The sequence below is a fragment of the Nocardia sienata NBRC 100364 genome (genome assembly GCF_001613205.1).
Lineage (GTDB): Bacteria > Actinomycetota > Actinomycetes > Mycobacteriales > Mycobacteriaceae > Nocardia > Nocardia sienata.
In genome coordinates this window covers 1-46,476 of sequence record NZ_BDBX01000048.1, presented here as the reverse complement: position 1 = coordinate 46,476, position 46,476 = coordinate 1, and the positions used below count along the sequence as shown (strand labels likewise).

General features: G+C 66.9%; 34 protein-coding genes. 19 read left to right on the top strand and 15 right to left on the bottom strand.

The genetic code is table 11. The features are described from left to right. Positions 1-1,316: bifunctional ADP-dependent NAD(P)H-hydrate dehydratase/NAD(P)H-hydrate epimerase (locus NS4_RS24055; protein WP_063061781.1), on the bottom strand; the 1,316-nt coding region annotated here is incomplete at its 3' end. Positions 1,317-1,372: 56 nt separating this feature from the next. On the opposite strand from NS4_RS24055, the gene NS4_RS24050 reads away from it, so the two are divergent. Next, on the top strand, positions 1,373-1,777 hold the full coding sequence (locus NS4_RS24050) for a cupredoxin domain-containing protein (protein ID WP_063061776.1): 405 nt from the start codon (positions 1,373-1,375) through the stop codon (positions 1,775-1,777). Positions 1,778-1,810: 33 nt separating this feature from the next. On the opposite strand, the gene glmS is transcribed toward NS4_RS24050, so the two are convergent. Then, complete coding sequence (gene glmS / locus NS4_RS24045) at positions 1,811-3,694, bottom strand: glutamine--fructose-6-phosphate transaminase (isomerizing) (RefSeq protein ID WP_063061775.1); 1,884 nt, start codon at positions 3,692-3,694, stop codon at positions 1,811-1,813. 36 nt (positions 3,695-3,730) lie between these two features. Between glmS and NS4_RS24040 the strand changes: the two genes are divergently transcribed. The 7 genes from NS4_RS24040 (at position 3,731) to NS4_RS23985 (ending at position 16,209) form a co-directional block, all read left to right on the top strand. Beyond that, positions 3,731-4,615 carry an alpha/beta hydrolase gene (locus tag NS4_RS24040; RefSeq protein ID WP_063061774.1) on the top strand — a complete coding sequence of 295 codons (885 nt, stop codon included), beginning with the start codon at positions 3,731-3,733 and terminating at the stop codon, positions 4,613-4,615. Positions 4,616-4,827: 212 nt separating this feature from the next. Then, positions 4,828-5,352, top strand: coding sequence for a YbaB/EbfC family nucleoid-associated protein (locus NS4_RS24035; protein WP_063061773.1), 525 nt, complete (start codon positions 4,828-4,830; stop codon positions 5,350-5,352). Between the two features lie 113 nt (positions 5,353-5,465). Further along, positions 5,466-5,780 (top strand): type VII secretion target, encoded by a 315-nt coding sequence (locus tag NS4_RS24030; protein WP_063061772.1) that lies wholly within the window; start codon positions 5,466-5,468, stop codon positions 5,778-5,780. Further along, positions 5,780-13,714, top strand: a complete 7,935-nt coding sequence (locus NS4_RS31680) for a toxin glutamine deamidase domain-containing protein (RefSeq protein WP_157106205.1) — start codon at positions 5,780-5,782, stop codon at positions 13,712-13,714. The genes NS4_RS24030 and NS4_RS31680 overlap by 1 nt, the downstream gene beginning before the upstream one ends. Before the next feature lie 89 nt (positions 13,715-13,803). Continuing rightward, complete coding sequence (locus NS4_RS32400; RefSeq protein ID WP_157106204.1) at positions 13,804-14,808, top strand: DUF6301 family protein; 1,005 nt, start codon at positions 13,804-13,806, stop codon at positions 14,806-14,808. Positions 14,809-14,850: 42 nt separating this feature from the next. Then, positions 14,851-15,264, top strand: a complete 414-nt coding sequence (locus NS4_RS32395) for a hypothetical protein (protein WP_157106203.1) — start codon at positions 14,851-14,853, stop codon at positions 15,262-15,264. A gap of 246 nt (positions 15,265-15,510) precedes the next feature. Continuing rightward, the gene (locus NS4_RS23985) at positions 15,511-16,209 is read left to right on the top strand and encodes a hypothetical protein (protein WP_157106202.1); all 699 of its coding nucleotides are present in this window, start codon (positions 15,511-15,513) and stop codon (positions 16,207-16,209) included. 299 nt (positions 16,210-16,508) lie between these two features. Here the strand turns inward: NS4_RS23985 and NS4_RS23980 are convergent, their stop codons facing one another. The 9 genes from NS4_RS23980 to NS4_RS23940 form a co-directional block, all read right to left on the bottom strand. Next, a complete protein-coding gene (locus NS4_RS23980; protein WP_157106201.1) occupies positions 16,509-17,048 on the bottom strand; it encodes a hypothetical protein in 540 nt (179 codons plus the stop codon). 50 nt (positions 17,049-17,098) lie between these two features. Next, positions 17,099-18,832: a hypothetical protein gene (locus NS4_RS23975; RefSeq protein WP_063061761.1), complete on the bottom strand. Its 1,734-nt coding sequence runs from the start codon at positions 18,830-18,832 to the stop codon at positions 17,099-17,101. Between the two features lie 2 nt (positions 18,833-18,834). Beyond that, positions 18,835-19,152: a hypothetical protein gene (locus tag NS4_RS23970; protein ID WP_063061760.1), complete on the bottom strand. Its 318-nt coding sequence runs from the start codon at positions 19,150-19,152 to the stop codon at positions 18,835-18,837. A gap of 415 nt (positions 19,153-19,567) precedes the next feature. Next, entirely contained in the window at positions 19,568-19,759 is a 192-nt protein-coding gene (locus NS4_RS23965; protein ID WP_063061759.1) for a PspC domain-containing protein, read from the bottom strand. A 138-nt stretch (positions 19,760-19,897) separates the two neighbouring features. After that, positions 19,898-21,283 (bottom strand): phosphoglucosamine mutase, encoded by a 1,386-nt coding sequence (gene glmM, locus NS4_RS23960; RefSeq protein WP_063061758.1) that lies wholly within the window; start codon positions 21,281-21,283, stop codon positions 19,898-19,900. Between the two features lie 195 nt (positions 21,284-21,478). After that, positions 21,479-21,991 carry a 30S ribosomal protein S9 gene (gene rpsI / locus NS4_RS23955; RefSeq protein WP_084487653.1) on the bottom strand — a complete coding sequence of 171 codons (513 nt, stop codon included), beginning with the start codon at positions 21,989-21,991 and terminating at the stop codon, positions 21,479-21,481. Continuing rightward, positions 21,988-22,431 carry a 50S ribosomal protein L13 gene (gene rplM / locus NS4_RS23950; RefSeq protein ID WP_063061757.1) on the bottom strand — a complete coding sequence of 148 codons (444 nt, stop codon included), beginning with the start codon at positions 22,429-22,431 and terminating at the stop codon, positions 21,988-21,990. Before rplM ends, rpsI begins: the two co-directional genes overlap by 4 nt. Before the next feature lie 152 nt (positions 22,432-22,583). After that, complete coding sequence (locus NS4_RS33525; RefSeq protein WP_245665667.1) at positions 22,584-24,443, bottom strand: hypothetical protein; 1,860 nt, start codon at positions 24,441-24,443, stop codon at positions 22,584-22,586. A gap of 91 nt (positions 24,444-24,534) precedes the next feature. Beyond that, complete coding sequence (locus tag NS4_RS23940; RefSeq protein WP_063061756.1) at positions 24,535-27,147, bottom strand: FHA domain-containing protein; 2,613 nt, start codon at positions 27,145-27,147, stop codon at positions 24,535-24,537. A gap of 113 nt (positions 27,148-27,260) precedes the next feature. Between NS4_RS23940 and NS4_RS23935 the strand changes: the two genes are divergently transcribed. Continuing rightward, positions 27,261-28,694: a neutral zinc metallopeptidase gene (locus tag NS4_RS23935; protein WP_063061755.1), complete on the top strand. Its 1,434-nt coding sequence runs from the start codon at positions 27,261-27,263 to the stop codon at positions 28,692-28,694. A gap of 19 nt (positions 28,695-28,713) precedes the next feature. Here the strand turns inward: NS4_RS23935 and NS4_RS23930 are convergent, their stop codons facing one another. Further along, complete coding sequence (locus tag NS4_RS23930) at positions 28,714-30,273, bottom strand: FHA domain-containing protein (protein ID WP_063061754.1); 1,560 nt, start codon at positions 30,271-30,273, stop codon at positions 28,714-28,716. Positions 30,274-30,418: 145 nt separating this feature from the next. Between NS4_RS23930 and NS4_RS23925 the strand changes: the two genes are divergently transcribed. From NS4_RS23925 to NS4_RS23885, 9 genes are all read left to right on the top strand, one after another. After that, positions 30,419-31,627, top strand: coding sequence for a DUF7373 family lipoprotein (locus tag NS4_RS23925; protein ID WP_063061753.1), 1,209 nt, complete (start codon positions 30,419-30,421; stop codon positions 31,625-31,627). A gap of 434 nt (positions 31,628-32,061) precedes the next feature. Continuing rightward, positions 32,062-33,222, top strand: a complete 1,161-nt coding sequence (locus NS4_RS23920; RefSeq protein ID WP_063061752.1) for a TauD/TfdA family dioxygenase — start codon at positions 32,062-32,064, stop codon at positions 33,220-33,222. Beyond that, positions 33,194-34,204: an ornithine cyclodeaminase gene (locus NS4_RS23915; protein ID WP_063061751.1), complete on the top strand. Its 1,011-nt coding sequence runs from the start codon at positions 33,194-33,196 to the stop codon at positions 34,202-34,204. The genes NS4_RS23920 and NS4_RS23915 overlap by 29 nt, the downstream gene beginning before the upstream one ends. Then, positions 34,195-35,577, top strand: coding sequence for a type III PLP-dependent enzyme domain-containing protein (locus NS4_RS23910; RefSeq protein WP_245665665.1), 1,383 nt, complete (start codon positions 34,195-34,197; stop codon positions 35,575-35,577). Before NS4_RS23915 ends, NS4_RS23910 begins: the two co-directional genes overlap by 10 nt. A 57-nt stretch (positions 35,578-35,634) precedes the next feature. After that, positions 35,635-36,771: a PLP-dependent cysteine synthase family protein gene (locus NS4_RS23905; RefSeq protein ID WP_084487652.1), complete on the top strand. Its 1,137-nt coding sequence runs from the start codon at positions 35,635-35,637 to the stop codon at positions 36,769-36,771. A 59-nt stretch (positions 36,772-36,830) separates the two neighbouring features. Beyond that, positions 36,831-38,207, top strand: coding sequence for an MATE family efflux transporter (locus NS4_RS23900; protein WP_157106207.1), 1,377 nt, complete (start codon positions 36,831-36,833; stop codon positions 38,205-38,207). A 37-nt stretch (positions 38,208-38,244) separates the two neighbouring features. After that, positions 38,245-38,703: a flavodoxin domain-containing protein gene (locus NS4_RS23895; protein ID WP_063061750.1), complete on the top strand. Its 459-nt coding sequence runs from the start codon at positions 38,245-38,247 to the stop codon at positions 38,701-38,703. Positions 38,704-38,952: 249 nt separating this feature from the next. Continuing rightward, a complete protein-coding gene (locus NS4_RS23890; RefSeq protein WP_063061749.1) occupies positions 38,953-39,435 on the top strand; it encodes a pyridoxamine 5'-phosphate oxidase family protein in 483 nt (160 codons plus the stop codon). A gap of 223 nt (positions 39,436-39,658) precedes the next feature. Further along, positions 39,659-40,234, top strand: coding sequence for a TerD family protein (locus NS4_RS23885; RefSeq protein ID WP_063061748.1), 576 nt, complete (start codon positions 39,659-39,661; stop codon positions 40,232-40,234). A gap of 245 nt (positions 40,235-40,479) precedes the next feature. Here the strand turns inward: NS4_RS23885 and NS4_RS23880 are convergent, their stop codons facing one another. Continuing rightward, complete coding sequence (locus NS4_RS23880) at positions 40,480-41,118, bottom strand: TetR/AcrR family transcriptional regulator (RefSeq protein WP_063061747.1); 639 nt, start codon at positions 41,116-41,118, stop codon at positions 40,480-40,482. A gap of 61 nt (positions 41,119-41,179) precedes the next feature. On the opposite strand from NS4_RS23880, the gene NS4_RS23875 reads away from it, so the two are divergent. Beyond that, the gene (locus NS4_RS23875; RefSeq protein ID WP_063061746.1) at positions 41,180-41,848 is read left to right on the top strand and encodes a class I SAM-dependent methyltransferase; all 669 of its coding nucleotides are present in this window, start codon (positions 41,180-41,182) and stop codon (positions 41,846-41,848) included. A gap of 55 nt (positions 41,849-41,903) precedes the next feature. Here the strand turns inward: NS4_RS23875 and NS4_RS23870 are convergent, their stop codons facing one another. Both NS4_RS23870 and mfd read right to left on the bottom strand, forming a co-directional pair. Then, positions 41,904-42,659: a nucleoside triphosphate pyrophosphohydrolase gene (locus tag NS4_RS23870; RefSeq protein WP_063061745.1), complete on the bottom strand. Its 756-nt coding sequence runs from the start codon at positions 42,657-42,659 to the stop codon at positions 41,904-41,906. After that, positions 42,656-46,270 (bottom strand): transcription-repair coupling factor, encoded by a 3,615-nt coding sequence (mfd, locus tag NS4_RS23865; protein WP_063061744.1) that lies wholly within the window; start codon positions 46,268-46,270, stop codon positions 42,656-42,658. The genes NS4_RS23870 and mfd overlap by 4 nt, the downstream gene beginning before the upstream one ends. Positions 46,271-46,476: the final 206 nt, after the last annotated feature.

Below are 46,476 nucleotides of genomic sequence, written 5' to 3'. Positions count from 1 at the left end.
GCCGGGAGCGGGTCGTGACCTGCGGCGAGCAGCGCCCCGATCACCCCGGAGAGCACGTCACCGGCACCGGCGGTGGCGGCCCAGGAACCGCCGGCCTCGTTGACGAGCACCTGCCGCCCCGGGGCGGCGACCAGGGTCGCCCGGCCTTTCAGCAGCACAGTGACCTGCCACGATTCGGCGAACTCCCGGACCGCGGCCACCCGGTCGGGCGCCGGCTCCGCACCGGTGAGCCGGCGGAACTCACCGGCGTGCGGGGTCAGCACAGTGGGGGGCCGGCGACCCCGGACCAACTCCGGTTCGCTCGCCAGCAGGGTCAGACCGTCGGCATCGACGACGACCGGCAGGTCGGTGGCCAGGATCTCGGCGAGGCGATCGCGCGCGCCGGGGTCGGTCCCGGAGCCCGGCCCGAAGACCCAGGACTGCACCCGGCCCGCGTCCGCCGGATCGGATACCGCGATCACCTCCGGATACTGCGCGAGCACCGCGGATGCGGCGGTACCCGCGTAACGCACCATCCCGGAGGTCGCGGCCACCGCCGCGCCTGTACAGAGCACGGCCGCGCCCGGGTAGGTCGCGCTGCCGGCCTGCACCCCGGTGACACCCTGCGTGTACTTGTCGTCCGCGGCTCCCGGGACCGGCCAGGCCGCACCCACCCCAGCGGGATCCAACGCGGCCAGACCGGGTTCGGGCAGCCGTAAACCGATGGGTACCAGCTCGATCCGGCCGCACCGGTCCGCGGCCAGCGCGTGCACCGGCTTGCGGGCGCCGAAGGTGACGGTGACCGCCGCCCGGACCGCGGGCCCGGACACCGCACCGGTATCCGGGTCGACCCCACTGGGCAGATCGGCCGCGATGATCGGAACCTTCACGCCCGCAACGATTCTCGCCGCATCCGGGCGCAGCGGACCACGACCGGAGATGCCGACGATCCCGTCGATCACCAGATCGGCGTCGGCGATTTCCGCGACCGCCGCCACCGGGTCGACGCACACCCGTCCGCCGACGCGACGCAGCGCCGCCAGACCCGCCGGATGCGCCCGCGCCGGATTCAGCAGTACCGCGGTCACCGCGACGCCCCTCCGGCGCAACGTCATCCCCGCCCACAGCGCGTCGCCGCCGTTGTCGCCCGAGCCCACCAGCAATGCCACCGTCCGCCCCGCGACCCCGCCGCTGCGCGCCCGCAACTCGGCCGCGACCACCGTGGCCAGCCCGTACGCGGCGCGGCGCATGGGCACACCGTCGGGAACTCTGGTGAACAGTTCGGCCTCGGCGAGGCGCACCTCGTCGGCGGTGTAATAGCCGAGCGGCTGGGTCACCGAACACACCTCCGTGGTCGGACGGGCAGCGATGCCAGCAGACTACGCTGACCTCCATGTCCAGAGTTCACCGCGCCGTATTCGTCCCGGCCGCCGGATTCGCCCTCGTCACGGCACTGCTGTCCGGCTGCGGCTCCGGTGATTCGACGGAAGAGGCAACGAAAACCGATACCCCCGGCACACATTCACAGCACAACCCGGAGGCCACCGTCACCGTCGAGGTCGAGGACGATCACTTCTCGCCGGCCGATATCACCATCTCCGCCGGCGATACGGTGTCCTGGCATTTCGACGGCGACCTGCCACACGGGGTACAGGGCATCGGCGACAAGGCGATGAGCATCAACAGCCCGTTGTTCGAGGTGGGCGATTGGAGTCACACCTTCACCCAGCCGGGCGAATACCGCTACCTGTGCCCGATCCACCCGGATATGCGCGGCACCATCACGGTCGAGGAGTAGACGGGGTAACCGGCGCACCGGTCACCCCGTCGGCTATTCCACGGTGACGGACTTCGCCAGGTTCCGCGGTTTGTCCACGTCGTAGCCGCGGGCCTGCGCCACCTCGGCGGCGAAGATCTGCAGCGGCACCGTCGACAGCAGCGGCTGGTACAGGGTCGGTGCGGACGGAATCTCGATCAGATCGTCGGCGAACGGGCGCACCAGATCGTCGCCCTCCTCGGCGATCACGATCGTGCGCGCCCCGCGGGCCTGGATTTCCCGGATATTGCTCAGCAGTTTGGAGTGCAGCACCGCGCGCCCCTTGGGCGAAGGCATGACCACGATCACCGGCAGCCCACCCTCGATCAGCGCGATCGGACCGTGCTTGAGCTCACCCGCGGCGAAACCCTCCGCGTGCATGTACGCCAGTTCCTTGAGCTTGAGCGCACCCTCGAGCGCCACCGGGTATCCGACATGGCGGCCGAGGAACAGGATGGTGCGTTCGCGCGCGAGTTCCCGGGCGATCGCCCGCACCTGCGGAGCCGTTTCCAGCACCCGGTCCACCAGCTTCGGCATGGCCTCCAACTCGGCGAACTCACGCGCCACCTCGTCGGGGTACTTGGTACCGCGCGCCTGCGCCAGCGCCAGGCCGACCAGCAGGTTCGCCGTCACCTGCGCGAGGAACGCCTTGGTGGAGGCGACCCCGATCTCCGGTCCGGCCCGGGTGTAGAGCACCGCGTCGGATTCGCGCGGGATCTGCGCGCCGTTGGTATTGCAGACCGCCAGCACCCGGGCCTTCTGGCTCTTGGCGTGCCGCACGGCTTCCAGTGTGTCGGCCGTCTCACCGGACTGGGAGACCGCCACCACCAGGGTCGAGCGGTCCAGCACCGGGTCCCGGTAGCGGAACTCGCTGGCCAGCTCCACTTCCACCGGCAGCCGGGTCCAGTGCTCGATGGCGTACTTGGCGACCAGGCCGGAGTGGTAGGCGCTACCGCAGGCCACCACGAAAACCTTCTCCACATCGCGCAACTCCTGATCGGAGAGGCGCTGCTCGTCCAGCACGATCCGGCCGTCCCGGCCGGGCGTCTGATCGAAGTGACCGATGAGCGTATCGGCGACCGCGCCGGGCTGCTCGTCGATCTCCTTGAGCATGAAGTAGTCGTGACCGCCCTTCTCGGCGGCGGCCAGATCCCAGTCGATGGTGAACGGCCGGGTGCTCACCCCGTCGGTGGCACCGTCGAAGTCGGTGACACGGTAGCCGTCGGCGGTGATCACCACGGCCTGGCCCTCGCCGAGTTCGACCGCCTCGCGGGTGTGTTCGATGAACGCGGTCAAGTCGGAGGCGATGAACATCTCGTTCTCGCCCACACCGACGACCAGCGGAGTCGAATGACGCGCCGCGATGATCTTTCCCGGGTGGTCGGCATGCGTGAACACCAGCGTGAACGCACCCTCGAGCCGCCGGAGTACCGAAAGCGTGCTGGCTTCGAAGTCGCCCGCGGTCGGGCCCGCGGCATAGGCCCGGGCGACCAGGTGCACGGCGACCTCGGTATCGGTCTCGCTGCGCAGTTCCACACCGGCGTCCTCGAGTTCACGCCGCAGCTGGGCGAAGTTCTCGATGATGCCGTTGTGCACGACCGCGACCTTGCCGCTCACATCCTGGTGCGGATGGGCGTTGCGGTCGGTCGGCGCGCCGTGGGTGGCCCACCGGGTATGTCCCATACCGGTGCTGCCGGCGAACTCGTCCGGGCCCGCGGTGGCCAATGCCGCTTCCAGATTGCTCAGCCGCCCGGCGCGCCGCTCGACCGCCACGCCACCGGCGCCGTCGAGAATCGCCACACCCGCCGAGTCGTAACCTCGGTACTCCATGCGGCGCAAGGCAGCGACGACGACGCCCAACGCGTCCCGGTACCCGACGTACCCCACGATTCCGCACATGGCTCCCCAGCCTACTTATCGGCTAACGTTCTCGTCGTGTCGGCGTCTGTGAAATCACTTCTGAGCACTCTGACCAGCCGCGGCCCGCACCGGGTGCTCCGCGGCAATCTTGCCATCGCGGGTCAGCCCGGGGTGGTGTACACGCCCGAGACCGGCCGCGATCTACCCGCGGTCGCGTTCGGCCACGGCTGGCTGAACGGCGCCGGCAACTACCGCACGCTGCTCGAACACCTCGCCTCGTGGGGCATCGTGGCAGCCGCCCCCGATACCGAGCGCGGCCCGCTGCCCTCCCACCTGAACCTCGCCACCGACCTGCTCACCACTCTCGATATCTGCACCGGCGTCCGGCTGGGTGACGGCACCGTCACCGTGCACCCCGAACGCCTGGCCCTGGCCGGCCACGGGATGGGCGCGGGCGCGGCCGTACTCGCCGCCGCCCAGCGCCGGGTGGCCGCGGTGGCTCCCCTCTTCCCGGCACCCACCGCTCCGGCCGCCACCTCGGTGGCCGGTGAGCTCGACACCCCGGCCCTGATCCTGGCCGGTGTGAGCGATATCGATTCACCGATCTCCGACGCGGTCCCCCTCGCCGCCGCCTGGGGTGGCCCGGTGATCCTGCGCACTCTCGACGGCGCGGGCCACAACGGACTCGCCGAGGGCCGCCGCCTGCTGGCCGCACTCGGCGGCGGCAAGCACGAGGAGAAAACCTCACGCGCCACCCGCGCACTACTCACCGGGTACCTGCTGCACACCCTGCTCGGCGACAAGACCTACAAGCCGCTCGCCGACCCGGAGACCTCGATCAAGCACACGCACGTGATCGATCCGGCGGCCGCCCTGCTGGAACACGAGGAGAACCGGCGGGCCGCGGCGACGCCGGACCCGGCGGCGGTGGGCAAACTGGTCCGGTCGCTGCGTAAGTAACGCCGCGCCGAAGACTGCCCTATCGCCGGTCGATCGTCACGGTTGTTCCGGGCTCCCGGCTGGCCGAACAGGCGCTGGCGCGAGCTGTGTCATGCGGCCGTCCGAGACTGTCGTCCACCGTTTGCCCGAACTTCTCGATGGTGGTGAAATCTGAATCGCGTTCGGATGGAACCGCTTATCGGGCCGATACGTCAGAACCTACATCGGCCTGAATGCGGAAGAGGGTATCCAAGGTGAACGAAGACGAGAAGCAGGTGCGCAACGACCTGCTGCGAGTCGAGCTCGATGAGTTACTGAGTAGCTTCGACCAGCAGCGTGAGCGGCTGGAAGAAGTGCGGTCACGCCTCGCCTCCACCACGGTGACCGTGTGGTCCCCCGATAATCTGGTCAGGGTCGACAGCAATGCCGCCGGGATACCGTTCGGCGTGCACTTCGATCCAATGGCATTCAAACGCTCTACCCCGGACAAGCTCGCCCGCTCGACCCTCGAGGCAGTGCAGACCGCCGCCCGCCGGGCCGGCGAGGCCGCGCAGCATGCCATCGCACCACTCCAGGCAATGTCCGCCGAGGTACCCGACCTGCCCGAGCTGATCCCCGGCGCCCCCAGCGTCCGAGAATTGTTCGCGAGTATCTCCGGCCTCCCGGCGACCGAACCTCCGGAAGCCCTCTCCGAGCCGATCGAGGAAGACGACGACCAGTACTACCGCAATCGCTCGTATCTGAACCCTGACCGATAAGCGCGCCCCGATGCCGAGTCCGGATGCACGCCCGGTATCGCCCGGTCCGCTGCAGACGGTGGATTCGGCTCGGTCCCGAAGTACAAGAACGAGGGCACACGGAAGGACTCTCAGTGGATGATCTGCACGCCGATCCGGCCGCGCTACGCGCCGCAGCCCCTCGATTCGGCGCTGTGGCCGACAAGGTGACGGCCGCCGCAGAGCGTTTGCGTGGTGTCATCGACGCCGAAGGCGAGTGCTGGGGCGCCGACCAGATCGGACAAGGGTTCAGCATGAACTACAAACCCGGTGAAGTTGAAGGACAGAAGGCCATTCAGGGATTGCGTGACGTGTTCGGCAAGTACGAAACAGATCTGACGGCCGTAGCCGATTCGCTGCAGGCCCAGGATGATGCAACCGCCGAAGATCTGGGCACGACGGCACCCTGATGGGAATCGAAATTCCGGGCGCTTTGCAGTGGGTAGCCAAATATGTTGTTGGTGCCGGTGATTGGCCAGAGGGCGACGAGACGGCGATGCGTCGAGTCGCCACCGCGTGGAAGGATATGGCGACAGCGCTCGACGAGAGCGGCGATGATGCGGCCCTCGTGATGCGGGATGTGCTCGCGGCGCTCGACCAGGGACAAACGCACACTGCCCTCGCCGAGCACTGGGGCAAGGTGGGGGGCGGAGACGATAGCGCGTTACCGATGTTGGTCGCCTACTGCGAATCCCTGAGTCGCGATCTCGACGATACAGCGCTCGACATCGAGCACACCAAGATGGTGATCATCGCGTCGATGGTCCTGCTTGCCGCGGAACTGACTATAGCCTTGGCAACAGCGTGGACCGGTGTCGGGGCAGCAGCCGGGGCAGCGGCAAAGGTAGCTACGCAGGCGGGTATACGCATGGCCATCCGCGCGCTGATCGAACGTGTGATAACGAATACGACAGCTCGCGCAGTCGGGCGAGTGGCCTTGAAGGGCGCCAAGTGGGGAGTTCTCGAGGGAACCGCCACCGAACTGGCGCCCCACCTGATCCAGATTGCGCGGCGCGACCGGCAGAGCCTGGACGGCGATGACTGGAAGGCACTGTGGGACAGTGCAAAAGCCGGCGGTATCGGAGGCGCGGTAGGCGGCGGCCTCGGTTCCAACGCGCTCGGTGCGCCACTGGCGAATCGTGCCACTTCCCCTCTCGGCCGGGTGGCCGCCGATCTCGGCATAGAGAGCGCTGCAGGGGTCGCCGGCAATGTCGCCGGAACCGTATCTGTCGGTGGCGACCTGACGTTGGAGACCTTCACTTCCGGCGCAGTCGGCAGCGCCGCCGACAACGGCGCAATGACACTTGGCACACACCTGCACAACAGGAGTCAATCCGCCCCTGACCTCGGCGCTGCTCCAGACCTCGCTCTTGACGGCGAATCCATAGCACCGAGTACCGGAGATTCACCCCAGCCGGCCCCCCCGGACACCGCGGCATCCGGCGATTCGCCCAGTACCCCACCGGCCGGCGGCGACCCTGCCCGGGACTCCGAGCAGGTACCCGGTGACAACCAGGCACCGAACGCCAGTCCCGATCCGGGCGCGACGGCATCGAGCAGCCAACCGGGCGAGCCGAGTAGCAGCCCGCAAGGTGGGCCGAGTTCAGAGCTCGATACCGGGCCACCATCCGACACCGCGGCACCCGCATCGGATACGCCCGCGCCCACCCGACCCGATGAACTGCCACCGGGCAGCAGCCTCAACCTGTCACCCGATCCATCCGACAACGGCCCCGCGACCGAGTCAGGGCCGGCCACACCGAATACAGCGCAACCACCCGACCTCGGCGCCACACCCGCCCCGGACGCTGCCGGCACGCCGACGGGCAACCCGGCCTCCGCGTCCACCACCAGTGCTACCGCAACTTCGACCGCGGACGCGCCGACGAGTTCACCCTCCTCCGCGCCTCTCGCCGGCGCCGTCACCACGGGCGCCCCCGCGACGCCTACGCCCGACGGCAGACAGGGACCCGACGTATCCTCGTCCCCGATAGACACCGGACAACCAGGGGCACCCCGCACAGTCGCGGATCCGTCGCCCGGCACTCCTTCGGCGCGCACCCCGGAGACCCTCGGCCTCGAGAACCGAAGCCCAGCTCGTCAGGATGGTCCGAACCGTGACAATACCGCCGCCGATCGCCCGCGCACACCGCTACCGCCCCAGGAAGCGGCAGGTGGAAGCAGGCCTTCGAGTCCGAGGCCGAACCGGAACGAAACATCCTGGGTAGCCTCGGAGCGAACCGATTCCGGACGGCCTCACGCATCTTCAGAGCGCCCGGGCGGCGGAAATATCTCGCACGCTCCGCTCGCCGGGACGCCTCGAAGCGAACAACCGGGACACACAGCGACGGCCCCGACTGCGGCACCCCCACCGGGGACACGCGCGCCGGAGTCTCGACCGCCGTCCGGCCCGGCGCCGACGCACCGAAATCCCGGCACTGCCGGTCCGGACCGCGACGGCGACCGCAATTCCGAGCGGCCACCGGACGACGACACTACGCCGCGAGACACCGATGCTCCGAACCACCGATCCTCGCTCGGCGACAACGCGCGATCAGAACAACCGCAGTCCAGGGCGCCCATGGACTGGAGCGAAGTCAGGCGCAAGGCCGACAGGGACACCCTCACCAGGGCGAACCTCACCAGAGCGATCGAAGACTTCGCCCACGCGAACGACTCAACCCCTGACCAGGTCTGGAATGGCCTGCAGGTCGGTGCTCTCAGAATCGATCAGAACTGGCAGATCTACAAGCGGCAAGCGCTGCCCATCGCCGACCCGCTGCAGCGGCCGGACACGCTCAGTGAGACATACCTGAACGATGTCATCCAACACAATTACGATAACGGTGGCAGAGTCCATGACTACCAGAGCATGCTGCCCGATTCTTTCGAACCGGGCTGCCCCGACAATGAACTTCCCCCACATCTCACACGTGACATTCCCACGGAAGCGCTTTCCGATTCGGTCGATCCGGTCGATGTCGACAATCTCTTTCTGAACACCGAGGGCGACGGCGGCGGGATGTGGCGTGACCTCACCGCCGACGATGCGTTTCTGCGGCCGGAGAACGCGCTGTTCCGCATGGATAGCCGCGGGCCGGAGCAGATATTCGACTCCGACGGCTTCCACTGCCGCAATCCCGGCAATCCCAATATGGGCGCCCATATCGGTTCTGCATTCAACGGCGGCGGAGCGGTTTCGTTCTCCCGCAGTCCAGAGCACGCGATAATGCGCGAGGACGCAGTCACCACCGAAATGCCCGGTCTCGAAAGGTTGCCCAACGGGCTGTACCGACAGGTCCGTTATATGTACGAGGCCTATCATCCGTACGGCCTCGACACCGAAGCCTCCTTCCGTGATCGCAGAGAGCCCAGTGGGCACCGCGAAGCCGAGGTACTCGCTCCGGGCGGCCTCTCCTCCGAGGTCGTGTATCGGGTCTGGCCCCGGCATATCGTTTTCGACGGAACCGGCCGGATAGTCAGCGCCACTGTGCTACCGCCGGTGTACAACCCCGGTTTCCGCTACAACGACCACCCGAACTTCACGCCGCCACACGATGGGTCGCCGCCACCACGGGACAACATCTGGAACGCCGGTCCAGCCCAACAACCGCACCCAACCGACACCACACCACCGCGCGACGACAACATTTGGAATGCGTCACCGGACCATCAGCCACAGCCGCTCGACGTGCGTTCTCCGGTCGCGAATTCCGGCCCCGACACCAACTCGCCGAGCCGAGAATCACCACCCCGGTGGCCGGATGCCGGCCTGGACCCGGCCTACCGCGCGCCCGAAAGCAACCCCCCGATCCTCGCCCAGCGCGCACCCGACGCCCCCGCGCACGCACCGGGACACCTGGCACCCGCCCGGCAACCGGCGCCGACGGCACACACCCCCGCGCCGAGGAATGAGGCGATAACCCCGGCAGATCATGGCAGGCAATCCGACACGCCGGTGCGCAGCGCTCCGCGCGACGCCTCTCCCCATAATCACCGCCCGGCGGATCCGACACGCGCTTTCCGTGAAGCCTGTCGGCAGCGCGCACCTGAAGGCGGCCGAATTACACCAGTGACACCGGCCGCACGTCCGAGGTCCGGCCCCGCGTACCAGGTTCGGCGCATCTCCGGTGACCGGCCCGGCCAGTGGTTCACGGTCCCCACGATTCGTGTTCACGTGAACGCTGCGCCACACATTTCCCCTGCCGCGGTACACCGGGTCCTGGACGCCGCACAGACTGTCGCCGACCGCTCGTTCAACAATGGGCAACGGCTGGTCGGGGGCGACTGGCTTCTCCTCGACGTCGTATACACGAACGACCCTTCGGCGGCGGATCTTCACATAACTGTCGACACGGTTTACCGGGGCCCGAACACGTGGCATCCCGACGCCACCCCGGACACCCTTCTCGAACACTTGCGCCGGCAGCTCGGCCTTCCCCCTGCCGAACCCGGCGCACCATCGCCGACCACCGCGGACCTGCAGAGGCTCAGCAACGACCTCGCCGCAGCCAATACGCGTGCGCCTTTCGCCGATCCCTCTGCCGGGCGCGTATACGGCACCGGGCATCTGAGCGGTGTCGAACGTCCGGAGTACCAGATGGCCGTCGAGAACGCGCTGCGCGATGGCAACCGATTCCTGGTCGCGGCGGACCCTCGCGTCAATCCCTACGGCGGTCTGATCAACGACGGCGGACCCACGGTTCGAGGCCGCAACAACAACTGTGTCGATTGCTGTCTTTCCGCCCTGTCCGCATTCTTCGGCCGCCCTGTGGTGTCCGCACCGCGCTGGCCGGACCCGCCACCGCCAGGTGGCCGGGACGATGTACGTGTCGGCGAGGAAAACGGCCTTCTGCGCGCGGCCGCGTGGCTCCGCCAGGATCTGCAGACCGACGCCAACAGCGGTCGCACCGTCCTCGAGCAGTACCGTGCACTGCACGACGGAATCGCCCGCCTCGGACCGGGATCCGCGGCGTTCGTCGTCCACCAGTGGCATGCTCGCGATCCTGACACGGGGCAACTCCGATACAATCCGGACGGTACACCCGTCCTGGACGGCAATCATGCTTCTCTGGTCGTCTATCCGCTCGGCGCCGAGGGCCCGGTGTGGTGGGACCCCCAATCAGGCGTGGCATCCCATCGTCCGCCCGCGAACGTGATCGCCGATACCGCCGCGCTGTGGTTCAGCCCTATTCCATCTCCGCTAGGAGCAAATGATGCCCGCACCGTTCCACACCCCGGAGCAAGTGAAAACCCACTTGGCCCAGGTGTTCGATCCAGGCCGGGAGTTCCGGATCTCGCCGACCGAGCACGGATGGGTATGTTCTCCGATCCCGACATCACAGGAGACCGCGGCCGGGATGGATCTCGGTCAAACGAAACTGGTGGTCGACTCGGAGTCCGGAACAGTGATCGAGTATCCGAGTTGGTCGGCCCGAATGATCGGGGACGACTACTCCGAAGCGAAACGAACGGGCCGGGCCCCGCGAGGCAGACAGATACATCCGAAGTTGTGGCAGGTGTCCCTCGAACTGATACGGGAGGACGCCCTGGAGATCGAATATCTGCTGAAAGCCTCGTCTCGGGCCACGCCCCCGCACAGCAAGGAATACTCCGTGCTGATCAACAAGCAGACACTCGAATACCGTCCGACGGAAACACTCGCGACTCTCGCGGCGGCATGGGCGCAACACCGCAACAGCACGGACGGAGCCTGGCCGGAACGGGGGACCTTCGAGGACTAGCTCCCTTACCGCCGACCACGGCGGGGGCCGCCCGAAGTTCGGATACCGAACCGCCGAGTCCCGATCGGGTGTCGGGGCGTTCGGACTCCAGTGACCGATCATCACCTCCCCGAGGGCCGGATCCCGAAGCGCTGGACTCTGCCCGCCCGAACGAATCGGGTCGTCCGGACGCTGACACGCCCCGTACCGATCCGTCGGAACGACCGCGTACCCAGGCAGAACCTGCGACCCGGCACAACGAAACGGTGCGTACAGCCGACGGACTGCCGAGCAGCCATCGGTCGATCGCCGAGGAAATCCGGCAAAGGATCAGTCAGCAACCGGAAGGTTTCCAACTCACCTACACCGGTCGAGAACTTGACACATTGATCGCACACGGGCGGAATCTCGGCCTGAGCGACAGAGAAGTAGTAAATCTCATACAAACCGGTTCGCGCATCGCAAAACCGATCGAAGCCGGCAATTTGGCGCGCCAGATGGAGGCGTGGGTCAATACCGTCTCCGAAAGAGGTTATCCTTATAAATTCGAAGGAGCCGATCATTTCAATAGATTCACTCGAGATTTTCACAGAGCTCTCGATAATGCCGGACTCAGCGAATACAATGCCTTCATCCAAGGTTCTTCATTGCGCACTCCGGAGGCAAATGATGTCGACTTCGCCGTATTCATCGAACGCGATCGGTTCAATGCGCTACTAGTCGAGAGATACGACGGGCGAGCAGCCGCCAGGGCGACCGACGATACGCCCGCGACGCCGTTGCAGTTGAAGAATCTCACGCGCTCCGAAATCCGGGAACTTGCCGAGCGAATCATTGCGGACCGTAGCGCGTACAATAGTCAAGCGGCAACCTTCGCCAACGCTGCGCTCAGCGGAATAATAAAGTCGACCCACGATATCTCCAAACCCTTGAAGGTCGCAGCAAAAGAAATTTCCCGGCAATACCCCGAGCTGAACATCGAAACCGTCTCGCTGGTGGTTCCGGGAAGCACGCTCGATTCCGGTCCCGAGCTACCCGTTCTCGAAACCACCGACCATGCCAGGGAACAGGCTGTACGTAAGCTCGAGATCGCACGCGAGCTCGAGAAGAATCTCGAGCTATCGGGTACGGATGAGCGAACACGAACCATATCCGAGCGAACAGCCGAGCTTCATCGCGAGCTGGCACAACAAAACTTGGACAGAACCGCCCGGCTACTCGACGGACTCGGCCCATACGATCGAGAAATTGTCGACCTTGCACGGCAACTTGCCGATGCCAACTGGCTGGCGGATGCAAGAGCCGTTCAGGCCGCCCTCGAGGTCACCCATGCACGCCAAGCCCTCGAGCAAGCACGCGACGCTCTGATCCGCGGAGGCTCGCTTTCCGAGGTCAGTTCAAAATTGACCTCCGCGACGGAGCGAATTGCGGCCGCCAACAAGCTCGAATCCGAGATCCGAATGGCCGTGGTGCGCGGCTTGGAGCTCGGAGAACTGACGGAAATCGTCGAACAGCGGCTGGAATTGGATGTCCTGGACCGGAACAGCGAGGTTTCGATTCAATGCAGAATCCTCGAACAGGACCTGGTCGAGTCTGCTGTACAGCGGATACACGAGTCCGATCCCGGCCGGAACGAGTTCGTACGGTTCGCGGCCGACACCGTGACAAAAGCAGGCGATTTGGAGGTGACGCGGTCCGAGGGCAGGACTCCGGATATCCAGGGTTTATTACGAGAGATAGAAGCCATCGATCAGGTCGTCCGGAACGAACGGGATTCGAATAGCCGCGAACTGATCAAGCTGGAACTGGAACCCGCGCATCGCCAATTGGTCGCCAGAGCCCTGGATTCCGACTGCAGAACGCTGGAGTCGACGCGAGGGGCCTTCGAACGGCAGGTGATCTCGCAAGCGGTGGTAATGGCTTCGGAAGCACGCGAACCGGACGCGCGAGCTCGCGCACAGTTTCTTGATTACGCCCTCAACCAGAGGCGGGAGATCGAGCAATCTCTTGCCCGAGGTCTGGAACCGGAGCCCCAACGCGTACGCGAACTGGGCGACCAGCTACAGCGCGCTGTCGAATATGAACGCGGTATCGAGGCGCGGGCGCTCGAATCCATTGGTTTCAATGCGGAACAAGCAGGTCACATCGCCCGAATATTGGAGTCCGAACGTGACCGCGACTACGGAAAAGTGCGAGAGCTGGTAGACCGAGAGAACGTACGAGCCGAGCACAACAGGTTGGTCGGCTCGGTGAGGGGCCTCGAAATTACACCGGAAAGGTCACGTACGCTGGACCCCGTTGCTTATCAGCTGGTTCGCGACCAGGACCCGGTCGGCGTGGATCGAGAGAAACGAGCACTCATGTATCACCAGCCGGGCAAAGGGCCGATGGCGGTCGAATACGATTCTCCGACTCGCCGCTACGCGGAAGTCGCGAAGCTGATCGGGCGTGGCGTACCGCCCGAAGTCGCTTTGAGTCGACACCTCATGGACTTGGGTCAAGCCAGGGACCCTGTTGAGGCGGTTCGCCGAGCCCCCACCCCCGAAGACCTCCGAGTAAAGCGAGCCAGGGAGTTGGATGCGCGCAACCGGGAACGGGGACTGGAGCGTGGTGATCGCTGACAACCGGACAACTTCGTCATGATGGCAAGAACATCTGCGACCAAGCGACGCCCAGCAGTTCAATTCGGATTCGTTCAGGCGGTGACACTATGACTTCGGCCGGTCGGCATCTGATCCTCACCCTGCGTGGCCGGCTCGACCAGTCTCGGCTCGATGGTTTGCGAGCATCGCTCGGGTTGTTACCCCATGGGTTCGCCACTGGTCAGACCGGCAACGAGGTGGCACGCCGTAGCTATCAGCACTCACAGGACAGCTCGGTAACCACGATGATCGTGACCTTGACCTGCATCAATTCCGAGGAATGGACGATCGCGGTCGATGCTGCCCTCGGTACCGATGTAGTCCACTGGCAGAGCCTGATCGAACCGGCCATACATGCCGCAGGGCTCACCGTTGTCGATCGTCTGGAGACGGAAGTGACAATGCTCCGGCCGGAAACGTCGGAACCCAGCGTCTACTCGGTCCCGTCCTCGTCCGACTGGTCGACAATGCCATCTTCCGGGCCGATATCCCTGAGACGAGCAGAGGAACTCGTCGACAAGTATTTCTCTGAAGATCCTTCCGATCTGGGCTTCACTCCAGTTGAACACGACAGGAACCGTCCTACCGACCTACCACTGTTCACACCCGGGCCGCGCACATCCCCTGTGCGCCGGTCCGCCCTGGACGACCAAGCATTGGTGCAAATGGCCCGCGGCCTCCGCGGTATGCATTGGCTGTGGCTTATGGACGACCTACTAGGCCTCGGCGAAGTGGCCGATGATTGGATAATTCTGGAATCCGAACGCGATCGCATAACCTTCGATACACAAGCGGTCTCCGGTCATGGCTACATCCAGGGCCGCGGGGGATTCGCAGAAACGATCGACTGCCCGGTTGCCACTCTCGCCGACGACGTCATGGGGAGAGCGCAACTGAGTGCGGCCTTCGACAGGATGGCAACGGCGCTCAGCGATGTTTTCGGACCGCCGACCTCAGAGATTCCCGGAACCCGGCCGGAGAAACAATGGGCAGGGGAGAAAGACACGTTGAAGCTTCTGCATCGATCTCCTTCGATCCGACTTGTACTACAACTGAATAAGGCACGGAGATAGCTGCCGGCCAACAGATAGCAGCCGATAATTCCGGGATCGGATATGGCCGATCCATTGCCACTTCCGGCACTTGACCAGGTACCCGTTCTCGACAAGGATATTTTCATGACAATCATTTCCTTCCATGGAACCATAGAGATAAACCGACCCGATATAGTGGAGCGTGTGCTGCAAAATTGGCTACCGGACGAAAATATTCGGATGGAGCAGCGTCAGGTTTTCGAGGCATATCTCGACGGCGAGAACATCGAAATCTACTGCCATATGGCCACACCGCCGAACAGCCTGGCCTTCTTTCTAATCGAAGGACACATCGATGACAGCCGAGAAGGAGCCGAAGCGAAGCTCGAAGCCCTTGCCCAGCACTGTCGAGATTTTGGACTCTCCTTCAATATCGACTACGAAGAAGTCGACGCGGACGGGGCACCCCTGAGCGCGGAACAGACCATCAGATGAGCGCTCTGCACCCAACATCGAGAATTCCCGAGTACTACCGAGTTGCCGCATCGGACCGCCCGCTCTCCCATGGCGCCACCGCGTTGGGCCTGATGCCGGGTCCGGGATCTTGCTCACCAAGGAAGAACGCACCGGGAAGAAGGGGACGCGTGAGACGAAGAGCTGCCACTCCGCTGGACCTTCCACGACCTGTAATCACAGATCCGAACAGTGAACTGCCACCCCTTACCAGTTGGAGCCACCCGCATGTCCGAAGTACACATATTCAACTACCTGGGCCGGTCACCGCTGCCGCCCATATCGGAGAAGGATCGAGAAAACGCGCGTCTGAATCCTGGTAAATGGTTCTACTATATAGATCCTGCGGTACCGACGGACGGACCGATCCATCCGGAAAATGTGATGTCCGGACGACGGGCCGATGAAGAAGGGAACGTCGTCACCGAAGAGGCGTGGAGGAATGCGGACTTCGTGCCGAGGCCGGATACCGCCAGGATGAGATTCGCGAACGAATTCGAATTGATATTCTGGCGGACACTCGAGGGCTACAGCCCTGCCGCGTATTTCATCGACGGCCTGTTTCGAGCCGAATTCATCACCGTCGCAACCGATGACCGCCCCGATATGGTTCCACTTCATAATGAAAACAACGGCGAACAGGTGCTCCGAGTATATACGTCTGCACAGTTTCTTCCAACGGACAGCAATCCGTGGCTCCGAATTACTATCTCCGGAAAGTACATTCTAGAGGAGATCTGCCCGTTGGAAAACTCTGTTATTCACTTCAATCCGGACGGCGGCCCGAGCGTTGGATTCGCCGGATCCATGCTCGCCTCGTTGTGGAATGAGTATAAAGCCCTCGACGCACAACGACAAAGAGACGAGGAGGACGGCAATTCGCGTGCTATGTATAGGGAGCCGGGACGGCCGCGGTGGATGCCGTAGCTTCGCTGTCGACCCCGTAGCTTGCGGTGACTTGGCCGGGTATCCGCCGGTAGAGTCCGCAGACATCGAACAGTCTCCATCGCCATGGAAGCTGCACCGGTTCCGATTGGCCGCTTTCGTCGCCCGGCGGCAGCCGCGAAGGCCGCCGTCTCCGACTCCGGCGGAGGTGATCAGGCGGCCCCGCCGGAGGCGGGCGTCGGGCTACGTGGGCGATACCGCACGCACCGGCAATGCTCGTCCTATCGGCCCTGTTCACAACTGGCCATTCGCCAACGGTGAACTTCGGCCCCCTGAGTGAATCAGACAAGCCAGCTTTTGCGCCTGTAGTAATCCGCTTCGTCATCACCATCGTCGTCTATCGGTGCGACGACATTGTTTCTGCGGCGGGCGGCGATGGAGCGTGCGATCGCCTCGTTCGTGTCGAGCTCGTCGGACTGCCCCTCCGGTATCGGGTGCTCCACCCCCTGCACCCCTTGCGTGCTCACACGGCGGCCGGCCGGCGGCGCGACCACCTGCTGTTGCGTGCGCCGCTCCTCGTCGCGCAGCCGCTGGTATTTGTTCTCCTGCAGTGGGAACGACCTCCCCTCGGACTCTTGTCCGGACCGAGGCGACCGGCCGCTGTCCGGGCGCCACTGCTCGTCCATACCGGCCTGCGGACCATGCTCTCGACCATCCTGATCGACCGTGCGCTCCGCCGTGTCCTGCGTTTCGGCCGCGGCCTGCTCAGCCCGCTCGCGACTCCGGGCTTCGCGCCGCGACTTGGCCTCCGCCATCCGCTCCACCATGCGTTCGGAGTACCGACGGCATTCCTCGCCGATCCGTTCGACTTCGCTCGCCATATCCACCTCACCGATCGCGCCGTAGAACCATCACCGACTCCTGCCTGCGATCACAACGGACCTGCCTCGGACAACTGGGCACCGGTATCCACCGGTGGAGTCGGAGCGGGAGCCGGTGACCCGAGTTCGGCGGTGTCCTCGTCTTCGGGCTGCGGCGGTGGGTAGTTCTGCGGCTGATGTTCGCCATCTTCTTGTGGTTTCCCGGCTGGGGCTCCAGGCACGCCGGTGGGTTGGCCGGCAGGTTGCTGGTTCCCGGTCTCCGGCGGCGCGGTCTCGCCGGGCTGGTTCTCGCTGACGATCGTCGGCTTACCGTCCGGGCCGATTTCGACCTTGTAGGTGACCGGCTCACCAGTGGTGCTGTCCACCACGAGGTTCAACTGACCGTCGGGACCCACTTCGAGTTTGTAGTTCCGGCCGTTGAATTCGACGCCCTTATCGCTGTCGGCGTCCGGCTCGCCATTGCCATCGGCGTCTTTGTCCGGCGTGCCGTCATCGTCGAGGTCCGTATCGGGCTTCCCGTCGCCATCGGCGTCTTTGTCCGGCCGACCGTCACCGTCCAGGTCCTTATCTGCCTCGTCGTCACTGCCCGGGTCGATAACGTTCTCGGCTTGTTCCCGTAGTTGCTCGAGCGTGCCGGCAATCTGCTGGGTCGCCGAGCTCACCAAGCTGTTCAGGCCCTCGGCCAACTGGGTGCCGATACCCGAGGAAGCGAGTTGAGTGCCCAGCGCAGCGACGGTGGATAGCGGGTTGTCGGTGCCGGTCGTCGAAGGCGTGCCGGTCGTCGAAGGTGTGCCGGTCGTCGAAGGTGTGCCGGTCGTCGAGGGAGCGGTTGTGCTGGACGGGCCCGGCGTGGTCCCGGCCGGAACGGTGGTCTGCGGTGTCGACGAGACCTTCGGGCACGGATACTTCGTCTTGTTCAATCCTTCGAACGCCTTCACCAGTTCGTCATAGATACTCGCCACTGCCGAGTTCGTTTCGTTACAAGCATTCACGAATTCGGTGACATTCGATTCGTACTCATCCTTGAAAGGATCGTTGAGCCAATCGATACAACGCTGCCTCATCTTGGCGGCCTTCTGATGAAGTGCAATATTGCTCGAATGCATGGATTCGGCATCTTTTCCGACTCCGGGCGAATCGAGCCCTTCACCCACAACGTCGGACCAGTCCAGTCGACTCGCCTTGAAAGCACAGTCGGGAAAGATCTTGTTGACCTTGTCGAGCAAACTCTCACCGAACCAATCAGTGGTGGTAGTATCGAATCCTTTGGCGAAGGTTATAATGCTGTCTATATCTTCGGGAGATTTTCCATCGACCTTGATCTCATTGACTTCTGTGCCTACCGAAATCCCCTCGGCCGCCTTCGCTTCGATCGCCACGGCGTCACGTAACGCCTGCTGCGCACCATCCATTTCACCGTAAATCTTGCGTACTATATCTATATCGGCCTCGGAGAGACGGAGTTGCGTAGCCATCATATTCGAGGCCGCGTTCGCCGCATCCCCCCACCAGACCGTGGGGATTGTTCCCGCGAACATCGCTTGCTGGTTGCGCTCGGTGGCGACCCGATCCAGTACGATCTTCAAAGCATCCGCCGCCCGGCGGAACGCATCCTCATTCACACCGTTGTGTTGATAGAAAAGTGTGTGTAAATCCACATAAGATTTGAACCCAGGAGGTTTCGCTTCACCTACCCAGCGTAAATAGCGGACCTCCAGGATCTCGAAATACAGAAGAGCCCTCGACCCTATTTCTACCAGTTCCGTGAATTTACGATCCTCCACGGTCAGCTCCCGGCCTGCTGGGTGTTATCGGAGTTCTCCTTGTCCACAGTCGACATCTCGATCACGGTCTGCCCCATGGCATCCGCGGTGAGCTGCGTGGCCTCGGACCAGTCGTTCAGCCATTGCTGCACCACCTCGAGACCCGAGTGGATTACATCTCCCTGCGTTTTGTACGCGAACCCGGTATCAGCGGGCCCGACCATATTGCCGGCAACACCCTGAACCTGTCCCTTCACCACCTCGGCACTGGTACGCATGTTGTTCGCCAGACTCACCAGCGCGTCACCCTGCATGCCGACCGTCTGATCGCCCGTACTCATGGGTCTCCCCTCCGTCCGCCCCGCTTGGGTGGCCCCTGATCGGCCCTGCGGTGCTCTTCCTACCCGTTTCGACGCAGTCGCACGCGCATCGGTTCCGTCGTACCCGCGCGGCCGACACTCCGATACCTCCCCCACTGCCCCCTTGTCCGTCTGCCGCCGGTCCCCGGTCCCGTCCGGTTTGCGGTGGTACTTCCACCCAGCCACGAGGATGCTCCGAAACTCGGCATACCGATACCGCGGAACTCTCCTGATCCAGGCATGGATTCTTCTTGGCTCCACTGGTCGACCGCGGGAATATTGCTGCCCATCTTCGCATCCCGGGCAAGACAGCGCAGCCCCGCTCCCGGGATGGGAACGGGGCTGCCGACGATGTGGGTATGGGGGTACGGGAACTACCGGCGCCGGGCCGGCGTGATCAGCGCTTCGGCATGAAGATCCACAGCGCCAGGTAGACGAGGAACTGCGGGCCGGGCAGCACACAGGACACAACGAACAGCAGCCGGACGATCCCGGAGCTCCAGCCGAAGTATTCGGCGATACCACCGCAGACTCCACCGATCCACTTATCGGTGGAGGAGAGGGTGAAACGGCGGGCGGGGGCGGTCATGGCGGTCCTTTCGATCGCGGTTGCTACACCGTCCACTATCCCCACCCACCCCGGCGGCCCGCATCGGCAGCGCTACCGATCCGCACCCTGATTTCCGGGGGCCGCGGCTCAGGGATCCACCCTGAGCCGCGGACCGGTTCAGACCGCCGCGACCAGCTTCGCGAGGTCCTCGGCGAGCTGCTCGGCCCGGTCGTGATCCTCGGCTTCCACCATCACCCGGACCAGCTGTTCGGTGCCACTGGGACGCAGCAGGATCCGCCCGGTCTCCCCGAGCTGCTCCTCGGCGGCACGGACCGCCTCGAGGACCCCGGAGTCGGCGGTGACCGCGACCTTGTCCGTGACCGGGACGTTCACCAGTACCTGCGGGACCTTGTGGATCACCTTCGCCAGCTCGGCCAGGGGCGCGCCGGTGCGCGACATCCGCGCCATCAGCTGCAAGCCGGTGAGGATGCCGTCGCCGGTGGTGCCGTGGCGCGGGAAGACAACGTGGCCGGACTGTTCCCCGCCGAGGGTGTAACCGCCGCCCCGCAGTTCCTCGAGGACGTAACGGTCACCGACTCCGGTGGTGCGCACGGTGATTCCGGCCGCGCGCATCGCCAGATGCAACCCCAGATTGCTCATCACGGTGGCGACGAGGGTGTTGCCGGCCAGAGTTCCGGCGTCGCGCATACCGATGGCCAGGATCGCCATGATGGCGTCACCGTCCACCACTTCGCCCGCGGCGTCCACCGCCAGGCAGCGGTCGGCGTCGCCGTCGTGGGCCAGACCCAGATCGGCCCCGTGTTCCCGGACCGCGCGCTGCACCTGTTCGATATGGGTCGACCCGCAGCCGGCATTGATATTGAGCCCGTCCGGGTCCGCGTTGATGGCGATGACCCGGGCACCGGCTTCCCGGTAGGCGGCCGGCCCGACCTCCGACGCGGCGCCGTGGGCGCAGTCCACGACGACGGTCAGTCCGCTCAGGTCCTGTCCGGTGGCCTCCACCAGATGCTCGATATAGCGCTCATGGGTCCCGCCCACACTGAACTGGTCGGGCAGGTCCGTACCGGGTTGCCGCGCCCCGGCGGCGCCGAGTACCCGCCCGATCGCCGCGCCCGTGGGACGGTCGGACGCACCGGAGGCCACCCGGGCCTCGATACGTTCCTCGACGGCGTCCTCGAGCTTGTGCCCACCCGCCGCGAAGATCTTGATGCCATTGTCCGGCATGGGATTGTGCGAGGCGGAGATCATCACGCCCAGGCTCGCGTCGTACAGACCGGTCAGGTAGGCGACGGCCGGGGTGGGCAGCACGCCGACCGGCAACACATCCATTCCGGCGGCGGTCAGGCCCGCGGTCACCGCGGCCTCCAGCATCTCTCCGCTGGCGCGTGGATCCCGCCCCACCACCGCGACCTTGCGGTGACCCGTGTGCAGGTCCACGCCCAGTACCTGCGCCGCCGCCTCGGCAACCCGTAACGCCAACTCCGGGCTCAACGCATCGTTGGCGAGCCCGCGCACGCCGTCGGTGCCGAACAGATGTCCCATACCTTGCCCCTCGTCAGTGAGTCCACAGCGCGCGACGACGCCTGCCGGAACTGCCCTCGGAACGGCCGGCCGGCGAACACCGCGGTAGATATAGCACGAGAGCAGGCGACCGGACTCCGGCCGGTCGCCTGCTCTCGGAACCGACACCGGCTCGTCCACCCGCACGCGGCGGGTGGACAGCCGACATCGGCGATATCAGCGCTTCGAGTACTGCGGCGCTTTACGGGCCTTCTTGAGGCCGTACTTCTTGCGCTCGGTGGCACGCGGGTCACGGGTGAGGAACCCGGCGCGCTTGAGCGCGGGACGGTCGTCCGCGTTGACCACGGTCAGCGCCCGGGCGATGGCCAGGCGCAGCGCCCCGGCCTGGCCCGAGGGGCCGCCGCCGTGCAGGCGGGCGTACACGTCGAAGGATTCGACGCGCTCGACGGTGACCAGCGGCGACTTCACCAGCTGCTGGTGGACCTTGTTCGGGAAGTAGTCCTCGATCGAGCGGCCGTTGAGCACGAAGTTGCCGGTACCCGGCACCAGGCGCACGCGGACCACGGCCTCTTTACGGCGGCCGACGGTCTGCACCGGACGGTCCAGCGGGGCCGCGTACTCGACGAACTCGGTGTCGTCGTCGTAGACCACGCCCTCGTCCAGGACCTCGGCGGCGGCGTCTTCGACGACCGCTTCGTCGTATTCGGTGTATTCCTCGGGAGCGGTCACTGGGCCACCTGCTTGATCTCGAACGGAACGGGCTGCTGAGCGGCATGCGGATGGTTCGGGCCCGCGTACACCTTCAGCTTGCCGGCGATCGCGTTGCCGAGTTTGTTCTTGGGGATCATGCCCTTGACGGCCTTCTCCACCAGGCGGTCGGGGCGCGTGTCCAGCACCTGGCCGACAGTGCGGGACTTCAGGCCACCGGGATGCCCGGAGTGGTGGTGGATGAGCTTGTCCTGCCGCTTGTTGCCGCTGATGGCGACCTTGTCGGCGTTGATGATGATGACGAAATCGCCACCATCCATATGCGGTGCGTAGGTCGGCTTGTGCTTACCGCGCAGCAGATTCGCTGCCTGCACGGCAAGACGGCCGAGCACTACGTCAGTGGCGTCGATGACGTACCACTGCCGGGTCACGTCACCCGCCTTCGGGCTGTACGTAGGCACAGTGCTTCCCTGTCTGTCGTCGATGCTGCCGGCCCCGGTGTGTGGTCGAGGGGTTCCCGGCGGCCGGTTGAGACCCGGGCCTCGGCGTTCCACACACCAGCCGGTCACGATACCAGCCGGGTATCGCGACCGGGAAACCGCCCGGACGCTGCTCAGATATCGATCGGGGGGCCCGGATCGGCGATACCCGGCAGACCGGGCACCAGATAGCGCAGGGTGTCGATACCGGGTTCCGCGCATTCGGCCGGATCGGGTTCGGCCGAGACTCCGGGTTCCGGCGCGGACCGGCGGACGGAATCGTCGGGACCGGGGGCCGTGGGGACGCGGGCATACAGCGGGTGACCAGCGTTATCGTCGGTTTCTCCGGCACCGGGGGCGGACCGGCCGCGCGGTTCGACGGTGACGCGTGGCATGGGCACACACCCGGCCGTCGCGGTGATCCCGGAGGCACCGGGCGCCGCTGTCGCGTTGATCACCGGTTCGGATCCGGCGTCGGCATGCGCGGTCCCCGCCCCGGCCACACCCCATGCCGTGGCGGCGAGCGCGGCCACACCGATGACGGCGTGGGCGCCGAACAAATTGTCCTTCATCTTGTTCCAGAGTTTGCCCTTGCCCCGGTCACCCTCCGGCCCCGGGCCGGGCCGCGGACCACCCGCGGGCCCGGGCCGGCCGGGCTCCGGGGATATCGCGGCTTGGGCACCGGTCTCCGGATCCGGTGGCCGGGTGAACCGGCTGGCCGGTCCCGAGATCGGTGGCGGCAACTCCCCACGATCGACCTTCACCGTGGCATCCTGGTCCGGCTGTGCGGTCGGACCGTAGGGCGAGGAGGCGGACCACCCTGGTTGCGGTGCCGCCGGCCCGCCCGTCATCGGGCCCCCCGGCCCGGACTGCTCCGGACCGGGACGCGGTGTATTCGGGCCGGGCGGGGCCGGCGGCGCCGCCTGTGGACCCGACGCCTGCGGGTTCGGACCCGGCCCCGGCGGATATGGACCGGGTGCGGGCCGGTACGCGCCGGGCGGCAGGCTCTGTCCGGGAACAGTCCCGTTCGCTCCTCCGGCCGGGAGGTGGCCGGGAGCCGTGTGGTTCGCGGCGCGTTCCGGCTGCCCCACGGCATTCGGCGGGGGCGGCGGGTAAGGCGCCGACTCCTCCTCGTCGTCTTCGTTTTCGCTGATCAAGAGATGGGTGGCGCCGAGAACCAGCGCGTGCATGGGATGTTCGGCCTTCTTCAGGCGCTGCCCCAGATGGTTACGGAAGGCGAACCGCAGGGTCTCGTTGAACACCACCTGCCCGGCGAGCAGGACCGTCGAATTGTCCGCTCCGATGGAACGGGCCGCGGCCATCACCTCGATCACCGTGTCGTCGGCGACGCGGGGATCGCGGATCGATTCGGGGTCGATCGGCACATACACCGATTCGGTGGGCCGCTCCTCGTCCCCGTGTACCGCGACCACCAGCACATTCGCCCGGCCGTCCGCGACCCGCCCGTCGAAATGGACCGCGGTGGCCCCCACTCCTTCGGGCAGGGCGGGATCGGGCGGCCGGACCAGGCCGAGGGCGCGGACATAGCCCGACAGCGCGATCGATTCCGGGATCGGCTCCACTTCGACGTCGAGTTGCTCGACCAGCTGGGCGTAGGCGTCGATCTTCGGATCCGGCCAGTCGTCGGGATACGGCAACGCGACCACATCGGGTTTACCCCGCAGATAGGTCCCCATCGCGGCCAGCGGGTTGTAGAGGCGGGCCCGGAACACCAGTTCGGCGGGCCAGGTCGCCCCGGCTATGACGATCTGCGGATGCCCGAGGATATCGCGGACATCGGGGATCGCCATCCCCAGATCGGGCCGCTGCCGGTCCGCAGCGGCGGTGTAGAGCCGGCCGGAGGCGTCGGCCAGCAGATAGGCGGGGGGATTGTAGCTTCCCTCGACCTGTACGGGGCGGATGGGCACGCCGGATCCGCCCGCGGCCACGGACACCACATCCCACCCGAGATGTACCGCCCCAACTCGCACCATCACAGGCATCAGTGTGCCTGGTGTGCGGACGACGCGCTCGCCGCCCCCACCCACCAGCGGCGGGGGTGGCGGATCGGCCCGTTCACCTGTCTCATCTCGCAGACTTCTTCAGCCGCAGACGGGTCCAGGTGAGCAGCGCCAGCACCACGGTGATGGCCACCACCAAGCCGATGTCCAGGAACCATGCGCTACGCGTATGTTCCCAGAAGGCATCCTGTTGCGATTGGACGAACAGTGAGCGAATATCCACCGTCGACGCCGCCGCGGCGTAGCCCCAGCGCGAGGGGAACAACCACGAGATCTGTTCCAGCACCACCCGGTCGGTCACCGGGATCAGGCCGCCGGCCATCACCAGCAAACCCATGATCGCCACCACCAGCAGCGGCATCACCTGTTCGCTCGATTTGGCCAGACTCGACAGCAGCAGTCCGAACACCACGCACGCGATCGCGGTGACGGCGATATCTATATAGAGTTCCGCGCCACCGACGGCCAGCGCCGAACCTTCCTCCGGCCGCTTCTTACCCAGCAGCACGAAACCGATCATCACGCCCGACTGCAGTAGCGCGGCCACACTGAAGACCACGATCTTCGCTGTCAGGTAGGCCCCCGACCGCAAACCGACCGCGCGTTCGCGCAGGAAGATGGTCCGCTCCCCGACCAGATCGCGCACGGTGAGCGTCGATCCCATGAAGCAGGCGCCGAGAATCAGCACCACCAGCAATTGCTGCGGTTCGGAGCTACCGACCCGGACGAAGTTTCCGTCGTCGGTCTGGGTGAGCGGCGGCGGTGAGAAGCCGTACTGCCCCGGTACCACCAGCGACAACCCCCCGAGCACGAACGGCAACAGCACCAGGAAGGCGAGATAGCCGCGGTCGGCCAGGATCAGCCGCAACTGCCGCCGCGCCAGCGTGGAGAACTGTTTCCAGGCACCCGACTGCGGGGGCGAACCGCCACCGCTCTGCCGTGCCGCGGGGGGCGGCGGAGGCGGCAGCGCCGCCTGCCGGGATCGGTAATGCGCGAACGCGGCGTCCGGGTTGGCCGCCACATCGGCGAAGATCTTGGCCCAATCGCTGGTTCCCAGCGCGGCTTCCACGCCGGCCGGGTTACCGGCGTAGGCGGTTTTACCGCCGGGCGCCAGCAGCACCACCTGGTCGCACATATCCAGGCAGGCCACGGAGTGGGTGACCACGATCACCACCCGGCCGGCGTCGGCCAGTTCGCGCAGCATCATCATGACCTGGCGGTCCAGTGCCGGGTCCAGGCCGGAGGTCGGTTCGTCCAGGATCAGCAACGAGGGCCCGGTGAGCAGTTCCAATGCGACCGACGCCCGTTTGCGCTGGCCGCCGGAGAGCCGGTCGACCCGGGTGTCGGCGTGTTCGGTGAGCGAGAGTTCGCGCAGCACACCGTCGATCACCTCGCGGCGGTCGGCTTTGGAGGAGTCGGGCGGAAGCCGCAGTTCCGCGGCGAAACCCAGCGCCTGCCGGACGGTGAGCTGCCGGTGCAGTACATCGTCCTGGGGCACCATGCCGATACGGGAGCGCAGCGCCTCGTACTCCACGTGCAGGTCACGGCCTTCGAAGGTCACGGCACCGCCGGAGGGATGGGTACTACCCGCGATCAACCGCGACAGCGTCGACTTACCCGCCCCGGAGGGACCGATCAGTGCGGTCAGCGTGCCGCGGGCGGCCTGCATGTTCACATCGACGAGCAGTTGTTTGTTGCCTTCGACGGTGAATCCGACACCGTGCACGGCCAGGCCCTGTTCGGCGACCGGGCGCTGCCGGTGCGCCAGCGTGCCCTGCTGGACCTCGAAGTCGATATTGCCGATGGTGATGATGTCGCGCTCGCGCAGCACCGTGCGCTGCTGCCGGACACCGTTGACGAATGTTCCGTTGGCCGAACCGAGGTCCTCGATGGCGAGGCCCTCGGCCCCGGCGACCAGCCGTGCGTGTTTACGCGAGGCCAGCGGATCGTTGACGACGATCTGGTTGTCCGACGTCCGCCCGATCGCCAGACCCCCCGGCGGGATCCGGTCGGCGCGGGCGATCGGCCCCTCGGTGTTGCGGTGGCGGACCGGTGGAACGGCCGCCACGCTCGCCTTGGCGGTCATGTTCACATTGGCCGGCTGCGGCGGGACGACAGGCGGCTGGGCCGCCGTGGCGACCTGCGGTGGCCGGGGCGGTTGTCCACCGGGCGGCGGCCACTGCTGCGCTGCCGGACCCTGCGCGGGCAACGGCTGGCTCGGAGCCGGACCGCGCTGCCCGTGTGGTCCGATATGCGGCTGGGAGCCGGACTGTGGCCGCGGCGGCGGTGGAGCGGGACGCTGCTGTGGCTGGGCGGGACGCGCCTGCGGGAGCGGCCGCGCCGGCTGCTGTTGCTGCTGGGGGACTCCGGAGGGAACGAGCCAGAGCAGCGGGCCGCTGATGGCGTCACCGAGGCGGACCTGGGTGGGCCGGTCGATCGGGACGGGTCCGCCGACCCGGCGAGCGTCGACGAACACCCCGTTGGTACTCCCGTTGTCGGTGAGTATCCAGGCCCCCGACTGCCAGGCCAATATCGCGTGGACCCGTGATACCAGTGGACTGTCGACGAACAGCGTCACCTCGGGCGCACGGCCCAGAGTGATCTGCTGACTCGAATCGAAGACTCGTTCAGTTCCATCATGGCGCACCGTGATGGTGCGCACCCCCGGTGCAGACATGCAGCGGATACTATTCCATTACCCGGGCATCGGAGGTGCCCCCGAGCGGGGGCGAACTCCCCGCTCCGGAGGCAACGAGCAGCACCCGCACCGGCCGAAATGGGGGACGATCCATGCCGAAACTCACGACCGCCGCTGTCGTCGTCTCGGCGCTGTGCGCACTGTTGCTGGTCACCGGGTGTACCCGTGCCGTGGACGGCCGGGCGGTCTCGATCTACGACAATCCCTTCCAGGTCGCCGGCCTGCCGACCACCAGCGGTCCCAGCGGTCCCCGGGAGAACCCGCCGGCCTCGAACCTCGTCGCCGAGCACAGCGACGGCGGTGAGATCGACACCCTCGCGCTGAACGCGGTCACCGATGTACAGGCGTACTGGGAGCAGCACTACGGCGCCGAGTTCGAGGGTGAGTTCGAACCGGTCGAGAAATTGATTTCCTGGAGTGCCCGGGATTCGCGGCGCGACTCGGTGGAGTTCTGCACCGAATCGACCTATCGGATGGTGAATGCCGCCTACTGCCGGCTGGACAACTCCATCGGCTGGGACCGGGCGCTGCTGCTGCCCACCATGACCGAGACGTTCGGGCAGATGTCGGTGGTGATGGTGATCGCCCACGAGTACGGGCACGCCATCCAGAACAACGCGGACATCGTCGACCGCGACGATCCGGTGATCGTCAAGGAACAGCAGGCCGACTGTTTCGCCGGGGCGTACATGCGCTGGGTGGCCGAGGGCGAATCGGACTACTTCACCATCAACACCTCCGACGGCCTGAACTCGGTCCTCGCCGCGACGGTGGCCATTCGCGATTCCGACCCCGATGATCCCGAGAGTGTGCACGGTTCGGCCTTCGAACGGGTTTCGGCGGTGCAGATCGGTTTCACCGACGGCGCCAAGGGGTGCAAGGGGATCGATATGGACGAGATCGACCAGCGCCGGGGTGATCTGCCCCAGAGCTTCGAAGGCGCGTCCGGGGAGTTCGAGATCACCGAGCGGAGCCTGGTCGAACTGAGTAAGGCCCTGTCGGTGATCCTGCCGACCCCGCAGGAGCCGACATACCGTTACGACGGGGCCGAAATCGACTGCAGCGACGGTGTTTCCACCGAACCTGTCACCTATTGCCCCGCCAGTAATACGATCGCCACCAATATCGGCGGACTCGCCCAGCGCGGCGCCGCCACCGATGATGCGGAAGTCCCGCTGCCGGTGAAGGTCACCGGCGACTACAACGGCTACGTGGTGTTCATCTCGCGCTACACCTTGTCGGTGCAGCGGAGCCGGGACCAGGATCTGGTGGGAGCGAAGACGGGGTTGCGGGCGGCCTGCCTGTCCGGGGTGGCCACCGGGAAACTGGCGGAGCCGGGCCGGGCCGAGGGCGATATCACGCTGGCCGCCGGTGATCTGGACGAGGCGGTATCGGGCCTGCTGACCGACGGCCTGGCCGCCAGCGATGTCGAGGGAAAAACGGTGCCGAGCGGATTTTCCCGGGTGGACGCCTTCCGCGCCGGGGTGCTCGGCGGCGAGGACACCTGCAGCGCCAGGTACGAATAGCGCGGCGGCGAAACCCGTGTCACAGGCCGAAGGGGGGCGGCGCGGCCGATTCGTAGCGCAGCATCCGCTGGCCGATCAGGATTTCGGTGCCCGGCACCAGCACCACGGGCTGACGCGGCGGAACGCGAACCCAGTCCCGGAAGCCCGTGGCGCGGGTGCGGGTGCCGTTGGTGGATCCCCGGTCGACCAGCGTCACGTCCCAGTTCACCAGCAGCAGCTCCGCGTGCGCGCGCGACATTCCACCGGAGTTGTCGACCACCGGTAGCGGGGTGAGCCCCCGGCGCGCGGGTTCGGAATGCTCCGGATCGCGACCGAGCACGGAATCGGTTTCCAGCAGATAGGTCGCACCGTCGTCGAGGACCAGAATGCCCAGCGGTGGGCGCACCACTTCGATCAGTGGCTGGGTCTGATCCACGGGCATACCGCAGACGCTGCAGAAGGCCGCCCGGGGATCGGTGGGATGCGCACGCGCGCATTTGAACCCCATGACCTTCACGGTGAGCGCGGTGCCCTTCGCGGTGGCCTCGGTCCGGCGCCGCAGTTCCGGGTCCAGCGGAGGCGTCCCACGCTCGGGTGGACCGGATAACGCGTAGGGCTGGTGCCGGCGCGGAGTGGGATGGGCGGGCGTCCGGTGCGGCGCCTCCGGCTCGGGCTTCCGGGAGTCGGCCGTCTCATCGGATCCAGGGCCGGCCGCCGCAGCGCCGCGCGGCGGCTGCCGGCCGCTGATCTCGGTCCGGGCCCGATGCGGATCGGTGTCCGGGGCGGGGTTCCGCGGTCTGCCGGGGGTTTCCGGATCCCCCGTGACACCGCGCGACCCACTCCCCCGCTCGGACAATTCGACGGTGTCCAGCAGCGGCGTCGATACGGCGGTGGCCACCGCGTCGGGGTCCACCGGCGCCGCGGACCGCCCCTCCGGTGCTTCCGGCGCGGGCCGCACCGTGCCGCCGGTCTGCTCGGATTCCGCGGCCGGCTCAGGTGTCGTCCGGGCCCCGGCCGACATCACCCGGGAACCGGTCGTCGCGCCGGGGTCCGGAGGTGGCGTCCAGGCGATCACCCCGCCGGCCTCGGCGATGCCCTCCACCAGCCGCCCGATACCGCGGGTGGCCGGCAGCACGGGCCGGAAATCCTCGTCGGGGTCGCCGGTGTCGTCGACGAACAGGGCGACCGCGCGGTCCGGTATCGCCGCCGCCCGGTCGACGGTGAAGACGGCGTCGCGGCCGTGGAAGTACTCGCTGCCGGCACCGTCGAGGATCGCGGTCACGGCACCGTGCAGGAATATCGCCACCCGGTCCGGGCCCGCGGCGGACAATATGCCGAAATACACGGCGGTGCCGTGGCTGGTCCGGTCGGCCTGGGCCATGAGCCATCTGGTCGCCTCCCGGGCGATCAGCGCGCCCGGGCTTTCGGGCCGTCGCACCACGGCCTCGTGCACCAGTTCGGCCAGCTCCGCCAGGGCCCGCACCGCCGGGGCGTTTTCGGTGGGCCGGCCGGTACCGCGATGGGCCACCAGCACCACCGCACCGGCGACCCGGGCCGCCGCGTGCGCGCCGGCGACGACCTCGACCTGCTGATCCCGCACGAGGATCAGCCTCCGTCGGAGTCGTGCTGCGGTTGGCCTGCCACCAGTCCAGGGTATGGCACGGCGTCACGACGCCCCTCCCCGAGATCGCGCTACGTCGGGTAACTTCGACACCGCAGTTTCGATCGGAACGAGGGGCCAGCCCATGGTTCGGATATCGCGTGCCAGCACCGTCGCCGCGGTCGTCGCTCTGATAGCGGCCGCACTGTCGGGATGCGGTTCCTCGGCGGGGACGCCGGTCCCGGGGGAGATCGACGTACGCACCCTGGCGGTCGGCGACTTCCCGGTCGACAAGTTCAGCTACCCCGCCGACGCGGGCGACAACGGGCCCCTGTTGGAGGGTATCCGCATGTCGGAGGCGGTTGTCACCAGTAGCCAGGTCGATCCCTCCCTGAAATACGGCCGCGGTTCGAAGGTGCTGCCCGATACCGCGACCGCGATCGACTTCCTGGCCAATGTGTCCGAACCGGTGCTGAAGAATCGCCGGATGGTGGTCGGTTACGCGGCCAGCGGGGCCGACCGCGACGATCCGGAGGGCCAGACCCGGCCCGATACCGAGGCCACCGCGATCACTGTAGTGGCCTTGCGCTTTCCCGATACCTCGGCGGCCGCCAAGGCGGCCACCGAACTGGAGGACGCCGATATCGGGGTCTCTCGCGACAACCGGCGGCTGAAATCGGAGAAGCATCCCGACGCGCTGCTGCACTGGCGGCCCGGGATCGCCAATATCGGCGCCTTCCTGGCCCACGACGAGTTCGTGATCTCACTGTTCGTGCAGCGGCCGAAGGCCGACAGCTCGGATCTGGTGTCCTGGGTGGACAAAACCCTCACCGCCCAGCTGGCCCAGCTCGGCCGCTTCCGCCCCACGCCCATTGCCGATCTCGCCGATCTCCGGGTGGATCCGGAGAACTTGCTGGCACGGGTCGTGGTCGCCGACCGGTCGGGTCAGGTTCCCGATCCCGACAAATTCGCCGTCTACGGTCGCAACTATCTGATCAACTCGGCCGACGATCAGCCCGCCCGTGCCCGGTTGCTCGACGAATCCGGGTTCGAGGCCACCGCGTACGCCGACGGAAGTTCGGTGGCCCGGGTCCAGGATCCGGCGGGTGCGCCGATACTGGTGGATGGTTTCATCGAATCGACGGGCACCGCCTACGATGCCCGTCCGGCCCCGGCCGGCATTCCGGGCGCGAAATGCCTGCAGCTCAACGCCCAGGGCGATCCGCAGCATCAGTACCGGTTCCGCTGCTTCGTCACGTACAAGCGGTATGTGGGCGTGGTGTCCAGCGACAACGAGAACGAAATCGAGCAGAAGACCGCGGCCCAGTACGCCCTGCTCGCCAACAGCCTCTGACAGCGTGTCCGACAACTCGTGAGGTTGTTGTCGGATACCGCGCTTCTCCGACGTTGACGATTCCCCTTCTTCCGGAGCCGGTTTCACCGGCGCCCGCAGGGTGCGGGTGTGTACCCGAACCCGTGCGCTGCCCCACCCGGACGGCCGGCCATCGGGACAACCGAATTCGTTGTGGCACGGACACTCTCGTTCCCCAGCGCGGCGCGCCGATTTTGCCGCAAGGGCAGGCTAGCCTTACCGTGTTCTGCGTCTCATCGTGACGCGAGCGATCAACGCCCGCACACCCACCCACCTGCACTTCGAGCGATCAATGCGTAACAGCTATCACACGCCGTAGTTAGGTTACCCTTGCCATGGCTGTCCGAACGCACTAACTTCGCTTCCACTCGTCACCGCCGGTACTCCGAACAACGATTCCGAGAAGGGAAATTTTGGTGAAAAGCGTTCTCCCCGAACGTAAGACGTTTCACCCTCCTAGCATCGAAGATATCGAGCACCGTGAGTTACCCGAGACCGCCGGACAGGCGGTGCGTGAACTGGCCGCTGAGATCGCGTTCACACTGGATCCCGCGTCGGGCGCTGCCGCGCGCACCCTCTCCGACCCCGACCTGATCGACCTCATCACCGCACGCGCCGGTGAACTCCCCGCGGAAGTTCGCACCGCCTTGCGCCCACCCGCCACCACGGCCGGCGCGTGTGTGCTGCGCCGACTGCCCCTGCGCGACGACGAAATCGGTCCCACCCCACCGGATTGGCAGAGCGCGACCGCGTGGACCGCCGAGCCCGGACGTCCCGGCTGCTCGTTCGAGCTGGATATCGCCATGCTGCTACTGGCCGCGGCGGCCGGTGAACCGTTCGGCTGGGCCGGTCAGCAGGACGGCCGTCTGGTCAACAACATCGTGCCGGCGGCCGGACACGAGCTCGAGCAGTCCGGGGCCAGCAGCGCCGTCCTGCTCAGCCCGCACACCGAGGACGCCTTCCACCCGCTGCGCGCGAATCTGCTGCTGCTGGGCTGCCTGCGCAACCCGGACCGCGTCGGCACCACCGTTTCGTCGGTGCGCAGGGTCGACCTCACCGCAGCGGAACAGGACGTGCTGCGCACCCCGACCCTGCCGATCCTGCCGGATGTCTCCTACGGCTCCGGCTTCGACCGCGAAACCGCCGTACCGGTGCCCACACTCTGGTGCGAACCCGGGGACGAAGGCAGATCCGAGGCCCTCACGATCCGGTTCGACCCCGCCTACACACCGCTCGCCGACGCCGGCCCGCACTACCGCGCGGCTTACCAGCGGCTGGAAAACGAACTCGAACGAGTATGCGTCCTGGCCTGTCTCGAACCCGGTGAGCTGCTCCTGGTCGATAACGATGTCGCAGTTCACGGCCGGGTTCCGTTCACCGCGCGCTATGACGGCTCCGACCGCTGGCTCAAACGGGTGAACATCCGGCTACCCGAACGCCCCCGCCGCGCCGCCGAATCCGGGGAGAATGGATACGGTCAGCGAATCATCGCGCCCTTCGCGCCGCTACCGGCGCAACGGGCGCGGGCAGAGCGGAACGGTGCAGTAGATGATCGAGGATCCGTTGAGCACACGTGACCGGCCCACCCCCCTGCGTGTCCTGAGCCGCGGCGATCTCGCCGATGTGCCGGTGGCCCCGGCCGAGGTGGTCCGCGCGGTGGAAGAGGCGTATATCGCACTGGCCGCGGGAGATTCGGATAATCCACGCAAGCTCAGCGTGGCCAATCCGGACGGCTGGTCGGTCGCCTACGCGATGCTGGGCCGCGACGGGCGGCGCCGGGTGGTCGCCATGAAGACGTCCTACAAGTTCGATCCCGGGCACGATCGCACCACCAAGCGCTACTACACCACGATCACGCTGTACGACGACACCACGGGCGCGCCCATCGCCATGATGGACTGCGCGCGGGTGGGCGCGCTGCGGACGCCGGCGGTATCGGCGCTGCTGGTGCGCGAGACGGTGCACCGTGACGCCGATACCGTGCTGCTCGTCGGAACCGGCACCCAGGGCCGCAACGCGCTACCGCATCTGCTGGCCGCCAACCCGCAGTTGCGCAAACTGATGCTGTACGGCACCCATCCCGAGGGCATCGAGGCAGTGCACCGGCAGCTCGCCGAATACGCCCCGCACGCACTACTGGAGAACGTCGACGATCCCCACGCCGCGGCGCGGACGGCGGACGTGGTGCTGGCGACCGCCGGACCGGGCACCGAGGTGGCCATCGAATCCGAGCACCTCAAACCGGGTTCGGTAGTGGTGCTGGTGGGCTACGGGCTGGCCCCCTCCACGCTGCACGACGCGGACCGGGTGATCGCCACCAGCGCCGAGCAGATGGCGCTGACCGGCACCGATATGGCCGACGACAACGGCGAACTGCGCCGGGTGGACGCGGAGCTGCCGCAGATCCTGAGCCGGCGCGCCGTCGCCCGGCAGCGGCCGGAGGACAAGATCTTCGTCTACAACAGCGGTCTGGTGCTCACCGATATCGCGGTGGCCCACGCCCTGGCCGAACGAGCGATCGCCGAGGGCCGCGGCACGGAGGTCTCGCTGTGGGATTGACCGGAGCCGATGCCCCCACCGGCGCCGGATCGGGATCGCCGGGCCGGTACGCGGGGACCGTGGCGGCACCGGTCCCCGCCCATCGCGATCAATGGGAGCAGCGGATCCTCGCCGATCCGCAGCTCCTAGGCGATATCGCCTTCGCCATCGGGGGCCCTTTCCATCTGATGTATCCCGCCCGGGTGGTCGACAATATCCGTGGATTCCAACGGGTTTTCACCGAATTCGGGGTCGCCGGCGCGGTGTACTACGGCAAGAAGGCCAATAAGGCGGCCTGTGTGGCCCGGGCCTGCGCCACCGCCGGTGCGGGTATCGATGTATCCAGCACCGGCGAGCTCACCGCCGCACTCGGACAGGGCGTCCGCGGTGCCGATCTGCTGGTCACCGGCCCCGAGAAAACCGACGACCTGCACTGGCTGGCCGCCCGGCACGGATGCCTGATCGCCGTGGACAGTATCGGCGAGCTGAAACGCCTGGCCGCCCTGGATATCCCGGTCCGGATACTGCTGCGGGCGCTGCCCCCGGCCTCGGCCAGCCGATTCGGTATGTCGGCCGAGGAACTCGATCACGCCGTTTCCGAATCGGCCGATTATCCGTCGATTTCCCTGCAGGGATTCAGTTTCCATCTCTCCGGTTACGACCCGATCCCCCGCGCCGAAATGGCCGGGCAATTGCTCGACCGGTGTCGCGCCGCACGGGCGCTGGGCCATCCGGCCACCACCGTTTCCATCGGTGGCGGGTTCGGTGTCGACTACGTTCCCGCCGCCGACTGGGCGCAGTTCCGGGACCAGGTGACCCGCCGCTGGTTCCACTCCGGAAAGGCGTTCGAGTCGTACTATCCGTATTCCTTTCCCGAACCCGGCCCCGCCATGCTCGCCGCGATTCTCGGACGCGACGAGCTCGCCGGCCGCCTGCGGCGCACGGAGACGACCCTGGCGGTCGAGCCGGGCCGGGCCCTGCTGGACCGGGCGGGCAGCACGGTTTTCCGGGTACAGGGCGGCAAAACCCGCCACGAACACGGGCAGCCCTATCGAATCCTGACCGTGGACGGTTCCAGCCTGAGCCTTTCCGAACAGTGGTTCGACAGCGAATATCTTCCCGACCCGGTGCTCTGGCCGGATGGTCCCGGGACCCCGACCGCCACGGTCGTCGGCGCCGCCACCTGTCTCGAATCGGACATGCTGAGCTGGCGCCGGATTCCGCTGCCCCGCGCGGCCGAGACCGGAGATCTGCTGGTCTACCCGAATACCGCCGGATATCAGATGGATTCCAACGAATCGCCCTTTCACGAATTACCCCTCCCGCCGAAGGTGGTGCTCTCCGAAGCGCCGGGCGGCCGGTATCGCTGGGCCCTCGATCAATCCCGTCACTGAGACCGTCGGCCCCCGGTCTCGACGCATCACCCGTTATCGACGCCCAGGAGATCCGCCATGTCCCTCGTCACCCGTGTCACCGACCTGATCGGCCGCACCCCGCTCTTCGAATTGGCCGCCACCGGGTCCGGCACTCGATTACTCCTCAAGCTCGAACAGTTCAATCCCACCGGCGCCGCCAAGATCCGGATGGCGCGGGAAATGGTTCTCGACGCGGAGCGTCGGGGTTTGCTGCGCGAGGGCGGACATATCATCGAATCCACATCCGGAAATACCGGGCTCGGTCTCGCGGTGGTCGCCGCCGAACGCGGCTATCGTTTCACCGCGGTAGTCGACCATCACGCGAGTAAGGACAAATTACGGGCGATGCGGGCAATGGGCGCGGAGCTGGTATTCGTCGCCGACGACGGTGACGACAACCTGGCGACCTCGGCACGTGAGGATCACGCGGCCGCGCTGGCGGCCGCCCAACCCGGCGCGTTCTTCACCGAACAGCACAACAACGACGCCAATGCCGTGGGCTATTACGCCGTCGCCGAGGAATTACTGGCCGAGGTGGACCGGGTCGATATCCTGCTGTCCGCGGTCGGCACCGGCGGTTCCCTGTTCGGTACCGCGACGCGGCTGCGAGAGCTGGGCTGTGTTCCACGGGTCATCGGCGTGGAACCGGTCGGTTCGATCGCCTTCGGCGGACCGGGTGGGCCGTACTGGCAGTCGGGCACCGGTACTCCGCCCGGCGCCACCATCGGTACGGCAGTGGACTACGACCTGCTCGACGAGGGCGTCAAAGTGACCGACCGGGCCGCGTTCGCCACCTGTCGTGCGGTCTCGCAGCGGCTGGGCCTGATGCTCGGCGGTTCGGCGGGCGGTTCGGTCCATGCCGCGCTGACCCGGCTCGAGGAGTTCCCGGCCGGGTCCACCGTGGTCACCATCGTCTGCGACGGCGGCGAGAAATATCTCGACACCGTCTTCGACGACGACTGGATGGCCGCCCGCGAACTGCTCGATACCGAAACCGAACGTGAAGTCCATGCCATGCTGACGCGCTACGCTCCCGCCGACCGGGGCAATCATCCGGTGAGGGCGGCCGTTTTGAACGACGCCGTGGCCGGGAATACCCACGCCGTCCGAGTCGGCCGACCGGACGAACACGAACATACGGAGGAATCGGACACTATGGTGCGGGCCCGGTGATCAACACACCCCTCTCGCGAATTCGTCCCGACAGCCGGCGCCCGGCCGCTCCGGCCGGCCTGCTCGCCCCGGCCGGCCTGCTCGCTCTGGCGGCTCCTATCGCGCTCACCCAACTGGCGCAGGTCGCCGTATCCACCACCAATATCGCCCTGATGGGCAGCCTCGGCGTGCAGGCGGTCGCCGCTGGCGGGTTGGCCCTGGTGCTGTTCAACCAGATCCGCACCATGTGCGTCGGGTTGATCACCGGTAGCGGCAACCAGATCGCGGCCGCGGTGGGAGCCGCCGGTAGACGCGGCGACGATCCCGGCCCCGAGGTCCGTGATGTGGTGCGGTCGAGTTTCCTGATCGCCACCGTCGCCGGTCTGCTCGGCGGCGCGGTACTCATCGGGTTGGGGTGGTCGCTGCAGTGGCTCGGCCAGGACGCCGGAGTGCTGGCGCAGGCCCGGCCGCTCATGGTCGCCCTGGCCCCCGGCCTGCTGCCCTGCCTGTGGTTCCAGGTGCTGCGCCAGTACACCGTGGGGATGCAGCGGCCGCAGGCGCTGCTGGCGGTGACGCTCGGTTCCATCGTGGTCAACCTCGCGCTGGCGCTGGCGCTGATCCACGGCTGGGCCGGATTGCCCGCGCTCGGCCTGACCGGCGTCGGGGTGGCGACCTCGCTGGTCTTCTTGCTCATGTTCGCCGTGTTCGCGACGATGGTGCGCCGCGATCCCGAACTCGGCGCCATCCTGCCGATTCGGCCGTGGCCGGTGCGGATGACGACCGTGGGCGGCGAACTGCGGCTGGGTACGCCCATCGCCCTCACCTACGGTTCGGAAGCCGGGATGTTCTCGGTGCTGGCGCTGGTCATGGGTGCGCTCGGCCCCGCGGCGCTCGCCGCCCACAATGTGGTGTACCAGGTGATCTACATCGTCTTCCAGGTCGCCATCGGCATCTCGCACGGCGCGTCGGTCCTGGTCAGCCATAGTGTCGCCGGTGACGAGACCGTACGCGCCCGGGGACTGGCCCGGCTGGCGCTCCGGTTCGCCGGGGCGGTCACGCTGGTCACCGGCCTGGCCTATGTGCTGGTCCCCGACCTGGTACTGCGCCCGTTCCTCGATCCAGCCGACTCCGCGACTGTGGAGCTGGCCCGGTCATTGCTGCTCATCGGTATCGTGCTGCAGTTCTTCGACGCGGCTCAGAACATCGGCACCGGGCTGCTGCGCGGCCTGCAGGCCACCAACGCCGGATTCCGGCTGTCGGTGGTCGGTTACTGGATCGTCGGACTGCCGACAGCACTGCTGCTGGCGTACCCGGCCGGGTTGGGCGCGGCAGGAGTGTGGTGGGGCCTGACCACGGGCCTGGCCGCCACGGCCGCACTCATGCTGCGCAAATATTTCAGCCTGCTCGACGAGCACGACGCACTGCTCATTTCCCGACGACGGAAGTCTATAAGTTAGGATTGCCTCTCCAAAGTTTGAGCGGAAGGAGTACGCGGTGCGGATCGTCGTCCTGTTCGGTTCGGAGATGGGCACAGCGGAGACGGTGGCCGAGGGTATCGCCGAGGAACTGGCCGAACACGAGGTCTCCGTCTTCGATATGAGCGAGTTCGACGTCGCCGGACTCGAGCCGGAGATCTTTCACATCATCGTGTGTTCCACCTATGGCGAGGGCGACCTACCCACCGGAGCCGAACCGTTCTTCGAGGCCCTCGATGCGTATCGTCCCGATCTGAGCGGGCTGCGTTTCGCGGTGTTCGGGCTCGGCGATTCGGTCTACGACCACACATTCAACCGGGGCGGGGAGATCGCCGCCGAGAAACTCACCGCGTTCGGCGGTGTGCAGATCGGCGAGCACGCCCGCCACGACGCCTCCGGCGAGATCAAGGCCGCCGTGCTGGGTCGCGAATGGGTCCGGACCCTCCCCCTGGAGTCCGCGATCCTCACCCCCGCCTGACTCACCGACCCCGGAAACCGGTGAGCGCAGCCGGTATCCGGCCGCCCGCCGCCGACATCCCGAATGGCCTTGCCCACCTCCCGTTCTGAGGGTGGCCTTGCCCGCGCTGCCACGGTTTCCGGTCGACACCAGGCTGTTTCACCCCAGGTCGGGGCCGGTGCTTCCGCCGCGCGTGTGGGCGCCGACCTCTAGACTGGTACGTGGTACGGCACACCCCCGCCGCACCACGTCGATCCAGGAGGGGACGATATGGCAGCCGGAATCAGCACTGCGGACAATCCCGCAACCGACCATCCCGAGCTGGAAGCGCTGCCGGAATGGCCGCAGGAGACGATCGCGGTTCTGGTCACCACCGATCCCGCGCCGCACGCCATCCCGGTGTCGTGGCCGGTGCGCGCCGGCGACCGGCGAATCCTGTTGAGTCTCAAATTCGATCGCGGCTCACTGGCCCGGTTACGAGAGCGGCCGCAGGTGGCGCTGCTCATCCTGGGCGGCGGGAATGTGGCGCTGTGCGCCCGGGGCGCGGCCAAGGTCATCGCCGAGGAGATGCCCGGCGCCGACGACTATGTGGCGGTACGCCTCGATGTGGACGTGATCGACGATCATCGGCAGTCGGCTTTCGCTGTCGCGCAGGGGATCCAGCGCACGGTGCTCGACGACAGCGAACTGCGCGCCCTGGAACACCGGGTGGCAACGCTGAAGTCCTGGGCGGAGAACGAAGAGAAAATCTGAGCCGGACGCCCCGGGTGCGCTGCTGCCGGAAATCTTCGGAGCTTCGCCCAGCGGGCATTTCCGCACCTGATACGCGAGCGACTCCGGCGCTGTAACAACCCCCGCGTCCCAGCGCTCACCATCAGGCGTCGGCCGGGCCACCTCATCGGTGCACGCGGTGCCGTGACCTCCGGGCCCCCGGCGCCGTAATCATCGGGCGCCGCGGCGCCGCGGGAAGGAGAACATGAGCGTCAATCTGGCCAAGGGCGGCAATGTCTCGCTGTCCAAGCAGGCCCCCAACCTGACCAAGATCGCCGTCGGGCTCGGCTGGGATGTGCGCACCACCGTGGGTGCCGACTACGACCTGGATGCCAGCGCCCTGGCCACCGGACCGAACCTGAAGGTTCTCTCCGATCAGCATTTCGTGTTCTACAACAATCTCCGCTCCCCGGAGGGCACCATCGAGCACACGGGTGACAATCTCACCGGTGAGGGCGACGGTGACGACGAAGTAATCAATGTGGACCTGGCCAATACGCCGGAGACGATCACCAATATCTTCTTCCCGGTCTCCATCCACGATGCCGACCAGCGCGGTCAGTCCTTCGGCCAGATCCGCAACGCCTATATCCGGGTGGTCGATCTTTCCACCGGTGCCGAACTGGCCCGCTACGACCTCTCCGAGGACGCCTCCTCCGAAACCGCCATGGTGTTCGGCGAGCTCTATCGCCGGCAGGGCGAATGGAAGTTCCGGGCGATCGGTCAGGGCTACGCCTCGGGTCTGGCGGGAATCGCGCGCGATTACGGCGTCAACGTCTGATTCCTGAACAGTGCGGCCCCGGCGCGCACCGGTCCGGCCATCTCCACCGCCCGCTCCGACCTGATCTGCCACACCGCGTTGTCCCTCGAGGTATTCGCCGCGGCGGATACCGAGCCGAAGGGCGATGGCGTCGAAGACTGCACCGTTGCGCCTTCAGCGCGCGATATTCGGCGTTCGCCACCCGGCGCCGGGCGGCGGCCGGTCACGGCATCGCCGGCCGGGTGACGATCGTGACATTCGCCTACTCAGCCGGGATCGGCGCAGAGCTGGGAGATCAACGCGTCGCGGGCCCACTCTTCCCACCTGTCCGGTGACCACTCGCGGTCACGGACGAAGACCAGGTAGAGCTGCGGGCTGAGCAGGCCGAACAACAGGTCCGCCGCCGTATCGACAGAGAGGCCGGGGCGAGCGTCAGGCTTGCCGACCAGGGCCTCGGCCGCTGCGTACTGCACGGTGTAGCGCGGGTCGGGGCCGTTCGGCCATTGCGCGGCGATCTCGGGGTCGGTGGCTGCGGCAGCCGCGATCATCGGCATGATCGGGGCGACCCGGCCCAGGATCTCGCGAGTGCCGCGGACATGCGCGCGCAGCTGCCCGGCCGCGGTGGACTCGGCGCACGCGGTGCGAAACCACTCACGATCCATGGTGGCGACCGGCTCGGTGTCCCCGGCGATGGACGTGTCGACGACGTCCTTGAACAGCGTGCGCTTGTTGTGGAAGACGAAATAGACCGTCTGGACGGCCACACCCGCCCGATCCGCTACTTCCTGCAGGCTCGTCGCGCCGTATCCCTGCGTGCGAAACAGCTCGAGGGCCGCCTCGACGATCTTCTCACGGGTGCGGCGTGCGCGCTCTCCTCGCTTGTCCGGCCGCTTGACCTTCTCCATTGTGCAAGTGTATCTCTAGATACATTCACTAGAGTGAAACTCTAATAAGTTGGAGGAAACGATGGACCGGTCACACCCCACCCAGCGATCCGGCCTCGACTCGACCACGACGCCCGAAGACCGAGAAGAGGAGTCGGTCTACCGCGCGCTGGAGGGTTACTACCGCGCCGGCAAGGCACCATGGGACACCGGAGTGACGCCACCAGAGCTTGTCGACCTGGTAGAGGGGCAGAACACGCTGCCGCCCGGCCGCGCCCTCGAACTCGGCTGCGGCACCGGGACCAACGCCACCTACCTCGCACGGCACGGCTGGGAGGTGACGGCGGTCGACCTGATCGACAGCGCCGTCGGTCAGGCCAGAGCGAAGGCCGAGGCTGCAGGAGTCGCGGTACGCCTCCTGCATGGTGACGCCACCCGTCTCGACGAACTGGACGCGTCCGGCCCCTTCGATCTGTTCTTCGACCTGAGCTGCTACTGCGGAATTCCTCTGCACCGCCGTGACGCCTACGCCGCCGGACTCACCCGCCGAGCCGCTCCCGGCGCGCGGTTGCTGATGTTCGGCTACGGCCCCGAGTCGCTCGGCAATCCGGTTCCCGAGGTCTCGTCGTGGGCGGCGGGTGTCACCGCCGACGAGCTCCGCACCAGGTTCCCGGGCTGGGCACTACTCGACGTCACACCGGGCACCAACTCGGTGCCGACGTTCTGGTTCACGCTGCGCCGCGATACCTAGCCGTCATGTGCAGGTGAGGGCACTGCCGCTGCCGGTAGTGGGCGGACGGCCCCGATCAGCGGTCTCGCTGGATATCGGCCGGCCAGTGCTCGAGCCATTCCGGTGCGGACAACGGAAGCCGGGCGCCCCGGGCGATTTCGGCGGCGTCCTCTGCCTGCCGGATCGCGGTGGCGAAGGCCAGCGCGGCTTTACGCAATCGCTCCTCGGCGCTCTCCGAACCGCCCAGGTGGACGATACGTAGATCATCCGGGATCAGTTCCTCTGGTAGACCTGCCCGTACGCTACGGGCACAGATCTTCTCCGCCAGCGCCAGCGCCGGTTGCGCCATGGCGATACCGTCCAGGCAGGAACGCCGCGTCTTCTCCGCGGATTTCTTTTCCTCCCAGGCCTTTTCCTGTGCCGCTACTTTCTCCTCGACCGTGACCGCCGCACCGAAACCGTATTCGTCCGGTCCGGCGGCCAGGTGCGGACTCCGGTTCACCAGCTTGGCGACCAGCGCGGCGGCCACATCATCTATGGTGAATTCACCCGCCGCTTCGGCTATCCGCGAGTGGAACAGCACCTGCAGCAGCAGATCACCCAGTTCCTCCCGGATCGTCCCGGCGTCCTCCTGCTGGATCGCGTCGAGTAGTTCGTAGGTCTCCTCGAGCAGATACGGGCGCAGCGAATCGTGGGTCTGGGTGACCTCCCAGCCGCCGAACCGCCACAGCCGGTCCATCACCTCCACCGCCTCGGTCAATCCGGCGGCCACGGTAGCGGTTTCCGATTCGAGCACACCCGGCTCCGGCCGGCCGGCACGCGCGTCGCTCATCGCGCGGGACTCACCTCGGTCGCGACCGTGAGGTCCACCGCACCGGCGGCCTTGCCGTCGAGGGCGAGCAGCAGATCGGCGAGATACTGCAGCAGCGCGACATCACGCAGCCGGTCGGCGCCGACGCTGTCCTGCACCCGCGGCAGCGGTAACTGAACCACCGAGCTGGCCGCGCGGTAGTTCGCGCTCGGATAGATCCGCTTGAGCCGCATCTGTTTCGAATCGGGCAGCGACAGCGGCGAGATCTTCACCGTGGTACCGGTGACCGCGATCTCGGTGACGCCGTACTCGCGGGCCAGCAGCCGCAGTTTGGCCACCGAGACGAGCCGGCCGACCTCCACGGGCAGCGGCCCGTAGCGGTCGGTGAGTTCCTCGACCACCGCGGCCAGCGCCGGGTCGTCGTGGGCGGCGGCCAGTTTGCGGTAGGCCTCCAGCCGGAGCCGATCGCTGGCGATGTAATCGGGCGGGATATGCGCGTCCACCGGGAGGTCGATACGAACCTCTTTGGTCTCCTCGGTGGTGATCGGTTTGCCGTCCGCGGCCGCGCGGTAGGCCTCCACCGCCTCGCCGACGAGCCGTACGTAGAGGTCGAAACCCACACCCGCCACATGTCCGGACTGTTCGGCGCCCAGCACGTTACCGGCGCCGCGGATCTCCAGATCCTTCATCGCCACCGCCATACCGGCGCCGAGATCGGAGTTCTGCGCGATGGTGGCGAGCCGGTCGTAGGCGGTTTCGGTGAGCGGTTTCTCCGCCGGGTACAGGAAGTAGGCGTACCCGCGTTCGCGGCTGCGCCCAACCCGCCCGCGCAACTGGTGCAGCTGGGAAAGACCCAGCGTATCGGCGCGTTCCACGATGAGCGTATTGGCATTGGAGATGTCCAGGCCGGTCTCGATGATCGTGGTGCACACCAGGACGTCGTATTCGCGCTGCCAGAAGCCCTGCACGGTGCGTTCGAGGGTGTCCTCGTTCATCTGCCCGTGCGCCACCACGACCCGGGCCTCCGGGACGAGATCGCGGATCCGCTTGGCCGCCTTGTCGATGGAGGACACCCGGTTGTGCACGTAGAACACCTGGCCGTCCCGCAGCAGCTCCCGCCGGATCGCGGCGGTGACCTGCTTGTCGTTGTAGCCACCGACATAGGTGAGCACCGGATGCCGCTCCTCGGGCGGCGTCAGGATGGTCGACATCTCGCGGATACCGGCCAGGCTCATCTCCAGCGTGCGCGGAATCGGTGTCGCGGACATGGTCAGCACGTCCACATGGGTGCGCAACGCCTTGATGTGCTCTTTGTGCTCCACCCCGAAACGCTGTTCCTCGTCCACGATCACCAGGCCGAGGTTCTTCCAGCGCACACCGGTCTGCAACAGCCGGTGGGTGCCGACCACGATATCGACCTCCCCCTCGGCCATCCCCGCGAGCACCTCCCGCGACTCCGCCGGATCGGTGAACCGGGACAGGCCTTTCACGGTCACCGGGAACCCGGCGATACGTTCGGTGAAGGTCTGCAGGTGCTGCTGGGCCAGCAGAGTGGTCGGCACCAGAACCACCACCTGTTTCCCGTCCTGCACGGCCTTGAACGCGGCGCGCACCGCGATCTCGGTCTTGCCGTAGCCGACGTCGCCGCAGACCACCCGGTCCATCGGCACGGCCTTCTCCATATCCGCCTTCACATCGGAGATGGCGGTGAGCTGATCGACGGTCTCGGTGAACGCGAACGCGTCTTCCATCTCCCGCTGCCACGGCGTATCCGGACCGAAGGCATGGCCGGGCGCCGCCTGCCGGGCGGCATAGAGCTGCACCAGTTCACCGGCGATCTCCCGGACCGCCTTACGTGCCCTGCGCTTGGTGTTCGCCCAATCCGCGCCACCCAGCTTGGACAGGCTGGGCATTTCCCCGCCCACATACCGGGACAGCTGGTCCAGCGATTCCATCGGCACGTACAACCGGTCGCCGGGCTGGCCGCGTTTCCCGGGCGCGTATTCGATCACCAGGTATTCCCGCCGCGCGCCACCGACCGTGCGCTCGATCATCTCCACGAACCGGCCGATCCCGTGCTGGTCGTGCACCACCATGTCCCCGGCGTTCAACGCCAGCGGATCCACCTGGTTGCGGCGTTTGGCGGGCAGCCGCTTCCCGTCGCCCGGCGCGGTGACCCGGTTACCGGTGAGGTCGGATTCCGCGACCACCACCAGGCCCGCGTCCCCGAAGATCACCCCGTCGTGCAGCGACCCGCACAGCACACCGACCACTCCGGGCGCCGGTTCCGCACCGGCCTCCAGTTGCGCGGCCGGGACCTCGGCCTCACCGAGGCGCTCCAATGTGCGCTGGGCGGTACCGTGCCCGGCCAGGACCACCACCGCGCGGCCACCGGTCGTCACATGCGCGCGCAGCGACGCGAAAATGGTCGCCACCAGTTCGTCGGACCCCCGCGCGGTGGGGCCGGACTGCACCGGCAACTCCACCTCCGACGGATCCCCGGACGCCAGCGGGCTCAATGTCCACCAGGGCAGTTCCCGCGCATCGGCGCTCGCCTGGATGTCGGAGAGCGGGCGATAGGCCGACGCCGCCAGATCCAGTCCGTGCGCGCCCAGCGGCGCGTCACTCCCGAAGGAGGCCGCGGTCCACGACGCCTCCAGGAACTCCTCACCGGTCCGCATGAGGTCGGCCGCCCGGGTGCGCACCTTCTCCGGGTCGCACACCAGCAGATGGGTGCGATCGGGTAACTGCTCGGTCAGCAGCCGCAGCTCACCGGGCTGCAGCACCGGCAGCAGCGCCTCCATACCCTCGACCGGAATACCCTCGGCCAGCTTCGCCAGCATCTCCACCAGCGCGGCATCCGCCGGGTTCGCCGCCGCCACCTCCGCGGCCCGCTCGCGCACCGCCGCGGTGAGCAGCAGCTCCCGGCAGGGCGGCGCGACCACGGTCTCGAGCGAGGTCTCCCCGAGCGAACGCTGATCGGCCACCGAGAACGGCCGCAACTCGGTGATCTCGTCGCCCCAGAACTCCACGCGGACCGGATGATCCGCGGTCGGCGGGAACAGATCCAGGATGCCGCCGCGTACCGCGAACTCGCCGCGTTTACCGACCATATCCACGCGCGTGTACGCGAATTCGACGAGCCGCGCGACCAATTCGTCGAAATCGGCTTCCCCGCCGATCCGCAGCACGATCGGTTCGATATCGCCCAGTCCGCTCGCCATCGGCTGCATCAGCGACCGCACCGTGGTCACCACGACCCGCAGCGGTTCCGGGAACACCGGATCCTCCGGATGCGCCAGCCGCCGCAACACCTCGAGCCGACGCCCGACCGTATCGGCCCCCGGGGACAGCCGCTCGTGCGGCAGGGTCTCCCAGGAGGGGAACTGCGCGACCGCCGACCCCAGCATCTCGCCCAGTTCCAGCGTCAGATCATCGGCCTCCCGGCCGGTCGCGGTCACCACCACCACCGGCTGCTCGGCGGCCATGGTCGCCGCGACGAACGACCGCGCCGCCGCCGGCGCCACCAGCTCCACCGGCGATCGCCCGAGCATCCCGGAAACGGTCCGCAACGCGGTATCGGCACCGGCCGCGGCGGCCAGTCCCGCCAGTGGTGGACGTGGGGCAGACATGTTCTCTCCTGAACGCCGAACGAAAGCGATTCCACCGGGCCAGCCGAGTGTATCTGTGCTTATGGCGCGCCTTCGGCGCGCGGGGTCGAGACCCCCTTGGTCTCGCTGTTCAGCCGCCGAGACTCGCGCCTTCGGCGCATGCGATGTGCGGTGGGCCGTCCGTAGAGGGCGACCTTTGAGCACCTTCGGCCCAGGAGCGAGACGGG

Excerpts from the sequence above, each read along its gene's own strand:
- NS4_RS24050 (WP_063061776.1), top strand. The coding sequence starts at position 1,373 with ATGTCCAGAGTTCACCGCGCCGTATTCGTCCCGGCCGCCGGATTCGCC.
- glmS (WP_063061775.1), bottom strand. The coding sequence starts at position 3,694 with ATGTGCGGAATCGTGGGGTACGTCGGGTACCGGGACGCGTTGGGCGTC.
- NS4_RS24035 (WP_063061773.1), top strand. The coding sequence starts at position 4,828 with ATGCGGAAGAGGGTATCCAAGGTGAACGAAGACGAGAAGCAGGTGCGC.
- NS4_RS31680 (WP_157106205.1), top strand. The coding sequence starts at position 5,780 with ATGGGAATCGAAATTCCGGGCGCTTTGCAGTGGGTAGCCAAATATGTT.
- NS4_RS32400 (WP_157106204.1), top strand. The coding sequence starts at position 13,804 with ATGACTTCGGCCGGTCGGCATCTGATCCTCACCCTGCGTGGCCGGCTC.
- NS4_RS32395 (WP_157106203.1), top strand. The coding sequence starts at position 14,851 with ATGGCCGATCCATTGCCACTTCCGGCACTTGACCAGGTACCCGTTCTC.
- NS4_RS23985 (WP_157106202.1), top strand. The coding sequence starts at position 15,511 with ATGTCCGAAGTACACATATTCAACTACCTGGGCCGGTCACCGCTGCCG.
- NS4_RS23980 (WP_157106201.1), bottom strand. The coding sequence starts at position 17,048 with ATGGCGAGCGAAGTCGAACGGATCGGCGAGGAATGCCGTCGGTACTCC.
- NS4_RS23970 (WP_063061760.1), bottom strand. The coding sequence starts at position 19,152 with ATGAGTACGGGCGATCAGACGGTCGGCATGCAGGGTGACGCGCTGGTG.
- NS4_RS23965 (WP_063061759.1), bottom strand. The coding sequence starts at position 19,759 with ATGACCGCCCCCGCCCGCCGTTTCACCCTCTCCTCCACCGATAAGTGG.
- glmM (WP_063061758.1), bottom strand. The coding sequence starts at position 21,283 with ATGGGACATCTGTTCGGCACCGACGGCGTGCGCGGGCTCGCCAACGAT.
- NS4_RS33525 (WP_245665667.1), bottom strand. The coding sequence starts at position 24,443 with ATGGTGCGAGTTGGGGCGGTACATCTCGGGTGGGATGTGGTGTCCGTG.
- NS4_RS23940 (WP_063061756.1), bottom strand. The coding sequence starts at position 27,147 with ATGTCTGCACCGGGGGTGCGCACCATCACGGTGCGCCATGATGGAACT.
- NS4_RS23935 (WP_063061755.1), top strand. The coding sequence starts at position 27,261 with ATGCCGAAACTCACGACCGCCGCTGTCGTCGTCTCGGCGCTGTGCGCA.
- NS4_RS23925 (WP_063061753.1), top strand. The coding sequence starts at position 30,419 with ATGGTTCGGATATCGCGTGCCAGCACCGTCGCCGCGGTCGTCGCTCTG.
- NS4_RS23915 (WP_063061751.1), top strand. The coding sequence starts at position 33,194 with ATGATCGAGGATCCGTTGAGCACACGTGACCGGCCCACCCCCCTGCGT.
- NS4_RS23905 (WP_084487652.1), top strand. The coding sequence starts at position 35,635 with ATGTCCCTCGTCACCCGTGTCACCGACCTGATCGGCCGCACCCCGCTC.
- NS4_RS23890 (WP_063061749.1), top strand. The coding sequence starts at position 38,953 with ATGGCAGCCGGAATCAGCACTGCGGACAATCCCGCAACCGACCATCCC.
- NS4_RS23885 (WP_063061748.1), top strand. The coding sequence starts at position 39,659 with ATGAGCGTCAATCTGGCCAAGGGCGGCAATGTCTCGCTGTCCAAGCAG.
- NS4_RS23880 (WP_063061747.1), bottom strand. The coding sequence starts at position 41,118 with ATGGAGAAGGTCAAGCGGCCGGACAAGCGAGGAGAGCGCGCACGCCGC.
- NS4_RS23875 (WP_063061746.1), top strand. The coding sequence starts at position 41,180 with ATGGACCGGTCACACCCCACCCAGCGATCCGGCCTCGACTCGACCACG.
- NS4_RS23870 (WP_063061745.1), bottom strand. The coding sequence starts at position 42,659 with ATGAGCGACGCGCGTGCCGGCCGGCCGGAGCCGGGTGTGCTCGAATCG.
- mfd (WP_063061744.1), bottom strand. The coding sequence starts at position 46,270 with ATGTCTGCCCCACGTCCACCACTGGCGGGACTGGCCGCCGCGGCCGGT.